The following is a 57,671-nucleotide window of genomic DNA, read 5'->3' on the forward strand; positions in this document are numbered from 1 at the left end:
GATGCGTGCGTAGCCGGTCGAGATCGGCGACCAGGTGTTCGGTGGTGTTGCGGCTCATGTCGGCCGCCGGGTCGCTGGCGTGTGGCGTGCTGCGGCCGCAGTTGCGCTGGTCGAACTGGATGATCCGGTACCGCTGCGGATCGAACAGCCGCTTGGTGCCCCTCGGCATGCCGGCGCCTGGGCCGCCGTGCACGATGACCGCCGGCTTGCCGTCGGGGTTCCCGTACACCTCGTAGTAGATCTGGTTGCCGTCGCCGGTGTCGAGATAGCCGGTGCCGCACGCTCCATCGAGCTCGTACGGGCCGGCCATGCCATCAGCTCCTTGCGTGACAAGCCGCTGGCGCGTGGTGCGGGCGGCGGCGGTTGCCGGTGGGTGGCCGGCAATCGCCGCCGTCATGTAATCACGGCATCGCGGTCTGCCAGATGCCGCGGCCGTGGGTTGCCACGTAGAGCTGCCGGCCGTCGGGGCTCGGCGTGAGGTAGACCGCCGCCGACACCGGCAGGTTCGTGCCGAGCCGCGACCAGTGGCCCAAGCCGTTGGCCTTGACGTTGTCCACGAACACGCCGAGGTCGCTGGCGACGATCAGCGTGCCGTCGGGCGCGATCCGCAGCTGGTTGGCCGGCGCGTCCGGGAACGCGTCGGCCGCGGTGTCGCCCCCGGTGACGTCGCTCCAGGTGGCGCCGCCGTCGGTGGTCTTCCAGACGTGGCCGTAGCCGGCGCCGGGACCCTCGTTCCAGTGCCGGGAGAAGCCCGAGACCGTCGCGTACACGGTCCCGCCGGTCGGATCGGACGGGTCGATGGTGACGCCGGAGACGTAACGCACCGGGAAGGCCGCGGGCAGGGTGAGCTGGTGCCAGCTGCCGCCGTAGTTGGTCATGATGCCGCGGGCGAAGGCGGCGCTCGGGTTGCAGTCGCCGCACCAGGCCGCCCAGACGACGTGGTTGCGGCTGGCGATCGCGGTGATCGAGTGGCCGGCGCCGGAGTCGGCCAGCTTCTGCCAGTCGGCGCCGGAGGTGCTCTGCCACGTCTTGGTGTCGGCGTAGGCGAACTCGCCGCCGGCCACCCAGTAGCCGGCGTCGGCCGAGTCGGCCGCGAACGGCGCGATGAACCGGGCGTTCGGGTCGTTCGGGCTGATGTCGGTGATGGCCGCCGGCGTGCCGTCGTCGTTGGCCGTGTAGCCGCAGTCGTTCGTCAGCGACATGGCGAGGTTGGTGTACTCGCCCACGGTCTGACAGCCGTTGCTCGGGTTGACCAGCTGGTCCCCGCCGTCGCCGCCGAACGGCTCGGACATCTGGCCGCTGGGGTTGAGGTTCTCCGTGACGGGCGTGGTCGTGCCGGGGTAGGTGTAGGTGTACTTCGCACCGGTCGGAGTGGACAGTGCAACACCGTTGTCCTGCAAGCCACCCCACACCGCCACGCCGCCGGTGGGCAGGGTGCCGACGCCGACCGAGTAGAACTGCAGCGTACGCAGCGTGCCGCTGGCGTTGAGGTTGCGCCAGCCGGTGGTCTGGCTGGTCGGCCGGGCGTACGCGCCGCCGTCGTTGCCGATGTAGACCTCGGGAGCCCGGCCGGGCCACGCCGAGAACGCCAGCGCGTGCTGGTCGGAGTGCATCACGTTGCCGTCGCAGGTGTTCTGCGCCGGCGTGTAGCTGAAGCAGGACATGCCGAGGTTCCAGTACCGGCCGGTGGTCTGCCAGGTCGCGCCGCCGTCCCAGGTCTCGTACATCTCCTCCAGGCCGAGGTAGACGTGCCGCGGGTTGGCCGGGTCGACCGCCAGCGACTGGTCGTACCAGGCCTGCGTGCCGGGCTGGTAGCCGGCGCCGATCTCGGTCTTCTTCATCGCCGAGCCGGTGTTGGCCAGCGCGCTGGACGTCGCGACCTGCGCGTAGGGGCCGTTGATGTCGCCGCTGCCGCTGGCGAAGACGCCGGCCAGCGCGCTGTAGCCGCTCTGCCCGCCGGCGGCCTTGTTCAGCAGCGTCGGCGACTCCATCACGACGTAGAGCCGCGACCCGTCCGCGGCGTACGCGAACGTCGCGTTGCCGATGTCGTGCGGGTTGATCGCGCCCTGCGGATTGGCGGTCTGCCAGGTCGTGCCGCCGTCGCCGGAGTAGTAGAAGCCGTTGTAGGTGGCGCCGCCGCGCCAGGCGACATTGGCGACGAGCTTCAGACCATGGCTGCCCGGCTGAATCGCGAGGTCGTTGGCGATGTCCGCGTAGTACGAGCTCGTGCCGCAGGCGATGCCGCTGATGCCGACCCCGGCACACGGGGCGAGCACCTGTTGCCAGGCAGTGGTTTGCGTCGCGGCGACCGGCCGGCGGTAGACGCCGTGGGAGGTGACCGCGTAGACGTACCCGGCGTCGTAGTCGAATCGAAGCTCGTGGATCGAGGTGCTCTCGAGTTCGACGCCGCCGACTCGGTCGTTCCGCGAGAACGTGCCGGTGGCCGGATCGGCCAATCGGTACACGCCGGTGCCAAGGTAGTTCTCGTACGCGGTGGTGGCCTCGCCGGTGCCCAACCACAGTGCGCCGTCCGAGGCGACGGCGAGCGAGCCGACGGACAGCGCGGGCAGGCCGTCGGCGATCGGCGTCCAGGTGGCGCCGTCGTCGCTGGAGCGGAACACGCCGCCGTCCGCCGCGCCGGCGTAGACCACGCCGGGATGGGTCGGATCGGTGGCCAGCGCGGCGATACGGCCGGCCGAGAAGCCCGCGCCGCTGCCGGAGTTGGACGCGTTGCGATCGCGGAAGTGCAGGGAGTCCGAGTTGAACGGCTGGGTGGTCACCTCGCCGTAGGTCGCGCCGGCGACCGGTATGCCGAGCACGTGGTTCCACGCGGCGCCGTAGGCGCCGGGAAGCACGCTCGCGGTGGGGGAGAGCCGTTGGTCGTCGAACGAGTTGATGGAGTCCATCAGTTCGCCGGAGTCCTCACCGGCGACGGTGTGCTGGGCGGTTGACGGTGTCTGCGCCTGTGCCACGCCGACGGCGATGACGAGCAGTGAGGCCGCGCCGGCGGCCGCGAGCCGAATACCGCGGCGGCGTTGTCGCGATAGGGCCATTGTCCCCTCCGAACTGGTGGATCGCACCGAACGACTGCGTCTGCTGCGGGACGGACCACGAGCGCAGCCCGCTGACCGGCCAACTCGCCGTCGCGGACGGGGTGGCCGCGGCGGCGAGCGGGTCGGTCAGCGGGCGTCCGCTCGCGACCGGCGCACCGTCCAGCAGGAGCTCGGCGGTGCGCCGGTCGAGACGGCGGCGGTGGTGCGCGCTCATCTCGTCTGTTCAGCGTCGGCGGCGTGAAATACGTCACTCCGGCTCGCTGACCAGCGGTTTTGTCGGCCTGTCGGCTCAGGCTCCATCGGCCACCACCTCCACGCCCACGGAGCTGCCCGATATCGCGACATCTCCGTTCGGGCTGTGGGTGTTACGCCGGACGGTCGATCATCCGGTATAAACCGGACAAACCGTCCACTGTGGCGGCGACGTCGGACGGTGCCGGCCGTGCGCGGTCGTCAGGCCGGCTCCGCCGAGAGGTCGAGGCCGGTGCGGGCCCTCGGCGCCTGGGTGGTGACCGCGCCGTTGGGCTGCTGCGGTCGCCCGGTGCGACGGCTGACGGGGTAGGGGAGCGGCTCCAACGGGTGCCGGCGAAGACCGTAGGTCTGGTACGCGACCAGCGCGAGGAGCAGGGCGAACAACGTCACCGAGCCCCACAGGGTTCCCCAACCGAGCCCGCCCTCGTCGACCGGCTTGATCAGCGAGTCCCCGCCCGCGGCGCCGAGCGGCCGGGTGAGGATGAACGCCAGCCAGAACAGCACCATGCCGTTGATGTTGGTCAGGTAGTGCGCGGCGATGATCGCCACCATGATCCCGGCGATGATGAGGAAGGCGTTGGCGAAGCCCAGGCCCGTCTCGTCGGACAGCCAGTCGCCGCTGGCGGTGCCCAGCGTGTTGGACACCAGGATCGCCACCCAGTAGAGGATCTCGCCCTTGCGGCTGGCGATGTTCTCCACGTCGTAGGTCTGCCCGGTGCGCCACCACACGAGGAAGATGAGGCCCAGCAGGCTGGTCAGGACGAGTGCGCCCCAGCCGTAGCCGATGCCGTTCTCGGCACTGCCCGAGCCGGGGCCGCGGTCGATGAAGTCCGAGATCTCGGTGCCCACCATGCTGGTGCCGAGCACGACGGACCAGTAGACCGCCGCGTGGAACCGCTTGGCCCTGAGCTGGATCGTGAGGACGACGGCGAAGAACGTGAGAAAGATCAGCGCGGTGAGGACGTAGCCGATCTGGAGGGTGATCCCGAACAGGTCGCCGGCGGTTTCGCCCAACGTCACCGCGACGATCTTCAAGGCCCAGAACAACACGGTGACGTGCGGCAGCTTGCGCAGCACATAGCGGTCGAGATGTGCTGGAATCTCCGCCCCTGAGGTGTGGCTCATGATGCTCCGTTCCGATGTGGCAGTGTCCGCGGACATGCCGTGATGGGGAGTGAAGACCGTCCGGCGATCCCACGTCTGAGGTGGTGTCGGGGCGGAGCGGACACGCCGGACGAGCCGTGAGCCGGGCTCGGTATCGGTCCTTTCCGGTGGTGTGACAGGGCCCGGAGGAAACGGCGGAACTCACTGTGCCGCAAACCCGCGCAGGCGGCCAGAGTTGACCTTTGACGTGGTCCCTGGGCGGTGCCGAGCATCCCTCCGAAGCGGCAGTTCGGGACACCGGAGTCCGGAACCGTGGACCAGTCGGAACCCGGCGACGGAGAGCTAGGTGCCGGACGTGGTTGGCCGGCCGGCCAGATAAGCTCGCCAGCCGACGTATCCGGTGATCTCTCGGGTGGGATCGGCGCAGCCGCTGTCGGCGACGAAGCCGAGCACCGTGCTGCCGTCGTCCAGTGCGAGGGGGCCGAGGTGCAGCGGCGGCGCGATGCCGGGCAGCAACTCGCCGACGGCGGCGGCGGGCAGATCCCACACCTCGACCTCGAAGCCGCCCGGTCCACTGCCCGCTACCAGGCCCGGTCGCGGGAACGGTCCGTCCACTGTGTACATCCGATGTCCCGGTGCCGTGCGGGCCCTGCTGTGCAGACTGCCGCCGAGACGGACGAGGTCGGCGTTGGCGGGTTGACCGGTGAGATGGGCTCCGGCGACAGCCAGCAGACACCGTTCGACAACGGGCCGCTCGGCCTCGCCGGTCCACCGGGCCGCCAGGTCGAGCAGTGGCGCGTCGGCGAAGGCGGGTGCGATCAACTGCACACCGAACGGCAGCCCGTCGGCGTCACCGGCCGGGACCGCGACCGCGCACAGGTCGAGCAGGTTCACCATGTTCGTGAACACGCCGAGCCGCGCGTTCGTCCCGACCGGATCGGCGGCGACGTCGGCGAGTGTCGGATGCCCCGGCGTCACCGGCAGCACCAGGGCGTCGACGCCGACGAAAGTCCGTTCCGCGATCGACCCCAACCGGGCCAGTTCGCATTGGGCGGCGAACACGTCGGCCGCGCCGAAACGGCCGCCGGCCAAGACGATCTGCCGCACGGTCGGATCCACGCCGGGGCCGTCCAACTGGTCGCCGAACGCGGCCAGCCGCTCGGCGACCAGCGCCGACCCGTAGAGCAGCCGCGCGGCCGCCAGGAACGGGTCGGCGTCCACCGGCACTACGTGCGCGATGCGCCCGAGGCGGTCCACAGCGGCGGTCCAGGCTGTCTCGTACGCCGGGTCGAGGTCCAGGGGCCGGTCGGGGACGGCGACCACCCGCATCCGTGCCGCGACACCGTGAGGAAGCCTCGGCGGCATCGGCCGCGAGTACGGGTCGGCCGGATCGTGACAGGTCAACGCCTCCAGCACCGGCCGTGCGTCCCCGACGGTGCGGGTCAACGTCGTCACGCAGTCCAGCGACGGGCACGCCGGCAGCACGCCGCGGGTCGACACCAGGCCACGTGTCGGCTTCACGCCCACCAGTCCGTTGAACGCGGCCGGCACGCGTCCGCTGCCCGCGGTGTCGGTGCCCAGCGCGAACGGCACGACGCCCAGCGCGACGGCAACCGCGCTGCCGGAACTGCTGCCGCCGCTGACGTGGTCGGCGGACGCCACGCAGTGGCACGCCCCGTACGGCGACCGGGTGCCGACGAGACCGGTGGCGAACTGGTCGAGGTTCGTCTTGCCGATCGGCACCGCGCCGGCGGCCCGCAACCGCTCCACGGCGAACGCGGTCCGGGCCGCCGGGTCGGTCCGATCCGGGCATGCGGCGGTGGTCGGCACGCCCGCGACGTCGATGTTGTCCTTGACGGCGAAGGGCATGCCGCCGAGTGGGCCGTCCGACCCGTCCGGTGCGTCGTCCAACAGCGTGATGAATGCCGGCTGGTCGATCTCGGCGGCCAGCTTGAGCGCGGTGCGCACGTCGTGGCTCATGCCCGCCACCTTTCCCGCTCGGCGGCGAAGGCCGCCTCGCGCGCGGTCCGGAAGCGCGCGATCTCCTCGCCGTGTCGGCGTTCGAGGGCGGTGATCTCGGCCAGGCCGAACGCCGCCGGCTGGGTGTCCAATGTGGACCTTCCGGCCAGGATGTCGGCCCGCAGGTCGGCCAGTTCCTCGACGCTGACGGGTCGGAACCGTAACCGGTCGAACTGCCGCAGCAGCCACGGCCGTTCGGCGGCGCCGGGCACGTGCCGCCACACCGGCACGGTGCGCCCGACGAGTTGGTAGCCGCCGGGGCCTTCCATGCCGTACACGCAGAGGTACACGCCGCCGATGCCGACCGCGTTCTGCGGCGTCCACGTGCGGGCGGGGTCGTACTTGGTGGTGACCAGCCGATGCCGGGGATCGATGGGAATGGCCACGGGCGCGCCGAGGTACACGTCGCCGAGGCCGACCACGAGGTAGGTCGCGTCCCGCACGATGTCGAAGACGTCGTCCCGCTCGGCCAGCGCGTTGACGCGCCGGATGAACTCGACGTTGTCCGGGCACCACGGGGCGTCCGGCCGAACCGACCGGGCGTAGCGGGCCATCGCCTCGTGCGCGGCCGGGTGGTCGAACGCGATCGGCAGCGTCACCTCGCGCACGTCCAATGTGACGGTGTCCGGATCGGGCACGCCATCGGCCAACTCGTCCAGCACGTCGGCGAGACGAGGCAGCGGGCAGGCCAGTGGGTCGACTTGCACCAGCAGCGACCGCACGCCCTCGACGATCTCCCGGACGCCGGCGACGGCGGAGCCGCGCAGCGCCTCCGCGAGCAGATGCACCCACAACCGAACGCGCAGGTCGAGCTGTGGGGGGCCGGCCTCCAGCAGCACGTGGTGGTCGCCGGCGCGTCGAATGATCACCGCAGGGGTGTCCGCCGTAGCGGTCCGGGACTGCAACAGGCCGTGGTCGCGCAGCAGTTCGGGACGCACGCCCGGCGGCGCCGAACGTGGTGCGGGCACGCCGGCCAGCGACCGTTCGAACGCGTCGGACACGGCGGCGATCGGGTCGGCGAGCAAGGCGTCGCGCTCCGCGTTGGCCGCGTCGGCCTCGTCCGGCGACACCAACGCCAGCCGCACGGTGTCGCCCGGCCGGGCCTGGGCGAACATCCAGCGGTCGGCGCGGATCACGGTGTAGGGGACGACGAAACCACCGAGGCTCGGCCCATCCGGCCCGACCACGACCGGGGTGTCGCCCGACAGCATGATGCCGCCGATCGGGTAGGCGCTGTCGTGGATGTTGGACGGGTGCAGGCCGGCCTCGCCGCCGTCCTGTCGGGCCCACTGCGGTCTGGGCCCGACCAGCCGGACGCCGGTGCGGTCGGCACGGTGATCCACAGTCCAGGCGGCCGCCAGCAGCGCGGCGGCGCCGGCGTCGGTGAGGTGTTCCGGGGCGCCGTGCGGGCCGGCCAGCACGCGCACCGTCCACGTCGATCCCAGCGACGGCAGCACGGACGTCACGTCCATCGGCGCGGCGAGGTTCTCCTCACGTCCCAACGGGATCGTGTCGCCGACCGTCAGCGCGCGGCCGGCGAGCCCGCCGAATCCACCGAGCAGGAACGTCGCGCGGCTGCCGAACTCCGGCGGGGCCGCGACGCCGCCCCCGACGGCGACGTAGGCCCGGAAGCCCGGAGTGCCGCACGGGCCGACGTCGACGACCGAGCCCGCGCCGACGACGGCGACGGTGCCGGGTCGCAGCGGCCGACCGTCCACAGTGGCCTGATGTGCCGACCCCGTGACGCAGACCGTGGTCCGCCGGTCGAAACGCAGGACCGGGCCGGTGGCCACGGCCTCCAACCCCGCGGCCGTCGGCGGGTTGCCCACCGCCGCGTTGGCCAGGGCGAAGGACAGGTCGTCCCAGGCGCCGGACGGCGGCACGCCGACGTCCCACAGGCCGCCGCGTCCGGCCAGATCCTGCACGGTGGTCTGGGTTCCGGCCGTGAGCACCGTGGCGGTCGCGGCGCGGACGCCGTGCTCGACGACGGTCACGACGACCACCAGCCCAGCAGCCGGACGGGGGTGGGATCCCAGCCGTTGCAGGGGTTGTTCACCTGGGGACAGTTGCTGATCAGCACCAGCAGGTCCCGTTCGGCCCGCACCTGGACGTGCTTGCCCGGCGCGGACACCCCGTCGGCGAACGTGAGACCGCCGTCCGCGGTGACGGGCACGTTCATGAAGAAGTTGATGTTGTGACCGAGCCGGCGGGCGTCGATGCCGGCCGCCGCGCCGTAGCGGAGGAACGTCTCGCGACAGGCGTGCTGGTGCCGGGTGTGCTCGCCGTAACGGACCACATTGGATTCCTGCGCGCACGCGCCGCCGAGAGTGTCGTGCCGGCCGCAGGTGTCGTCGGTGATCGTCGCCAGCACGTCCAGTTGCACCGACAGCAGCCGGGAGCCGGTGGTCAGGTAGACCGCCCCCTGCTCGCGGACGGTGTCGAACGCGCTGTACCGGTTGTCCACGTCGGCGGCGTCGTAGAAGAGCGTGTCCACGGCCTGGTTGCCGTACAGGTCGACGATGCGGAACGTGCCGCCGGCCGGGATGGTGCCGAGGAAGCCGTCGCCGGCGTCGACGACGGTGTCCAGCACGGCCGTCGTCGGGTCGAACTCGAGTTCGGTCGCGGTCACGCCAGCACCTCCTTCGCGAGCAGCAGGGCACGCTCGCTCTCGGCGCGGAACGCCCGGGACGGGTCGTCCGGTCCCGGCGGGTCGGTGGCCCGCACCTCCGCTCGTACGGGCTGCGGCGCCCAGCGCGGATCGAGCGGATGCGGCGCGGTCGACAGGATCGCCAGGACGTCGATCTCGGCGCGCAGCGCGACCCAGTCGCCGGTGGTCGCGTGGTCCGGTTGAAACGTCAGGGATCCCGCCGCGTCGTCGGCCGTGGCCGCCTTGGCGAAGAAGTTCACGCACCCGTGCAGATCCGCCGTGTCGCGACCGTGCTTGCGCAACTCGGAGAGCAGCCCGGCGCGGGCCGATCGACGCCACGCGTTCCCGTCGCGCTGATAGCTGGACGGGGCGACGTGCGCGTCCGTGGAGTGGCCGCACAGCGCGTCGTGCCAGGGGAGCGACGACCCGGTGACCGAACACAGCGCGAGGCCGCGGTCGGACATCAGCACCATCGGCGGCCGGATCGTCGCCGACATCTGCGCCTTCAACGTGTCGGGGATGTTCAGCCGATCCACCGGGTGCCCGGCGGCGAACAGCAGCGTCGAGCAGTTGGCGCCGGGGCCGAGGGCGGTCAGCCGGAGTTCCCGGCCCGCCCGCACCAGCACCGACCACGCCGCGCCGCCCGGAATTTCGTGGGAGACGAGGACGTCGCTCACTCGGCACCGTCCAGGGCCAGCACGGCCAGCGCGGGCCTGCGGGTACGCGTCGCGTAGGCGAGCGCCCCGACGGCGAGCGTCCCGATCAGGAACAGTGGCGCGAACCACTGGAGGTAGAGGTGGCCGCCGGCCGGGTCGAACACTTCGACCCGTGGCCAGCCGAGGTTGATCGCCATCAGCGCGCCCCAGACGACCGCGAGGACGTTCACGACGACACCCCAGCGGCCCAGGCTGAACTCGTCGGCTCGGGCCGGCAGTCCACCGCGCAGGCGGCGCACCAGCAGCGGCAGCGTCACCATGAGGTACGCCAAGTACAGCAACATGATGCAGACGCTGGCGATCGTGGTGAACAGCGCCGGATTGCCGACGTTGACCAGCAGCAGCGCCGCCGCCAGCACTCCCACCAGGACCGAGGCACGGACCGGCGTGCCGGTGCGCGGGTTGACGGTCGCCAGGCCGGCGGAGAACGGCAGCACGCCGTCGCGCGACATGGAGAACACCATCCGGGTGGCGGCGGTCTGGATGGCCAGCGTGCATACGGCGATCGCGATCGCGACGTCCACCAGGAACACCCGCCCCAGCGTGTCGCCGAGCCTGCTGGTCAGCACGAAAGGCAGGCCACGGGCGGGATCGCCGAGGCTGCCGTCGGTCACGCTGCCAGCCGCCATCAGCGTGGCCAGCAACATCAGCGCGCCGCCCAGGCCGGACACCAGGACGGCCCGGACGATGGTGCGTGGTGTGGTGCGGCGCGGATCGCGGGTCTCCTCGGAGAGCTCACCCGCGCTGTCGAACCCGACCAGGACGTACGCGGCCATCAGGCCCGACACCGCGAACGACCAGAGGTAGCCGTGCCCGGCGGTGCCCTGGGTCTCCAGCACCACCGCGGGTCCACGCTCGGCGTGGGCGAACAGCGCGACGCACAGCAGGGCCACGCCGACCAGTTCGCACGTCACCCCGACGCTGTTGATCACGGACATCAGCCGCACCCCGGTCGCCGTCACGGCCGTGGTGAGGCAGAGCAGGAGCACGCCGAGCACGACGGCGTTGGCGGCGCCGGTCGGGCTGGTCAGCGAGCTGTCGCCCGGCACCAGTTGGAATCCGGACCAGACCGGCGGCAGCACGACCTGGAGCGCGATCGCGGCGCCGGCCAGGGTCACCACCTGCGCGACCATCATCAGCCAGCCGGCGGTCCAGCCCCACAGCCGGCCGCCCAGCCGGGTGGCCCACTGGTAGATCGCGCCGGAGATCGGGTACCGCGCGGCCAGCTCGGCGAAGCACAGCGCGACCAGCAACTGTCCGATCAGGACGATCGGCCACGTCCAGAAGAACGCCGGGCCGCCGAATCCGAAGCCGAAGAAGAACAGCTGGAACACCGTGGTGAGGATGGAGACGAACGAGAAGCCGGCGGCGAACGAGCCGTAACTGCCGATCTTGCGCCGCAGCTGCTGGCCGTAGCCGAAGGTGGACAGGTCCCCCGAGTCGCTGGCGGAGTCGACCTCCGCCGCCATGGATCTGACGCTCACGACAGCCTCCGGATCGTGCGAGCCCGGACCACGAGCGCAGTCCGGGGCCGATGGCCTCCCGGGCTTTTCTCCCGCCGTGGAACGGTCCCGCTGCCGGCGGACCGCCTGCGTCTCTCGGACCAGACCCGCCTCGCGGCGGCGGAACCCTAGACGCGCCCCGCGCTGCCGCGGGTCGTGACCAGTGCACCCGTGGGCGGTGTCGGTGCCGGGTCGGCGTGGTGAACCCCGTGTATCGGGAGCGGTCGGTGCCCGGCCAACGGTGTCACGCCGTGTTCACACAAGCCACGGCGCCACGGGTTGCGCACGAACGGCGACTCCGGCCGGTTCGACTCTTGACGCCGGAGTTCTGACTTCGTAGACATGACTGCGCAGTCAGGACCCTGACCTGCATCGATATCATCGAAATCCGCCGATATCCGGTCGAGAACGTCGGGACCGGGCGGTTCCTGACGATTGCCCAGGGCGTGCCGACCGACCTGGCCAAGGCGCTGTCCTGGAGCGAGATCGACACGCCGGACCAGTACTGGACGGTTCGTCGCATCGACGACTGAGCAGCTGGTTCACTCGCGCCGATCGTCGACCACGACCCGGGTGAGCCCGGTCAGGTCGAGCAGGCGCCGAGCCGGACCGTCCGAGGGCAGGCGGACATCGACCTCGCCATGGCCTCGGGCGGTCCGCACGGCTTCCAACAGGAGACCGACGCCGACGCTGGCCAGCCAGCGGACGCAGCGGAAGTCGAGCACGATCGGACGGTCGCCGGCGAGTTCGTCGAGCAGGGTGCGGCGCACGGCGGCGACGCCGGCCAGGTCGAGCACGCCGGCGACCTCGACCCAGTGCCGCCCACCCGCGTCGTGGGACCGTACGGCGGCGTCGGGTTCCCGTGCGTCGGGGTGTCGATCGACGGCGTCGGTCGGCGGCGGCACGGTCGAGGCCGGAGGCAGCCGGAACCGCACGACCGTGCCGGCCGAGCCGACGTCGATGTCCACCTCGTCCGCGAGCGCTTTGATGATCTGCACACCGCGGCCCCGAAACCCGGGATCGAGTGGCGGGGGTTGCCACACGCCCTGGTCCGCGACGGTGATCCGGAGCCCGCCGTCGCGGTCGGCCGACAGCGTGACCTGCACCCGTCCCGGCCGGTCGGAAGTTCGGTATGCGTGTTCGACGGCGTTGCCGGTGGCCTCGCCCAGGGCCAGTTGCAGGTCGTCGAGCTCGTCCCCGCCCAGCCCGATGCCGGCGGTCCACTCGGCGACCTGTCTTCGCAACGCCGCGAGCTGATGGGGCTGCGCGGGCAGGTCCGTGTGCAGGGGCGCCGGCAGGATGCGAACCGCGACGAGTGCGATGTCGTCGCCGGCGCCGTCGTGATGGCCGAGTTCGTTCAGCACTCGGTCGACCAGTGCTGGGAGGGGCAGCGCACGGCAGGGCGCGGCCACGGCGGCGAGCCGGTTCAGGCCCTCGTCCAGCAGCGCGTCACGACGTTCGACCAAGCCGTCGGTGTAGAGCAGGAGGGTCGCGCCGACCGGCAGGTTCGTGGTGACTTCGGGGCGGCTGCCGCTCGGCAACGTCAGCGCAGGGCCCAGCCCCTCGTCCAGGAAACCGGCGCCGTCGAGTCCGGCGAGCAGCATCGGCGGATGTCCGGCCCGGCTGTACACCAGCCGTCCCGTCGCCGGCTCCAGCCGCAGGCACGCCACGGTGGTGACCTCGGCGCCGGCCACCTGCGCGGCGAAGCGGTCCAGCAGGTCCAGTGCCCGCCCGGGTGAATGGCCGGCGAGCAGCAGGCTCGCCAGCGCGCTGCGCAGCTGTCCCATCACCGCCGCCGCGGCGGAGCCGTTGCCGACGACGTCGCCCACGGCCACCGCGACCTGGCCGTCCTCGAGCTCCAGGACGTCGAACCAGTCGCCGCCGGCCTGCGTTCCCTCCACCGCCGGCACGTACCGGACCGTCACCGCCAGCCGGTCCACCGTCGGCAGCCGGCCGGGCAACAAACTGCGTTGCAGGGTCTCCGCCGTCTCCCGCCGCACGTCAGCCAGCGCGGCGCGCTCGAACGCGGCCGCCGCCTGCGTGGCCAGGGCGGACAGGAACGCGCGTTCCTCCTCCTCGAACAGCCGCCGCTCGGTGAAACTCGCCGACAGCGCGCCCACCACGCGGCCGGCCACCGCCAGCGGCAGCGACACCGTCGCCTCGGTGTCGGGACGCAGCGAGTCCACGGAGTCGGGATAGCGCCGCGCCCATTCGTCCCGGCCGGCCAGCCAGACCGGCCGGCCGGTGTTCGCCGCCTCCGCGAACGGGAAGGCCGCGTCCGGTCTGACCCTGGCGAACCGGTCGACCCGTTCGACACCCTTGCTGTACACCAGATGCAGCCACCCGTCCGAGCCGAGCCGGCACACACCCACCGCCGACGCGCCCAGCGCCCGTGCCGTCCCGTCGGCCAGCACCTCGGCCGCCTCGGCGACGGTGCCGGCCGCGGCCAGCGCCACCGTGATCTCGTGCAGGTGGCGCTGGCGCTGCGCCAGACGCTCCGCGGACACCATCGTCGCGATCCGCTGGCCGAGATCGCGGGCCAGCGCCAGCTCATCGTCCTCGTAGTGGCGGTCGTCGCCGGTGGTCACCAAGGTCAGCAGGCCGACGAGCTGGCCGGCGGCGACCAGCGGAGCCACCAGCACGCTGCGCGTGCCCAACGCCGTCACGGCGGCGTGGCGCGCCGGATCGCCGGCGGTGGCGTCTTCCACCAGGTCGTCGGTGATCTCCGGCAACACGAACGGCTCCCCGGTCCGGTAGACCTCCTCCAGGCGGGGCGGCGCGGCGATCGCGCCCAGGTCCAGGACCTGTTGTGCGACGTCCGCGGGCGCCACGGCGACCGGTCGGTAGCGCCCGTCGGTGCCTCGCAGCCACACGTTCGCCCGGTCGCAGATCTCCGACACGGCGAGCTCGGCGACGGCCGTCAGGCGCTGCTCGACCGTGCCGGGTTCGGACAACGCCCGGCCGGCCGCGGCCAGGAGCGCCGAGGCTCGCTGCTGGCGGCGCTGCTCACTGACGTCGATCAGCACGGAGTGCATCGCCGGGCCTTCGCCGTCCCGGGTCACGTGCACGAGATGGCGCAGCCACACCCATCGGCCGCTCTCGGCGCGCACCCGGTAGGTCAGGGTCAGGTCGCCCCGCGCCTCGGTGACCACCCGGACGGCCTCGTCCCGGTCCTGGGGGTGCAGGATCCGCTGCCACAGGCCGTCCTCCGCCAGCCACTGGGCGACCGGGTAGCCGAGCAGGTCCTCCGTGCGCTGGTTGACGAGGCGGAACCGCAGCGTCGTCGGGTCCTGTTCCCACACGATCGCGTTGAGTCCGGCCAGCAGCGCCCGGAGCTGAGCCGCACCGGCGGTGTTCGGCACCGCCCGCGGCTCCTGTTCCCCCGAAGCCGGGTCGCGGCCGATTTCCGCCCGCACGTCGTCGGCCTGGAACGGATCCACCGTCGCGCTCACGCAAGCACGGTAGCCCGGAACCGTCCGTCTCGGCGCTTGCCATGCCCAGCGGCGCCCGCCCGCTCGCGACGGTCACCAGTTCCGGCTGCCGTTCGCCACCACCTCACCATGTGACGCACCGGGGGCATCGCGGCAAGATCCCGGTCGTCCCGCGCAATCTTCGGTCGAAACCGGAATTCGTGAAATTGTGAATTCCGCGTGCCCGCGAATGTGTACCGGCGCGTGGGGCAGCTGAACCGGAGCATCGCGGCCGGTGGCTCGGTGGGCTCGGTTTCAACGGCACTGACATCGGCGCGGCCCCGGCGCCGACCGTGTTCTCCCTCGACGGCGTCGTTTGTTCGTCGGTGTCGCCCAAGCCTGACGGGGTCGCCGGCACTGCCGGCGACCCCTGATCACGCGTCGGTTCTCAGCCCGCGAGTGCTGAATACAGGCCGGAGGCGATGGGCGTGCCCCAGCCGGTCACCTTGTCGTAGCCGGTGGCCGCACTGTACGAGCCGTTGCTGCCGGACTTGATGTCGTGGAACACCTTGCTGTAGCTGGAGCCCTTGCCGATGCTGGCGAAGGTGGCGTCCAGGTTGCCCTGGTCGCCGCCGAGCTCGTTGTCGAGCAGGGCGGTGATGCCCGACCACACCGGTGCGGCGCAGCTGGTGCCGCCGTACTCGACCCAGCTGCCGGCCGAGTAGATCGCGTACCCGGTGCTGGGGTTGGCGTCCGCGGACACGTCGGGCACGGTCCGGCCGGAGAACGACGTCGACACGCCGCCACCGCCGTCGGCCCAGGCCGTCTCCTTCGACCAGGCGCCGGCGCTGGTCTCGGTCAGCGTGGTGCCGCCGACACCCGACACGTCGGGGTCCGACGCCGGGTAGTCCACGGCGGTGGTGCCGTCACCGCAGTCGTCGGAGCCGCTGTCGCCGGACGCCGCGTAGAAGCTGATGCCCTCGGCGACGCCTTGGGCCAACGCGTCGTGGGTGCTCTGGATGGTGGCCGAGGAGCTGGCGGTCTCGCACTCGCCCCAGGAGATCGAGGTGACGCCGACCTTGTCGTCGGCGGCGATCTGGGCGGCCATGTCGATCTGGCCCTGGTCGCTGTTGGGCGCCTCGTACACGTAGGTCTTGGCCGCGGGGGCGACCGCCTGCACGATCTCGATGTCCAGCTCGACCTCGCCCTGGCCGTCGCCGGGGCTGGAGTTGTAGTTCGCGCCGTCCACCGACACGGTGCTCGGAGTCGGCGAGCCGAGCCCGTAGTTGCTGTCGTAGGTGGAGATGTTGCTGGTCTTGAAGCCGTCGAACTCCCACAGCGCCACGGATTCGCCGCTGCCGGTGCCCAGCCCGCTCACGCCGTAGCCACTCTTGATCTTGCTCGGGGTCAGCCCGGACGCCGCCTTTGACGTGGCGGCCGGCTGCTTCACGGCGTCGGCGTGCAGCACCGCGTGGTTGTCGAGGCCGGTGATCGCGGCGACCGAGCCGGCGATCGCGGCCGGCAGCGTCGGCTCGGTCGCGTTGGCGTAGAACTCGTGGCCGTGCTGGCGGTAGAGCCTCAGTTCGGTGTTGAACGCGTTGCCCACCTGGTCGGCGGTGCCGGTCGCGTCGATCACCTGGCTGTCGGCCTGGTGCGGCGTGACCGACAATCCCCGCGAGGCCAGGAATGCCGACACGGAGTCGACCTCCTGTCGGGTCGGCCCGAACCGCGCGGTGAACTGCGCGGGAGTGAGGAAATGCCGGTATTCGGACGAATGGGGGTCGCCGACCGCGGCCACGAATTTGTCCAGTCCGGCCTGGTCGCGCAGTTTCAGTGAGACGGCGACCGACACCTTGTCGGTCGCGGCCGGCCGGCCGACGGCGACACTGGAGGCGACGGCCGGATTCACGGTGTGCGGGACGGCGACCAGCGGCGTCGTGGCCGCCGACGCCGTGGTCGCGGCGAGCATCGCACCGGCGATGACCGGCAGGGGGGCGATGCTGGCCGCTAATACGCGCAGGGATTTCTTCACGTCACACTCTCTCGCTCAGGGTGTGGGTTCTGTCGTGTTTGCGGAGAATCTTGGCCGTAGTGGGCGGCTCGCAAAAATTTATGGCGCGAATTCGGGCGCAGTCAACAGAACGTCCTTAACCCTGTGGCGGCCGTCAATAGTTACGGCCGCCCGGGACGGCGCAGCGCCGAAATACCTACGAACGTCCGTGGTTGTCGCGGACCGCGACGGAGTACTCACGTGGGCGCGAGCGCCTCGGGTCGCTCGAACGTGATGTGGACGCCTGGGCCGGGATTCTTGACACCGGCGCGGGCCGTGCTTAGCTTGTCGCCGTTCGGGGTTCCGGATACCTCCTGTGAGTGCCCAGGGGTTGTCGGCGACCGTCGAGTGTTAGCGCTAACCAGGCCGGTACCGAGGGGAGCGTCATGCGAGTCGTCGTCATCGGCGGGAGCGGGCACATCGGCACGTTCCTCGTGCCCCGGCTGGTGCGGGCCGGCCATGACGTGATCTGCGTCAGCCGGGGCGCCCGGGCCGCTTATGCCGACGCTCCCGAATGGCGGCAGGTGCGGCAGGTGGTCGCCGACCGGGAACGGGAGGACCGCGACGGGGTCTTCGGCGACCGTGTGGCGGGGCTCGGGCCGGACGTCGTCGTCGACCTGATCTGTTTCACCCTGGAATCCGCCACGGCGCTGGTCAAGAGTCTCCGCGGCGAGGTCGGGCACCTGCTGCACTGCGGTTCCGTGTGGCGCTACGGCCCCAGCGACCGGCTGCCGATCTCCGAGACCACGGGCACCGCACCGGTCGGGGAGTACGGCATCCAGAAGGATCGGATCGCCCGGATGTTGAAGGAGGAGACCGCTTCCGGGGGCCTGGTGACGACGTCCCTGCATCCAGGGCACATCGTAGGCCCGGGGTGGCATCCGGTCGGTCCGCTGGGCAACCTGGACCCCGGCGTCTGGTTCACGCTGTCGGCCGGACAGCCGCTCGCGGTTCCGGGCAGCGGCGCCGAGATGATGCATCACGTGCACGCCGATGACGTCGCCCAGGCTTTCGAGCGGGCGATCGAACACCGGGACGCGGCGGCGGGGGAGGACTTCAACGTCGTCGCCCCGACCGCGCTGAACGTCCGTGGGTACGCGCACATCGCGGCCGGCTGGTTCGGGCAGACCGCGTCGCTGGAATCGGTGACGTGGCAGGAGTTCCGTGAGATCACGACCCCGGAGCACGCGGCGATGAGCTGGGACCATCTCTACCGCAGCCAGTGCTGCGCCATCGAGAAGGCCAGGACGCTGCTCGGCTACGCACCGCGCTACGAGCCGGAGGCCGCCGTGCTCGAGTCCGTCCACTGGCTGGTCGATCACGGTGAGCTCGACGTGGCCCGCTCGCTCGTGGTGTGACCCGACGGGAACCGGGCGGACGGATGCCGCGGAACTCCCAGTCGCCGCCCTGTGCGGTGGACTCGCTCTCGGTGGCTGAGCACCGCAGTCCGTGCGGACCGGGGTCGGTCCGGTGACGATGTTGTTGGTCAACGTGCCAAGACCTTCGACCTCGACGGAGACGACGTCGCGGAGTTGGCTGGTGTGCCGGACAGCAGGACGTCGCCGGGGAACAACGTGATGGTGCGGGCGATGTCCGCGACGACGTAGTGCATGCCCCATTCCATCTCGTTGGTGCTGCTGTCCTGGCGGACCTCGCCCTTGACGGCGGTGCGGATCGCCTCGCCACGGTAGTCCCGGTCATCGACCAGAGTAGCCGGGCAGAACATTTGGGCCCCAACGAGATGTCGGCGAAGATGGCGGGTCAACCGGTTCGCCCCTTGTGAAGTAGTGGTTCCCGTCTTATCGTTCGGTACCAAACGAAAGCCTTCGGGGGAGTGCTGGTGAGCGCTGACGTGCTGGCTCGATCTCGGCGGTGCGCAGCAGTGCCGCGCCCATGGCATCGACCCCGGCGACCTCCTCGCGCGTACCCGCGACGAGGGAGCACGCGCGCTGGTGGACGCCTTCCTCGACAAGATCGCCTGAGGAGTTCCGGCAATGTCTCTTCGCACTCACGAAGACTGGCTGCGTCTCGCCGCCGAGGTGAAGCTGCCGTCGCGGCACTACATCGACGGGGCGGACGAGGCGGGTGACGGGAAGACCTTCGCCGTTGTCTCGCCCCGCGACGGGCGGACCGTCGCCGAGGTCGCCGACGGCGGCGAGCGTGAAGTCGACCTGGCCGTGTCCGCAGCGCGGCGGGCGTTCGACCATGGGCCGTGGCCGCGACTGGCCCCCGCCGAGCGGGGCCGCGTCCTGGTCCGGCTGGCCGATCTGCTGGAGCTGCACCGGGACGAGCTCGCGCTGTGCATCAGCCTGGAGATGGGAAAACCGATCTCCGAGGCGCACACCGTCGAGCTCCGGGCGGCGGCCGCTGCCTTCCGCTGGTACGGACAGTTGGCGGACAAGATCGTCGACGAGTCCCCACAGACCGCCCAGGACACGCTGGCGCTGGTCACGCGCGAGCCCACCGGCGTGGTCGGCGCGGTGGTGCCGTGGAACTTCCCATTGACCCTGGCCTCCTGGAAGGTCGCCCCCGCGCTGGCCACCGGATGCACGGTCGTGCTCAAGCCGTCCGAGTTCTCACCGCTGTCCGCGCTGATGGTGGCCAAGCTGGCGACCGAGGCCGGTCTGCCGCCGGGCGCGCTGAACGTCGTGGTCGGTGACGGCTCCACCGCGGGGCGCGCGATCGGCCTGCATCCGGACGTGGACGTCGTGGCGTTCACCGGCTCCACGGACGTGGGCCGTCACTTCCTCCGATACGCCGCCGACTCCAACCTCAAGCGTGTGTGGCTCGAACTCGGCGGGAAGTCGCCCAACATCATCTTCCCGGATGCTCCGGACCTCGACCTGGCCGCCGCCACTGCCGCCTGGGGAATCTTCTTCAACCAGGGCGAGATGTGCACCGCGCCGTCCCGTCTGCTGGTCCATCGCTCGATCGCGGATCGCATCACCGACGCCGTGGTGGCGCGGGCCCAGGCGTTGCGCGTCGGTGATCCGCTCGACCCCGCCACGGAGATGGGCGCGTTGGTCCGGGAAAGCCACCTGGACCGCGTCCGCGCGCACATCGACGCCGCCGTCGCGGACGGAGCCAGGCTACGTGTGGGCGGCTCGCGGGTGCTCGCGGAGACCGGCGGCAGCTATCTGCGACCCACCGTCTTCGACCACGTCGCGCCGGCGTCCCGGCTCGCGCGGGAGGAGGTGTTCGGACCGGTCCTCGCCGTCCTGGCCTTCGACGAGGTCGACGAAGCCGTGGCGTTGGCCAACGCCAGCGACTACGGGCTGGCTGCGGGGCTGTGGACCTCCGACCTGACGACCGCGCATCGTGTCTCCCGTGCCCTGCGGGCCGGCACGGTGTGGGTGAACTGCTACGAGGAGGGTGACATGACCGTGCCGTTCGGCGGCGTCAAGCTCTCGGGCAACGGACGGGACAAGTCCGCGCACGCCCTCGACAAGTACACCGAGCTCAAGACGACCTGGGTCCAGCTGTGAGCACACGTCCGCTGATCGCGGTGCCCGCCCGGTTCTCCGCCGGCGCCTCGGCGCTTCGCTATGCCGCGGAGGTCAACGCCCGAGCGCTGGTCGAAGCGGTGTGGCGGGCCGGCGGTGAACCGGCGACGATCCACCCGGCGGAAGCCTCACCAGCCGACCTCGCCGTTCGGCTCAGCCGTTTCGACGGTGTCCTGCTGCCAGGGGGCGGCGACGTGGCGCCGGCCGCGTACGGCGCCGATTCGGTGCACGGCGCCGTCTACGACGTCGACCACGTTCAGGACGCCTTCGACCTCGCGCTTGCCCGGGTTGCGTTGGACAGCGGACTGCCCCTGCTGGCCGTCTGTCGGGGACTTCAGGTCGTCAACGTCGCGCTCGGAGGGACCCTTGAGCAGGACATGGGCGGCCCGGACCGGGACCACCGGCATGTCGTGCACGAGGTGCGACTCGTCCACGGCTCTGTGGTCGCCAAGGCGACCGGCGCCGAGTCCTGCGTCGTCTCGTGCTACCACCATCAACGCGTCGATCGGCTCGGCGCCGGACTGACCGCCACGGCTCTCGCGGCGGACGACACGATCGAGGCCGTCGAGCTGCCGAGCACTCCCGGCTGGTTCGCCGCCGTCCAGTGGCACCCCGAGGACACCGCGTCGAAGGATTCGGCGGCCCAGTCGCTGTTCGACGAGCTCGTTCGAGCCGCAACCTAGACCAGGCTCCGCAGGGGACGGAAGAAGCCACGGATGTCGGCGCGCGTTGGCCGACGGCGAGGTCGATCTCGGCGCCGGGGGCGACTGGGTTCGCGTCCGTGCCCAGCTCGCGGCGCTACCCGGCATCGAGGCCCCGACCGTGGAGGCGATCGCCAAGCGTGCCCTCGGCGATCCCGACGCATTCAGCGCCGCCGACCCCGTCGTCCGCCGTGCCGCCCGCAAGCTCGGCTTGACCGCCCTGCCAACGCATTCCGCCGCCTGGCGGCCTTGGCGCGCCTACGCCGTGCAGTATCTGTCCTGAAGGTGTCCCGGTTCGAGCACCGACGAGCCGTCGTCGATGGAGAAAGAAGTGTCAATTCCCCGTCAGGACAACAGTGTTCGGGTGAGCCGGTCGAGTCTCGCCGCGGCCGCCGGGTCGAATCCGTTGGTGTGAAACGATATCCGTTTCCCTGTGTCGGGGGCCGGCCCCGGACCCGCGGCGGCCATGCCGTGGAGCCTCGGCGTCCTTGGCGACCTGCTGTGGACCAGGCTGCCGGAAACCCGGCCGGCACTGGCGGGTCTGCTGGTCCGGGAGATCGAGGACGCCGTGAACGGCGACCGCGAGCTGCTTCCCGCGCTGGCCGGCGACATGGTGTGCCGAAGGCGCTCTGGTTCCCGGTGCTGGAGCTGGCGCTGGATCGGTATCCGGCCGACCGCGACCGGCTCGCCGTGCAGCTGTCGGTGGTGTTCGAGGCCTATCGGGCCGACGGCCCGGACCAGAGCGCGATCCGGTACGCGTTGGAGAACTACCTCTTCGAGTTCTTGGTGGAACCCGGGTACCGGGAGATCGTCGCGGAGGCCCATCCGGAACTGTCCGCGCTGGTGGCCCGGGTGGTGTCGAGCTGACCTCACACGCACATTCCCGGCTCGCGAACCGCGTCGGTCAGCGGCGCGTGGTCACCGAGCCGCTGTCGAGCTGTTGCCGCACGCGGTCGGCGTTGGCGGCTCGGTGTTGGGACTCGTACAGCTCGAGCGCCTCCCGCCAGGCGGTGCGGGCGCGGTCGTGGTGGCCGAGGACGGTGTGCGCGTCGCCGAGCTTGTCGAGGGTGTCGGCGACGCGGGTCGTGTGGCCGAGGTGGCGGCGCAGGGCGAGGGCCTGCTCGTAGTCTTCAACGGCTTGGTGGTGGTTTCCGGCGTGGTGGTTGATGTAGCCGAGGCTGTCCAGGGCGGATGCCTCGCCGTCGGGGTTGTGGCAGCGGCGGAACAGGGCGAGTGCGTCGTGGCAGTGGGCGCGGGCGGAGTTCAGGTCGCCGAGCCGGGCGGCGTACCAGCCGACGTTGTTGAGTGCCCGGCCTTCCCACGTGGGTTGGTCGAGCGTGCGGTACAGGCTCAGGGCCTGGGTGGCGTGGTGCAGTGCCTGCTGGTCACCGCCGTGCGCTTCCCACGCCGCGGCCAGCGCCTGGTGCGTGTGGGCTTGCTGGGCGGGGTCGTGGCAGCGTTCGGCGAGGTCGAGGGCCGCGCTCAGATGCGCGATGGCCTCGTCGCGGCGGCCCAGGTCGCCGTGGGCGCGGCCGAGGAGCCGGTGGGCGGTGATCTGGGACGTCGGGTCGGGTAGGTGTGTCGCGGCGTCCAGCGCCAGCTCCCACACGGCGACCCGGTCCTGGCGGTGTCGCCGCCGCGAGTGGAAGGTCTCCATCGCCCAGGCCAGGTGCCAGACCAGCTGGTGCCAGCGATGGTCCGCGGCGCAGCGCTGGGCCGCCAGCAGGTTGGGGTGTTCCGTGTCGAACCAGGTCAGCGCCGCAGTGGCGTCCGCCGGTGGCTCGGGGGTGGCGCCGGGGGCCAGGGCGTCGAGTGGGACGAACGTACGGTGGGGGTCCAGCAGACGGTCGGCGGCATGCGCGGTGTGCAGGTAGTGGTCGACCACCCGCCTCAGGGCCGCCGACCGTGTGTCCTCGGCGAGGGTGTCGTGGGCGGTGGCGCTGGCGTAGGCGCGGATCAGGTCGTGCATCGAATACCGGCCGTTCGCGCGGCGGCCCAGCAACGACGCATCCTCCAACTCGCGCAGCACCTTCGCCATGCGAGGCTTGGACGCAGCCGTGAGGCCGGCGGCGGCAGGCAGGCCGATATCGGCGCCGGGGGCGATGCCCAGCAGTGCGAACGCCGTGCGTTGCTCGGTGGTCAGGGCGCGCAGGGACCAGGACAGCACCGCGGGCAGGCTGGCGGCGGGGACGTCGTCGTCCAGCGCGTCCAGACCGAATTCGCGGAGTTCGGCGGCGAACTCGGCCAGTGGAATCCCGGGCCGGGCGTGGGCGCGGCCGGCGGTGATGGCCAACGCCAGCGGATAGCGACCGCACGACCGGATCAGATCCGCGACCGCGTCGGGTTCGGCGTCGAGGCGCTTGTCGCCGAGGCGATCCGTCAGCAGCTCGTGTGCCTCGTCCTCGTCGAGAGTGGACAGCGACAGGTGGCGGGCGCCGTACCGGTGCAGGAGCGTCGTGAGCGTCTTCCTGCTGGTGACGAGCACGGTGCAGGTCGGGGTGCCGGGGAGCAACGGGATGACCTGATCGGCCGTGGCGGCGTTGTCCAACACGATGAGCATTCGTTTGTCGGCGATCGTGCTGCGGTAGCAGGCCGCATGCTCGTCGAGGCCGCCGGAGACGCGGGTGGCGTCGACGCCGAGGGCGTCCAGGAATCCGCGCACCGCGGTCAGCGGGTCGAGCGGATCGCTGTCGGGGCTGAAGCCGCGCAGATCCGCGAAGAGTTGCCCGTCCGGGAAGCGGTCCGCGTGCGCGTGGGCCCAGTGCAGCGCCAGCCAGGTCTTGCCGATCCCGCCCGCGCCGGCCAGGGCGGAGATCACCACCGTCGGAGCGTCGCCGGCCTGGTCCAGCTGCGCGGTGAGTTCGGCCAGTTCGCTGCCGCGGCCGGCGAACTGCGCCGGCGGGGTGGGTAGCTGCCGCGGCACCGACTCCGGCATCGCCGCGCGCCGGGCGGTGCCGAGCAGGGACGGGTCGGCGCGGAGGATCCGCTGGTGCAGCTCCTGCAACGCGGGGCCCGGGTCGGTGCCCAACTCCTCGGCCAATCGTGTCCGCATACGCCGGTAGAGCTCCAAGGCATCGGCGGCACGGCCGGCGCGGTAGAGGGCCAGCAGGTACTGGCCGGCAACCCGTTCGTCCAACGGATGCTCGGTCAGGCGCGCGGACAGCTCGTCGACCAGGTCCTCGCCGTGTCCCAGGCGTAGGCGCGCGTCGGCGAGATCGTGTTGGGCGAGCAGACGTTGCTGGTGCAGCCGGTCGCGCTCCGCGCTTGCCCAGGTGCCCTCCAGACCCGCCAGGGCCTCCCCACGCCACAGTCCGAGGGCCTCGGTCAGCAGGGTCACGGCCTGGGCGTCGGTGGTGGCCGCCCGGGCCTGGTCGCCCAGGTCACGAAACCGCTGCACGTCCACCGCTGTCCGCTCGGCCACCAGGACGTATCCACCGGATCGCGCCAACAGTCTCGCGCTGCCCACCGCGCGCCGCAGGCGCGACACGTAGCTCTGGAGGGTGCCTCGCGCTCGCTGAGGTGGATCGTCGCCCCACACGCGCCGCACGAGATCGTCGACGGAGACCACGCGGTTGGCGTCGACGAGCAAGATCGCGAGCACCAGACGCTGCCGGGCCGGCCCCAGCACGACCGGTTCCCCCGCGACGTCGGCGGTGACCTCGCCCAGTACCCCGAACTCCATCACGCAAGCCCCCACCATCGCCGCAGTCGTCAGGCTCCCGACCACCTCGATATTGGGCGTGACCAGCGGAATGCAGCGGTTTGCAAGCAGTTCGGGCGAACGGTAGCACAGTGCGGGATCACGACAATTCGGCTTGAACGCCGTCGGACCCGCAAGCGCAAGTCGCCTGACCCAAGCCCCCGATGGACGGCGCCGAGGAGGGCGAGTACCCTCACCGCCCGTGAAGACTTGATAAGTTTTGCAATTGTGGATCTGTGAAAGGTGGGCGTGTTCGATCCTCTCGCGGCGGGACAGGGGAGGATCACGGCATGACGACGAGGGCGGGGTGGTCCGCGTGAGCAGGCCGCTGTACCAGCTGAAGGCCGAGTTCTTCAAGACGCTGGGGCATCCGGCGCGGATCCGGGTGCTGGAGCTGCTCAGCCAGCGCGAGCACGCGGTGGCCGAGATGCTGCCCGAGGTCGGCATCGAGGCGACCAACCTCTCCCAGCAGCTGGCGGTGCTGCGCCGGGCCGGTCTGGTGGTCACCCGCAAAGAGGGCTCGAACGTCTACTACTCGCTGACCAGTCCGCAGGTGGCCGAGCTGCTGGCGGTGGCCCGGTCGATCCTGACGGGGGTGCTGTCCGGCCAGATGGAACTGCTGGAAGACCTCCGGACGGCCGTGCCGGGCACGGCTTCGGAACTACCCGCCTCGGAGTCGCCGGGCGGCTGAGCCGCGGGCGCGCCCCGCTGCTCCGGACGTGGCAGAAGGGGAGCAGGGAAGTGCTGCGGTTGTGGCGCAGGATCTGGAGAATCGGACGGGCCGCGGAGCCGGCCCCGGCCGGCCCGGTCGGTGACCGGCCGGCGGTCGCGGCGGGGTGGCGGGGTTCGGTGCAGGTGCGCCACGTCGACGCGGGATCGTGCAACGGCTGCGAGATCGAGATCGCGGCGGCGTTCGGACCGGTGTACGACGCCGAGCGGTACGGCGCCCGGTTGGTGGCTTCACCCCGGCACGCGGACGCGCTGTTGGTGACCGGGCCGGTGACCCGCAACATGGCGGAACCCTTGCGCCGCACCCATGACGCGGTGCCCTCGCCCCGCGTTGTCGTCGCGGTCGGCGACTGCGCCCGTGACTGCGGCGTGTTCGCCAGCGCCTACGGGGTGGTCGGTCCGGTCCGCGACGTCATTCCGGTCGACCTGGAAGTCGCCGGCTGCCCGCCCCGACCGGAGGCGATCACCGAGGCGCTGCGGAAGCTGACCGGCCGGTGAATCCCACCGGTCTCGCGCTCGGCGTCGCACTGGTGTTGGGTGTGTTCGCCGCCGTGCTCGGCGCGGCCACCCGGAAGCACCTGCGTGCCCGCGCTGTCGGAGCCGTGACCGCACTGTGTGGGGCTGCCGGGACCATCGCCGGCATCAGCGCGATGTGCGGGACGCGGTACTACGCCGCGTTCCCGGCGCTGTTGCCGCTGTCCGGAGTGACGATCACCGTCGACTCGACGAGCGGCTTGTTCCTGGCTGTCACCGGGGCGGTCGCGTTCGTGTCGGCCGTCTACGGCGTCGGCTACGCCCGCGCCGACGCCAATGGCCGGTTGCCGCAGGCGGTGTTCCCGCTCTTCGTGATCACGATGATGCTGGTCGTCTCGGCCGGCAACGTGGGCGCGCTGTTGGTGTGCTGGGAGTTGATGGCGCTCTGCTCGCTCGTGCTGGTGCTCACCGAGCATCACCGGCGGCCGGAGGTCGCCCGGGCCGGCCGCTGGTACGCCGTGATGACCCACCTCGGCTTCGTGGCGATTCTGGCCGGCCTGCTGGTGTTCACGGCTGCCGCTGACGACGACACGTTCCCGGCTCTGCGCGTCGCCGCGCACCACCTGTCGCCGACGACCGCGTCGGTGGTGTTCGTGGCCACCCTGCTGGGTTTCGGCTCGAAGGCCGGCGTGGTTCCGCTGCACGTGTGGCTGCCCCGCGCGCATCCGGAAGCGCCCAGCCACGTGTCCGCGCTGATGTCGGCGGCGATGGTCAACCTCGGCGTGTACGGCATCGTGCGGGTCGGCTTCGACCTGCTGGGCGGCGGGCAGCGCTGGTGGTGGCTGCTGACCCTGGCGCTGGGCGGGATCTCCGCGGTCTACGGGATCCTGCACGCCGCGATGAGCACGGACCTCAAGCGGCTGCTGGGGTACTCGACCACCGAGAACATGGGGCTGGTGCTGATCGGGCTCGGCGCCGCCGGCCTGGTCGCCGACGATCCCGTGGTGGCCGGGCTGGCGTTGGCGGCGGCCTTGCTGCACATGGTCAACCACGCCGCGTTCAAGACGGTCCTGTTCCTGGCCGCCGGTTCGGTCCAGCGCGGCGCGGGAAGCCGGGACCTGGACGCGCTCGGGGGGCTGTCCGGTCCGATGCCGTTCACCACCGCGGCGTTCGGGCTCGGTGCGCTGGCTGCCTCGGCGCTGCCGCCGGGCACGGCTTTCGTGTCGGAGTGGCTGCTGCTCCAGGCGCTGATCCACGCCCGGCCGAGTGCCGGCGCCGCTGCCGTCGTCATGATGCCGATCGCCGTCGCGGCGGTGGCGCTGACCGCCGGCCTTGCCGTCGCCACCTTCGTCAAGGCGTTCGGCGTCGGGTTCCTGGGCCGGCCGCGAAGCGCGGGTGCCGCCGCGGCGCGGGAGAGCCCGGCGTCGATGACGGCCGCGCTGGGCATCGCCGTCGCGGTCTGCGCGGTGCTCGCGGTGCTGCCGACCATCCTCTTGTCGCAATTGGGTTCGCTGGCCAGCGGCCTGCTTCGTACGGGCTCGCCCGCAGCGATGGACGGCATAGTCGTACGACTCGTAGGGGTCTCGGGTGCGTTGTCACCGCTGATGCTGGCCGTCGTGTCGGTCGGGGCGGCGCTGGGGCTGGTGGCAGTCGTGCGGCTGGTACTGACGCGGCAGGCACGCCGCGCGGCGCGGTTGTGGGACTGCGGCGCCGGTCCGCTGTCGGCACGGATGGAGTACACCGCCACCTCGTTCGCCGAGCCGCTGCAACGGGTCTTCGACGACGTGGTGCAGCCGGAGACCGATGTGGACGTCACGCACGCGCGCGAGTCCGCATACCTGGTGGAGGCCATCGAGTTCCGCAACCGGGTGCTGGACCGGATCGAACGGTGGCTCTACACCCCGCTGCTGCGGGCGGTCAGCGTCTGGGCCGCCGCGGCGCGGCGGCTGGCCACCGGCAGCGTGCACCGCTATCTCGGCTACGGCTTCTACACCTTGTGCGGCCTGCTGATCCTCTTGGCGGTGACCCGATGAGTGCCCTGGGCATCGTCGGCGGCGTGGTCCAGCCGCTCGCGGTGGTGGCCGGATCCCCGGTCCTGGTCGGGATGATGCGGCAGGTGCGAGCCCGGCTGGAGGGCCGAGCCGGGCCGGGAATCGCCCAGCCATGGCGGGATCTGCGCAAGCTGTTCGGCAAGGAGCCGATCGCACCGCGCGGCACCGGCGTCGTGTTCCGGGCGGCGCCGTACGCGCTGGTCGCCACCACGCTCGTGGTCTCCTTCGTCGCCCCGCTGGCTACCGTCGACTCCCCGCTGGACCCGGTCGCCGATCTCTTCGCCGTCGTCGCCCTGCTGACCGCCGGCACGGTTGCGCTCGCGCTCGCCGGGCTGGACACCGGCACCGCGTTCGGCGGCATGGGCGCGAGCCGCGAGATGACCATCGTCGCGCTGGTCGAGCCGACCCTGCTGGTGGCCGTCTTCGCGCTGTCGGTCCCGGTGGGGTCCACCAATCTGGCCGCGATCGTGTCCTCGACGCTGCGCGACCCGGCTCGGGCGATCTCGCCGGCGAGCCTGCTGGCCGCGGTCGCGCTGGTCATCGTGATCGTCGCGGAGACCGGGCGGCTGCCGGTGGACAACCCGTCCACGCACCTGGAGCTGACCATGGTGCACGAGGCGATGGTGCTGGAGTACGCCGGTCCGGACCTGGCGCTCGTGGAGCTGGCGTCGGCGATGCGGCTGGGCGTGTTTCTCGCGCTGCTGGCCAATCTGTTCGTGCCGTGGGGAATCGCCACCACAGCCGGGCCGTTCGCGGTGCTCGGCGGCGTGCTGGCCCTGGCGGTGAAGGTCGTGGTGCTCGGACTGGCGCTCGCCGTCGGCGAGGTGTTCCTGGCCAAGCTGCGCCTGTTCCGCGTGCCGGAGCTGTTGGCCGGGTCGTTCCTGCTGGCGCTGCTCGCCGTGGCCGCGTCGTTCTTCCTGGCCTGACAAGGAGGTGTGCCGCGATCGTGAGTGAGACGACCTACGTGCAGCTGCTGTATCTCGCCTGCGGCGGACTCCTGCTGACCTCGGTGCTGATGCTGTGGCGCCGCGAACTGGCAGTGCTCATCCGGGTGTTCGCCGTGCAGGGCTTCGCCCTGGCCGTGATCGCCGGCCTCGCCGCGCTCCACCACGGCGGCATCGAACTCGGCGCCGTCGCGGTCGGTATTCTCGTTCTCCGGGTCGGAATTCTCCCCTGGTTGCTGCGACGCGCCGTGGCGGCGGTCGGTCCGGCGAGCCGGGAAACGCGGCCGTTGGTCAATGTCGCCGCGTCGTTGCTGGTCGCCGCGGTGCTCACGCTCCTGGCCTACGCGGTGTCGCGGCCGCTGGTGGAACTCGCCCCGGCGGCGGCGACCAGCGCGATCCCGATCGGCGTCGCGGTCGTCCTCATCGGGTTCTTCGTTCTGATCACCCGGCGTCGGGCGCCGTCGCAACTGGTCGGGTTCTTGTTGATGGACAACGGCATCACCGCCGTCGGCCTGCTGACCACCGCCGGCGTCGCGCTGACCGTCGAGCTGGGCGTGGCGCTCGACGTGCTGCTCGCCGTGCTGGTGTTGCAGATCCTGACCGGGCGGATGCGCGAGACGTTCGGTGACACCGACGTCGCCGAGTTGCGGGAGTTGCACGACTGATGATCACGCTGCTGATGCTCGCCCCGGTCGGGCTGCCGGTGCTCGGCGCGTTGGCCTATCTCCTGTTCGGCTGGCGTCCGGCGACGGCCTGGATCGCCGCCGGGGCGGCCGCAGGTGAGCTCGCGGCGGCCATCGGCCTCGCCGCAGTCGTCGACCTGAGTGGTCCTCAGATAGCGGTGGGCGGTCTGGCCCGTGTCGACGCGCTGTCGGTCTTCATGCTGCTGGTGATCGGAACCGTCGGGCTGCTGGCCACCGCCGCCTCCCCGTCCTACCTGGCGGCCGAGATCCGCGCCGGCCGGGCGAGCATGCGGACCGCGGCCCGGCACAGCCTGCTCGTGCAGGCGTTCCTCGCGGCGATGGCGAGCGCGGTGCTGGCCGCCGACCTCGGCGGGCTGTGGATCGCGATCGAGGCGACCACGATCGTCACGGCGTTCCTGGTCGGTCAGCGCCGCACCCGGGCGGCCGTGGAGGCGGCGTGGAAGTACGTGGTGATCTGCTCGACCGGCATTGCCCTGGCACTGCTGGGCGCGCTGCTGCTCAACTACGCCGCACAGCACACACCGGTGAGACCCGGCCTGAACCTGGTCGGCCTGATCGCCGCCGCGCACACGCTCGACCCTGCGGTGACCAAGATCGCGGTGGCCATGCTGGTGATCGGCTTCGGCACCAAGGCCGGACTCGCGCCGCTGCACGCCTGGCTGCCCGACGCGCACAGTCAGGCCCCGGCGCCGGTGTCGGCGCTGATGTCGGGCGTGCTGCTGTCCGTGGCCTTCTACGCGATCCTGCGGGTCAAGCTCGTCGCCGACGCCGTGCTCGGCGCCGGCTTCGCGCGGGCGCTGCTGCTGGTGATGGCGCTGGCTTCGCTCGCGCTGGCGGCGTCATTGCTGATCGCGCAGCGCGACTACAAGCGGATGCTGGCCTACTCCAGCATCGAGCACCTGGCGCTGATCGCCACCGGCGCCGCAGTCGGCGGCCCGCTCGCCATGGCCGCGGTGTTGCTGCACATGTTGGGCCACGGCCTGGCCAAGGGCGTCCTGTTCCTCGGCGCCGGGCAGCTGTCTCAGACGGACGGCACCAGCCGCATCGCTCAGATCCGGGCCGTTGCCGCGCGGCAGCCGGTCCTGGCGGGGTGTCTGGGGTTCGGCGTGCTGGCGCTCATCGGGCTGCCGCCGTTCAGCATCTTCGCCAGTGAACTGGGCATCGCGCGCGCCGGGTTCGCCGCCGGCCTGGGCTGGTTCACCGCGATCGCGCTGTCACTGACGGCGGTCGCCGGGGCGGTGCTGGTGATTCACGTGAGCCGGATGCTGCTGGGCACTCCGGCGGAGGGGCCCGGCGCGGCCACGGCATCGCCGCGGCTGCCGGCCGCGGCCGGCGCCGTGCTGCTGGCCGGGCTCACGCTGAGCGCCGCGCTCGGCGTGACCGCAGGACCGCTGACCGGTCTGCTGCACTCGGCAGCAGTGATCGCCGTGGGGACGCCATGACACACACCTTCGGTGACCTCGTCGGTCATCGCCGCACTGCCCGGGTCATCGCGCCGGACGAACTGGCGGAACACGTCAAAGGGCTGCTCGCCGTCGGATACCGCCCGGCGTTGGTGGCCGGCCACGACGACACCACCCGGCTGCGAGCGGTGTACCTGTTCACCCAGGCCGGCAGCGACCATCGCGTCGAGCTGCACGTCCCGCTCGATCGCGCCGCCGAGCGGTTGCCGAGTCTGGCCGGCCTGTCGTTCCCGATCGGCCGCTTCGAGCGGGAGATGCGGGATCTGTTCGGCATCGTGCCGGCGGAGCATCCGCTGCCGCGCCGCCTGGTCCGACACTTCCACTGGCCGCGAGGCTGGTACCCGATGCGCGCCGACGCCGGTGATCCGCCCGAGTTCGGCGACGTCGACGGCCCGTACCCGTTCCGCACCGTGGAAGGCCCCGGCGTCTACGAGATCCCCGTCGGCCCCGTGCACGCCGGCATGATCGAACCCGGTCACTTCCGGTTCTCGGTGGTGGGGGAGACGATCCTCAACCTCAAGGCCCGGCTGTGGTTCGTCCACAAGGGACTCGAGAAGCTGTTCCAGGGCCGTCGGCCGGACCAGGGCGTCGAACTGGCCGAGCGCATCAGCGGCGACACCGCCGTCGGCCACACGCTGGCGTACTGCATCGCGGTGGAGGACGCGCTCGACATCTCGGTGCCCGCCGCCGCTCGGCGGGACCGGGCGGTGCTGCTGGAGCTGGAACGGCTGCACAACCACGTCGCCGACATCGGCGCGCTGTGCAACGACGTCGGACACGGCATCCTCCACGCGCACGCCGGACGCATTCGGGAGTGGCTCCTGCGGGCCAACGAGGAGATCACCGGGCACCGACTGCTCCGCGGCGCCATCCGGCCGGGGACCACGCGGCTGCTCGCGGCGCCTGACACCGAGTTCCTGGCAACCATCGCCATGGACGTCGCGGAGATCGCGGGGCTGGCCGTCGAACACAGCGTCGTCCGTGATCGGTTCGGTGGGACCGCGCGCCTGACCGCCGGCCAGGCGGCCGATCTCGGCGTGCTCGGCTACGTGGCCCGCGCGAGCGGGCTGACCTTCGACGCCCGCCACGACCACCCGTTCGTCAGACCGCCGCTGCCGCGGAGTGCGCCGTCACACACCGAGGGGGACGTGCTGTCCCGGTTCCTCATCCGCAACGGGGAGATCCAGGAATCCGTCGCCTGGATCTCCGCGCTGCTCGACGGGGCCGCGGACCTTGAGCCGGACCTGCCCGGTGTCGCGGCGCGCTCCGGCGTGGGCATCGTCGAGGGGTGGCGCGGCGCCATCGCGCATCGGGTCGAGATCGCCCGCGACGGCACGCTGTCGCGCGTGAAGGTCGTCGATCCCAGCTTCTTCAACTGGCCGGCGCTGCCGGTCGCGCTCGCGGACACGATCGTCCCGGACTTCCCACTGGTCAACAAGAGCTTCAACCTGTCCTACGCCGGCAACGACCTGTAGCGGAGGAGACCGCCGACACAGCGCGGGAGAGTTGCAATAGTCTTCAATTGCGCAGAGCATGAGGTCGTTGTACCGGCAGCCGCTGGAGGGGCCGAGTTCGATGGGTGAGTTCGTCACGACGCTGCACGACAGCGTCCTGGACGTCCAACGCGATATCCGTCAGGCCAGGAGTGGCGGTGACGGCTACCGCGAGCAGCTGTTCTCCGGCCGGCTCGTCGACCTGCTCGCCGTCGCCCAGCGACACGACGTGGACGTCGACGGCTGGGTGGATTCGGACATTCTCGCCGTCCTCGGCGACCGGAACGGGTGACGGCGATGGGACGTCCGCCGCGCCTGGCCGTCATCGGCGACGCCGACACCGACCGACCCCCCGACATTCCCGACCTACGGGTCGTGCCGGCCACGGCCGCGCTGCTGTCCCGCCCGATCGATGTCGATGCCGTCTACCTCGGTGGGGTGGACCAGGTTCGTGCCCGTCGCCTCAAAGCCGACTTCACGACGAGGTCCGGCGTGCCGTGCCTCACCCGCGAGGAGATGACCGCGGTCGGCCTCGCCGGACGCCTGTTGGTGCTGCTGACCAGAACCGGTCGACCGCCGGCGGCGGCGCGCGTGGTGATCGTCGAGTCGACTGCTATTCCGACGCTGTGCCCGCTGCTGCTGGCATTGGGGGTGGGGGACATCGTGTCATGGGAGCCCACCGACGCCTTGAGCTACCCGCTGCGCCGCATCACCTATCGCTCCGACGCCGTGATCGACCCGCTTGGTGGCGGCGTGCCGGTCGTCCTGCCGTCGACGGATGAGGGCCAGCCGCCGCTGGTGGCGGCCGACGACCCGGGTTACCCGCTGCTCGCGTTACCTGGGCTGGTGCGGGCATTACTCGCCAAGCCCGGTGCCCAGGCCGACTTCGATGTCCTGAGGGCCTGTGCATACGCGCTGGCCGCTCGCACCCGGGAAGGCCGATGGTTGCCGGATCAAGGTGATTCCGAGCTGACGCCGATGGTCCTTGCGATGGCCGGTCGAGTGCTTTCTCGCCTCCACATCGACCGATGACGGGCTTGCGGTGCACAGGACGCGCGTCGTAGTTCCCGGTGCGGTTCACTCTCCTGGCCGTGCCCCGTTTCGGTGATTGACGCGGGTAGTCGTTGTGGTTCGGACGCGACCCACTAGGGTTGAAGTCCGCGAAATCCGTGTCCGTTCCCGAGAGGGGCAAGATGCCGTCGTCGGATCTGGGGTACGCCGCGCCGAGTTCGGTTCCGGTCGGGGTGGACCCGACGCGGGCGAGCATCGCCCGCGTGTACGACGCGGCGCTGGGCGGCAAGGACAACTACGAGATCGACCGCCTGGTGCTCCAGCAGGTCGCCACTCGGGCGCCCGAGGTTCGGGATCTGGCGTGGTCCAACCGCAACTTCCTGATCCGCGCCGTGCGGTTCGTGGCCGAGCAGGGTGGGATCACGCAGTTCCTGGACTGCGGCTCCGGCTTGCCGACCGCGGAGAACACGCATCAGGTCGTGCAGCGGGTCAATCCGGACACCGCGGTGGTCTACGTCGACAACGACCCGGTGGTGCTCGCGCACGGCCGCGCCCTCCTGGAGGACGCGCCGCACACCCACGTCGTCGCCGAGGACATCTTCAATCCCGGGCTGATCCTGGCCAACGAGGAGATCCGCCGCTACATCGACTTCGATCAGCCGTTGGCGCTGTTGCAGGTGGGCACGTTGCACCACTACAACGCCGATGACGGCGCGGACATGATGCGCGAGTACATCGAGGCCTTGCCCAGCGGCTCGTTCGTGGTCGTCGCGCACTTCTTCGACCCGGAGACGCCCGGCCTGACCGAGTTGGCCCAGAAGATGGAGCAGCTGTTCATCCACAGCCCGATGGGGTCCGGTCGGTTCCGCACGGAGAGGGAGATCCTCGCGTTCGTCGAGGGGCTCGAGATCATGCCGTACGGCCTGAACAAGGAACCCGGTCTGGCGCTGTGCGACAACTGGTGGCCGGACGGTCCGAGGCTGACCCCGCTCAACCAGGTGGAGCAGTGCATCGCCGCCGTGGTCGCCCGCAAGCCCTGACGGAGAAGTCATCGTGTCGGGTTCCGACGTCGGTCGCCGGCTCTGACCGGCGGTTTCATGCGGCCCGTTCCCGACGCTGGACGCCGAACGGGGTGATGCCGAGGCCCCCGACGCCCCGACATCACCCCAGCCGGGCGGACGCGGACTCCGTATCCATCCGAGGGGCCGCCCGGCAAGCTCCGGCACAGAGACAAGCAGCCGGACTCGTGGTCACAGCCCCGAACGGTCGGCAGACCCATTCGGAGCTGATCGGTGTACATCCTCCGAGCTGTACGGCGTAGCGCCAACCGCCGAGCAGGTCGTCCGCCAATACTCCGATCGGACGCGCTGATCTCGCACTCCGATGGCGGTGCCGGCGCCGGCGCTCACTGGGCGGGGCGATCGGCCGGCTGGACGGCATGAAGTGGAGGGTGTGTGCGAACGCGACAGGTCACCGTGCTTGGCAGTTGCGGTGCCTTCCCGGAGCCAGGGCGTGCGTGCAGCGGGTTTGCGGTGGACTGGGACGGCTACCGCTTGGTGCTCGACCTCGGTTACGCCACACTGCCGCGTCTTCTCGCGCACTGGCCGGACGGCGCCGTGGATGCCGTTGTCATCACCCATGAGCACCCTGACCACTGCATCGACCTGCATGGGCTGTTCCGGATGCGGTTCTACGGTGCCCCCGGCCGAGCGCGGCTGCCGCTGTACTGCCCGCCGGGTGTGCTCGACCGGCTCAGCGGCCTGGAACCCGATGTCGATCTGCGGGCGGTCTTCGACATGCACCTTCTGCCCGGCACGCACCGGGTCGGGCCGTTCGACCTGACAGGAGTGCCGCTGCCGCACTACGTGCCCAACGCAGGCATTCGGTTGCAGGCCGACGGGGTTGCTCTTGCCTACTCCGGCGACACCGGCCCGAGTCCACTGCTCGCCGAACTCGGCCGGGACGCCGACCTGTTCATCGTCGAGGCCACCGATCGCGTCGGCGAGACGCAGCAGACCACCCGGAACCTGATGACCTCTCGCGAGGCCGGCCGGTGGGCGCGGCAGGCCGGGGCCCGCAGGCTGATGCTCACCCATTTCTGGCCGGGCAACGACCGGACAGTCTCGGTGGCCGCCGCTCGCGCCGAGTTCGACGGTGACGTGCTGGCGGCGCAGGAGAACCTGGTCGTCGCGCTCGGGTCGGCCAAGTCGCCCCACGATCGCTGAGACCGTCCCGGGGACCTCGACGTCGAACTCGTCGAGGCCGAAGTCGATCTCGAGTCCTTCAGGCTAGCCGGAATGTGCTATGCCGGCGGCCTTGCCATCCTCGAGTCATGGCCTTGCGCTGTCTTCTCGTCGACGACAGTGCTCGCTTCCTCCAGGCCGCCAAGGCGCTGCTCGAACGCGAAGGACTGGTCGTCGACATCGCCTCGACCGTCCCCGACGCGCTACGACGCGCCGGGGCGTTCCGGCCGGACGTGGTGCTCATCGACATCGACCTCGGCGACCAGAGCGGGTTCGACCTCGCGCGGCGGTTGGACGAGCATCGGTTCGACGACCGGGACGACACGAACGGGCCCGGGATCATCATGGTGTCGACCCATCAGCGGGAGGACTTCGAGGAGCTCATCGCGGACAGCCCGGCGCTCGGATTTCTCGCCAAGTCAGCCCTGTGCGCCGGCGCCGTCCACGAGCTGCTCCTGGGCGCCCCCGGCCAGTCCTAGCGGGATTCGAGGAAGGCGACGACCGCCAGCACGCGGCGGTGATCATCGCCGCTGTCGGGGATCCGCAGCTTGGTGAGGATGTGCTGCACGTGTTTCTCGACGGTCCCCTCGGTGACCCACAGCTGACGGGCGATTCCGGCGTTGGACCGTCCCTCCGCCACGAGTGCGAGCACCTCACGCTCACGCGCGCTGAGCGCGGCCAGCGGGTCGTCCTTGCGACTGGCCCGGAGCAGGTCCTGCACCAGCACGGGGTCGACGACGACATCGCCCCGCGCGATCCGCTCCACGGTGTCGACGAACTCGTTCACATCGACGACGCGGCTCTTGAGCAGGTAGCCGACGCCCCGCCCGCTGGCCAACAGCTCCAACGTGTGTTCCACCTCGACGTGCGCGGAAAGCAGGAGCACCCGCATCCGGGGATACCGCGTGCGGATCGTCCGAGCCGCCGCGAGCCCCTCGGTGTGCTGTGTCGGTGGCATCCGGATGTCCAGGATGACCAGGTCCGGGACGTGTTCCTCGACCAGGGCGAGGAGTTGGGCGCCGTCACCGGCCTGCCCCACCACGTCGAAGCCGAAGCGCTCGAGCAGGCTGGTGATGCCCTCGCGGAGCAGGACGTCGTCGTCCGCCACGACCACCCGTCTGCGGTTGGTCGTGGTGCCGTCCTCCGAAGATCGCGGACCGGGCCGCTTCGCCGCATCCATTTGTCCGTTATGGGGACCCTAGTCCCTTACGCGTCGCGAGGCGACCGACTGTACTGGAGGCCATGCACAGGAGACTATCGTGGGCGGCCTGATCCTCCGCGTGCTCGGCGGGTGCGCCCTGCTCGCGATCACGGAGGGCATCCTGCTCGTCGTCCTGCTCAGCGCGGTCATCGTCGAGCGCGAGTCGGCGCAACTCGCGAGGCACTCTCAGGAATTGCTCACGAGCTCGAGCCGACTCGAGAGGCTGCTCGTCGACGTGGAGACGGGCGGCCGTGGCTTCCTGCTCACCGGCGACGAAAGGTTTCTCGAGCCCTGGAACACCGCGCGCGCCGCGATCCCCGCGGAGAGCGTGAACCTCCAGCGGCTGTCCGACACCCCCGAACAGAGGGACCAGTCCCGGCGGATCACCCAGGGCATCGAGTCCTACGTCGCGCGGTATTCGGTGCCCATGGTGGGTGCCGCGCGCCGGAACGATCCCTCGGTGCGCAGTGTCGCGGCGATCGACGACGGGAGGCGGCGTGTGGATCTGATCCGGACCGATTTCGAGCGCCTCGACCTGACCGAGCGCGGCGTGGCCGTCGCCCGCGACGAGCAGGCCGCGGCCACGGCCGGCCAGGCGGTGGTCGCGGTTGCGGCCGGCGTCGCCGGATCGGTGTTGCTGATCCTGCTTTTCGCCGGCTACATGACACGTGCCGTCATCCGCCCCGTGCGCCGAGCGGCGGCCATGGCCGATCGGCTCGCCGGCGGCGAACTCGCCACTCGTATCCCCGAGACCGGCGCGGCCGAGATCCGAACACTGGAGCGCTCGTTCAACAAGATGGGACGCTCGCTCGAGCAGAACCGCGACGAGCTCACCCAGTTCGCCGATGAGCAGGCGGCGCTGCGGCGAGTGGCCACCCTCGTCGCGCACGCGGAGCCGCCGCCCGCCGTCTTCACCGCCGTGACCGAGGAGGCGGGCCGGGTCCTCGGTGCCGACGGCACGCGGCTGCTGCGTTACGAGGCCGACGGCACGGCGACCACGGTCGCCAGCTGGGGCGCGGCCGGTTGCGAGGTGGTGGTCGGAGCCCGCGTGCGGCTGGACGCCGAGAGCGTCGCGTCCCAGGTGTTGCGCACCGACGAGCCCGCGCGGATCGAGGGCGTTGTCGAGGCGCTCGGCGGAGACGTCAGGTCGGCGGTCGGGGTCCCGATCCTCGTCGAGGGAGCCCTGTGGGGAGTGATGAAGGCACTGTCGACTCGGGACGAGCCGCTGCCCGAGGACACCGAGAACCGCTTCGCCAACTTCACCGATCTGGTCGCGACCGCGATCGCCAACACCCAGGCGCGTGCCGACCTGGCCGCCTCCCGGGTGCGCGTGGTGGCCGCGGCCGACGAGACTCGCCGGCGGATCGAACGCGATCTGCATGACGGCATCCAGCAGCGGCTCGTCTCGCTCGCGCTGGATCTGCGGGCGGCCGAGGCCGGGGTGCCGGCCGAGTTGCCCGGGCTGCGGAGCGAGCTGTCCGAGGTCGCCTCCGGGTTGGCGGCGGCGGTGGACGAACTGCGCGAGATCGCGCGCGGGATCCACCCCGCGATCCTGTCCGAGGGTGGTCTGGGTCCCGCGCTCAGGGCGCTCGCCCGCCGCTCAGCCATCCCGGTCGAGCTCGACGTGCAGGTCGGGAGCCGACTCGCACCGTCGGTCGAGGTCGCGGCGTACTACACGGTGGCGGAGGCGCTTGCCAACGCGACGAAACACGCGCGGGCGTCAGTGGTCCGCGTCGAAGCGGCTGTGCGGGGGGACCGGCTGCACGTCGCGGTCCGTGACGACGGCGTTGGCGGCGCCGATCCGGCACGTGGCTCCGGCCTGATCGGGCTCACCGACCGGATCGAGGCCCTGGAAGGCCGGATGACCGTCGCCAGCCCACCGGGCCTGGGTACCTCGCTGAAGGTGGAGCTGCCCCTCGGCGTGGACGAGTGACAGTTCCGGCTAGCTGGTACGCGGGGCTGCCGGTGAGCACCCAGGGCAAGACGCCCGTTCGCTGCGACGACACGCGCCCGCTCAACCGCGAAGCTTTTGGTCGCAAGGAAATCATCGTCGAGCATCGGGACGTGGGATGTGTGCGACCGAGAAGCTGGAGAACCGAGACGGACACCCGCGGTGAACGGTATGGCCGGCGACCGGGACCAGGCGATTGCCACGGCCATCGGCAGGCTGGCCAGCGCGGACAACGTGCCGGTCAGGCTTGAGCATGTCTGCCGCGCCGGCGCGGCCGCGCTCGGCGTCGCCGGGGTGAGCCTGTGCACGATCGGCGACCTCGGGCTGGGCGAGCCGGTCTACGCGACCGATGCCGTCAGTGAGCGCGCGATAGAACTGGAGATCACCGTCGGCACCGGTCCGGGCATGCAGGCGCTGCGGAACGGCAACGTGGTGATGTCGGCCGATCTGGACAGCAGCACCAGCCTGCACCAGTGGCCCGCGCTGGTCCCGATGTTGAGCGCTCTCGGCGTGTGCGCCGTGTTCGCGTTCCCGCTGACCGCCGGCGAGATCACGGTCGGCGTCCTCGAGCTGTATCGCGCCGGACCCGGCGCGTTGCCGATGGCGGCAATGGCCGATGGGCAGCTTTTCGCGGACTACGCCATGGCATTGCTGCTCGACAGCGATTACTGGCGGCCCGGGAGCGATGTGGAGGACGTGCTCGCCGGCACGTTGCCGGAACAATGGAGGCGGGTGAACCTGGCGACCTGTGTCATTGCGGCCCAGCTTGGCATCGGCGCGACGCAGGCGTACCAGCGCCTGCGCGCGTACGCGTTCACTGTGGACTGTCAGCTGCGGCAGGTCGCCGACGCCGTGTTGGAGGGGTGCATCGAGCTCACACCGTGATCCTGCACGGTACGGGTCGTCGGCACCCGGGGTCAGCTGTCGTTGTCCCGGTGGGCGCGCACGGCAGCGCTGGCCTGGGTGATCAGGGTGAGCGCCTCGGCCGGATCGCGTACCTCGGATGCCCGCTGACGGATGTGGTGGCGATGCTCGGCCGGCGCGACGGTCAGATGCCGGCGCATGGCGACCGCGAAAGCTCCCCAGAAGGCGGGCGAGCGGACCGCGTCCGCGACGGCGGGCGGCGCCGTCGCGTGAGCGGTGTCGTCCGGCTCGCTGATCCCGGAATCCGCCGGCTCGGGCAACGTGGTCGGTGTGTCACGCCGAGGCTCGGGCAGTGTGAGCAGGTGCAGCAGGTCGTGGGCTGCGGCGTCGCGATGGGTCAGGGGCCGCAGTCCGAACAATCGCGCCACGGTTGCGAGCACGGAACTGTGGTCGTAGACGGTGTGGTCGATCGTGCCGCGCGGGATCAGCGGGGAGATGACGACCGCGGGCACCCGCACGCCCAGTCGGTCGAAGGTGAAGTCATGGTGGTTGTTGTGCGGGAACGAGATCTGGTCTCCCGGTGGGACCGCCGGCGGGGGCGAGACGTGGTCGTAGAAGCCGCCGTGCTCGTCGTAGGTGATGACCAGCACGGAGTGCTCCCAGTGCGGGGAGTTCCTGATGGCCTCGTAGACCGTCTTCACGAGGCGCTCGCCACTGGTGACATCCCCGAGCGGGTGCTGGGAGTTTCCGCCACGGAAGTCCCTCGCTCCGAACAGGACGTCGCCGTAGTCCGGTTCGATGAACACGTATCGGGGTCGGTAACCGGGGTCGCGGAGTCGCTCGCCGAAGGTCGCGGCGCGGGAGAAGTGGCCGGCGAGCAGGTTGCGGCCCATTCCCCGGAGTGCGAGGACCTGGGGGAACTCGTCGCCGGCGACGACCTCCCACGGGATGTGGTTGTCGCCCAGCCGGTCGAAGATCGTGCCGTTGTCGAAGTGGTATCCGTCGAGCACGTAGCCGGCGACCTTGTCCCAGTTGCTCGGGCTGTCGTCCAGACCGCCGGACGACGCCGCGTGGACGAACAACCGGTTGGGCCACGTGGGTCCCGGCAGCGCGGAGAACCAGCGGTCACATACCGCGAACTCCCGTGCGAGCGCGTTGAGCACGGGAAGCTGCGCGGGCGCGAAACACTGCATGATCCTGTCCGGACGTGCTGAGCCCGTTGCGCGGTAGCTCGACACGAAGCCGGAGTTGTCGATCGGCGGGTATCCGGCCTTGGGTTGGTAGACGACGTGAGGACCACACAGCTGTTCCACGACGTTCGCGAACTCATGACCGGGATCCCTGTCCTGCGCGGTGATGAAGTAGTCCGCCGGCGTGCTCGCCACCACCGCACGCCCGGTTGCGGGATCGGTGTTGACGCCGAGGAGGCCGACCAGCCCGTCGGGTGTCGACCGTGCTCCGGTGGCCGCGTCCGTGCCGACGACACCGGAGAACCCCAGCATGTGATCGAAGGAGCGGTTTTCCAGCATGAGCACGAAAATCCTTTGTGGAGCGGGCGCGAAACCTGGCTGCGCGGTCACTTGGCCACCGTCCCACGCCATGACTGACGTGTATAGGTGGCCACGTCGGTCCTCTCGGGTGTCGGATGGGCTGAGTCGACTGCGCCCACAGCCGGCAGTGTCCGGAACGGGGCAGTGGCCGATCGGCTAGGCGCTCGGCCTGGTGGCTGCTGTTCGGCGTGGTGCCCATCGTCGGCCAGATCCTGCTGATCGTCTTCTTCGCCATCCGCAGCGACCAGGGCGACAACCGGTTCGACCCGGTTCCGATGGCGGTGGCGGCCCGGTGACGGTGGCCGCGGTGCTGGACGTGGCTGCTGGTCGGCAAACGCTTCGGCACCGTCGACGTGCTACGGCACGTCAGCGTGGCGGTCGAGCCGGGTTCGGTGGTGGCCGTCGTCGGGCACAACGGGGCCGGCAAGACGACGTTGGTGCGGGTCGCCGTGGGACTGGCCCGGCCCGACGGCGGCGAGGTCCATGTGGCCGGCATTCCCTTGGCACGCCTGGGCGTCCGCGCGGCGGCGCGGGGCGAGCCGACGCTGTCCCCGGCGATCACCCGCCGGCTCATCGACCGCTAGTCCAGGTCGGGAACGGCTGTCGAACGCGGAGATCGCGAAGGGCCTGCACATCAGCGAGGGCACCGCCAAGGCCCATATCAGCCGCATCCTGTCCAAGTTGCAATGCGGCAACCGGGTGCAGGCGGCGATCATCGCCCACGACGCGGGAGTCCTCCATGGACAGTGACGGCGCCCGATCTCACGGTGTTGGTGGCTGGATCAGCTCGATGAGGTTGCCTTCCGGGTCCTTGACGTAGGCGAACCGGGCGCCGGGTTCCACCGCGTCGGCCGGCGGCCACACCTCGGCGCCGCCCGCCGCCACGATGCCGGCGAACGCCGTGTCCAGGTCGCGGACCGACACCGCCCAGTGGCCGAACCCGAGCGTGTTCGCGGCGTCGAGCGGATCGGCGTAGGCGCGGTTCCGGCTCGCGCCGGCCCTTTCGATCAGTTCCAGACGCACGCCGGAGCCTGACCGCAGCACGACGGTACGCACGGCCGGGTCGTCCAGGCGGAATTCCTCGACGACCTCGTGCAGGCCCAGTGCCCGCTGGTACCAGGCGCGCTGAGCGTCCAGGTCCGCGACGGACAGGCTGGTGTGGTGCACGCCCAGGCCAAGGTCGACATCGGTCATGATGATCTCCCGTGAAGGTTAATGGCACTAACCTGGTGAATGACACTAACCTTAGCTCCGTGTCGGACAACGTCAAGCGGCGCAGCGGGCAGCACCACGGTGACCTGCGCCGCACCCTGGAGCAGGCCGCACTGGAACTGGTGCTCACCAAGGGCGTCGGCGGATTCACCATGGCCGAGGCCAGCCGCCGTGCCGGCGTGAGTGTTGCCGCGCCGTACAAGCACTACGAGGATCGCGACGCGCTGCTGAGTGAGCTCGCGGTGCGGGCCTACACCGAGCAACGCGAGCAGTACCGCGCCGCGATGGCGGACGCCGGCGATCCGGGCGACCAACTGGTGGCCTTCGCCGTGGCCTACGTCCAGTTCGCCGCCGACCGACCGGCATTGTTCGCCCTCACCTTCGCCGCCGGCCTGGACAAAGCGCGCTTCCCCGCCCTCGCCGAGGCCGGCCAGGCGCTGTTCGCCGAACTGTTCGGGCCGGCCCGTGTCCTGTGTGGTGAGGACCGACAGGCCCGCCGGTTGGTGTTGGCGATCGCGGCCTGCGCACACGGCCACGCGGTGTTCCTCGCCGAAGGGGTGCTCGCCGGCCTGTCGGACCCGCTCGCCGAGGTCAAACGGGAGGCAGCTGCGGCGGCGTCGGCGCTGATCGCCGGATATGTGGCCTGACGTCCCATCTGGGGACTTTTGTACGAGCCGGCCAGCGTCAGAATCCGCAGGCGCTGTCGGCGGTGCGAGCCAACTGGTCGAGGTCGGGCGCCCCGGGATTCGCGTCCAGGGTGACAAGCCAGGTCTGCATGGCGGCCACGCACGTGTTCAGACTGGTGTTGCTCGCGGTGAGGGTGTTGACCTGACCGTTGAGGGTGTCGGTCTGAGCGTTGAGCTGGTCGATGAGAACGCTCGCGGCCGCCAGTTTCCGGTTCGTGTCCGTCAGCGTCCGCTGCTGGTGGTCGATCTGCTGGTGCAGGCTCGCGTTGGTGCCCTGCTCGTTCAGGTAGAGGACGAGCATCGTGCTTGCCGTCGCCAGGGCGCACACGGACAGAGCGGTCAGCACGACACGGAGGGATCTGCTCGGCGGCGGTGTCGTGGCCGGCGGGAGATCGGTGAATACGGCTTGCGGCTCAAGTGGTTCGGCAGTAGGGGCGTCGAACATGGATCGGTCCCTTCCTGGTGGGCCCGGATCGCCGGTGTGATCGAACCGGAGTGTGGTGTTCTCGGGCTCCTCACGTGATTGCTGCCTGTCGCGAGCCATGGTGCGAGCGGCCGGCCATCGACGGCCAGTGGAAACTTCCGGCTCTTCGCGACGTCACCATGCTGGCCAACCACGCGCTGCTCAAACTACGAGGCCGACGTCGTCCTGCTCGGCTCGGTGATCAGTGGTAGCGAACCCGCGACTGCCTTCCTGTGGCGACGCCGAAACCGCTTGACACAGAGGGAAGCCATGAGTGTGTGCGGCGTCGGCTGTCCGGAAACCCACGCGGCGCCGAGCTGAGCCTCTAGGCCCTTGGCGTGAGGATGGTGCGGTCGAAGGGGCCGCCGTGTGTGGCTGCGTAGGTGACCGCGTCGTTGACGTGGTCGAGGTCGAATCGGGTGATGTGTTCGGGGGTGAGGTCCAGGGCACCCGTCGCGATGAGTCGGATCATGCCGACGTTCCCCGCGCGCGGGTACATCCATTGGCCTCGAACGGTCACCGAGTTGCGCATGATCCAGGGGTAGGGCAAGGCGAGATCCGCGCCGCCGAGCATGCCGACGCCACCCATCAGCACGACCCGCCCGTACTCGCGCACGGTCATGGCCGCCGCACGTGCCACCGAGCTGGGCGCCTGGGGCGGCAGGAGATCAAGCACCATGTCGATCGGGCTGTCGGTGGCCGCCGCCATGGTCGCGCGGTCGGTGTCTTCGTCTCCGCTGAGCTCGACCGGGCTCACCCGTGCGCCGAATCGGTCGGCGAGCAGGTCGAGGACGGCCCGATTGCGGCCCGGCGCCACCACGTGCCCGGCGCCCATGGCAAGTGCGACGGCTACCGCGCTGCTGCCGAGATTGCCGGTCGCCCCGCTGATCAGCACCGTCTCACCGGCCGCGAGTTGGCCGGCCAACAGCCCTCCGTAGGCAATGGTGTGAACACCCAGCGCGGACCAGCGGGCGGGATCGGCTGCCGCCCCGGCGGGCAGGAGGTACACATTCTCGGTGGGAGCCCGCATGAGTTCGGCGAACGGTCCGTCATGCAGGTATCGGGCCAGCCTGGCACCGCCCTCGCCGCGGGAGCTCCAGCCCTGCAGCGTGATGTCCGGTGTCAGGGCGTCGTCGCGGGCACGGACCGTCGAGTCGCACCACACCAGGTTCCCCACCTTCAGCTTGGTCGCGTCCGGTCCCACGCTCACCACTCGGCCGATACCGCCGACACCCGGTACGACCGGCGGCTCCAGCGGATAGCGCCGTTCACCGCTGAACACCTCGGCGGCGTACGGCGGCACACAGGTCGCCAGGACCTCGACCAGCACCTCACCGCTGCTGGCTTCCGGGTCGGGTACGTCGTGCACCACGAGGGGGGAGCCGAATGCCGTCAGTGTCGCTGCACGCATGGGAAAGCCTCTCTGTCTCGTCCTTCGCCACGCTAGGCACGGCAGGGGCATGCGGGAAGCGATGATCTGGCATCTCTGGTATGCGTAGTCAGCATGGACGTGTCGAGCGTGAGCCTCCGGGTGCTGTGTCAGATCGCCGAGTCGGGCAGTTTCACCGCGGCCGCCGCGCAGCTGGGCTACACGCAGTCTGCGGTCTCGCGCCAGGCGATCGCCCTCGAACGCAGCGTCGGAGCCACCCTGTTCGAGCGGCGTACCGACGGGGTGCGGCTCACGCCGCCCGGACTGACGCTGCTGCGGCATGCTCGAACGATCTTGGAGTCGGTCGACGCGGCCGAGCGCGACCTGACCGGTGAGGCTCCTCGTACGGAGCTGGTGCGGCTCGGCTTGGTTCTCAGCGCCGGACCGGTGATCCTGCCCGCCGCGCTCGCCCGACTCGCCAGGACAGCGCCACGGATCCGGGTCTCCACCCGCGAAGGCACCACGCCCAGCTTGGCTCGGGCGTTGCGCACCGGTTCGATCGACGTCGCCGTGCTCACCTCTCGCCCGCCGCACCGGCCACCAGACGGCGAGTCACCGCGCCTGCACATCACGCCCGTTCAGGACGTCGAGCTTCTCGTGGCGGCGTCGGCTACCGGCACGTTCGCGGGTCGCACGTCCGTGCACGTCGACGAACTGGTCGACGTGCCTTGGATCGCCAGCCCCTCAGCGAGCGCGGAGCCACTGCTCGGTGTCTGGCCGGGCCTGCCGGGGCGAGCGCGCATCGTCCACAGTGCACGGGACTGGCTGACGAAACTGCACCTGGTCGCCGGTGGTTTCGGCGTCACCACGATTCCGGAAGGCTTGTCGCCGCTTGTCCCGCCCGGTGTGATTTCTCTGCGGGTCCAGGGCGCGCCACCCGAGATCCGCAGGGTCTGCGTGGCCCGGCTCCCCGGCACTGCCACGCCGGCGATCACGGCGGTCACCCAGGTGATCACCTCAACCGTGCAGCCGTGACGACGACACGCCTGTAGGCACGCCCGGCGTCCGCCATCGACGAGTCGGCTTGCTTGGTGCGGAGAAGCGGGCCTGGCCACTCGCGGTCAATGGCGTTCATTGGTCATGACCCGTTCTACTCTTCGCGTAAGGGATTCACGCACACTGTGCGGACTTGCCTGCACCCTGCCTGCGGGAGGTTCTCATGCGCGCGTATCTGCCTTTGGCGGCCGCACTACTTGTCGCCGCGATGTCGACCGCGCCGCCAGACATGGCGGCCACTGTGCCGGGAGCGGACGCCGGTTCGGTGTCGGTGACCCTGGTGACCGGCGACCGGATTGTCGGGTCGGCCGGCGGCGGCCCGGTCGCCACGATTCCCTCCGAGGGCGACGGCGGACCGATGCTGTCGTTCACCGACCCCACCGGTGACCGCTACGTGGTGCCCTCCGTGGCGGCACCGTATGCGGGACGTCAGTTGGACCTGTCGTTGTTCGACGTGTCGGCGCTGGCTCGCGCGCGGACCCGGGACGGGATTCCGGTGGAGCTGTCATTCGCCACCGGAGCCACGCCGGTGGCGCCGCCGGGAGTCACGCTCACCGCCGCATCGGGCGGCGTGGCGCGCGGGTACGTGAACGTCGCGTCGACGTCGCGGTTCGCCGCGATGCTGCGTGAGCGGATCGGCGCCGACATCGCCGCCGGTCGGGAGCCGGGCACTGGCCCGTTGCCCGGCGGGTTGGTCCGGATGGCGCTGGCCGCACCGACCACCCCAGGTCCCGCCACACCGGCGTATCCCATGCGCGTCGTCCAGCTGACCACAGTCGGCCTGAGCGGGCAGCTGGCGAACAGCTTCGTCACACTGTTCAATGTGGACTCCGCTCGTCGCCTGCCTGGGAAGGCCTTGTTCACCCACGGCGAGATCCAGCGGCTGGCGGTGCCGGAAGGACATTACGTCGCGCTCAGCTTCTTCTACGATTTCGACCAGCACGGCAGGCTCGTGGCGGGACGATGGGTCACTCCCGGTTTTACCGTCTCGGACTCCGGCGCGGTCACCACGATCGGAATCGATGAGCGCAGCGCGTCGTCCCGGATCTCGGTGGCCACGCCCCAGCAGGCCGCCGAAGACGGTATGACCGTCACGTTCATCCCGCAGGACGCGGCCGGCCAAACCGGTTTGGTCGTCACCGCCGGCGGTGCTGCCTCCCACGGCGCCGACTTCTATGTGACACCCACATCCGCTGCCGCGGTGGGAAACCTGCGTTTCCTCGTCTCCTGGGGCGGCCAGTCCGCGACTGCGCGCTATGACGTGGCATTCGGTTCGAACAACGTGCCTGCCGTGAACGCCTACACCGTGGACCCCAACGAACTGGCCGTTGTGCGACAGCGTTTCTTCGCCGACCCCACCGACACACCGAGGGCAGCGTTCCTCAAGGCTCCGCTGGACCCGGTGACCGGTCGGATAGGGGGACTGGTGTACGGCAATCCGGGCGGCGTCCCGGCACCCGGCGAGGTGACCGAGTACGTCGGCACCGCCGACGGGGGGCAGTGGCTGCAGATGACGCAGATGCCCGGCAACGTGCTGTACTCGGCGGACGACCGCACCTTCACCGCCGGGCACCACTACTCGATCGACTGGGGCCACGGTCCGCAGACCGCCGAGTTCGGGCAGCACTCCGGACCGCACCAGTGGTGGAACAGCATCCAATACCCGCACTGCCTCGCGTGCAGCGATGGTGGCACGCTGTCCCTGTTCTTCGCCGACGACGCGGCCGACAGCGATCCCACCCATCAGGGAACTGTCCTGGACGCCACCACCCGGATCACGCTTTACCGTGACGGCACTCAGGTGGTCGACGGCCAGAACGCCGTTGGCACCGTGGTGACAAGTGCGCCGGGCGCCTATCGCGCGGTGTTCGATGTGGACCGCGGCACGCAGCCCACGGGCAGCCACTCCTCCCACACGCACACCGAGCTGACCTTCCGCGACCTGCCGGGCAGCGCGCTGCCCGCCGGCAACACCTGCTTCGGAGAATCGGCGGCCACTGCGTGCCACATCCTGCCGGTGCTCACACTGAACTACCAGTTGGCCACCGACCAGACCGGCACCAGCACCGCGCCCCGGCAACTGATGCGGCTCGACGTCGCCCATCTGAGCTATGACGGTGCCGGTTCACACGACCCGATCACCTCGGTGACGGTGGCCGTGTCCTTCGACGGCACCACCTGGCAGCCCGCGACGGTGCACCGCGACAACGGGCAGTACCTCGTGGCGTGGCCCAATCCCACCTCGGCGCAGGGCACCAGCCCGGCATTGCGAGTAACCGCCGCCGACGCCGCCGGCGGATCGATCACCCAGACCGTCACCAACGCCTACACCATCGCCGCGGCCAGCCACTGATCAAGGAGCTCCGATGCGACTCTTCGTCATGCTCGCCACGATCACGGCCGCGGCGCTGACCGTCCAGGCACCGGTCGCCATCTGCCTTCCACGCACCGCGACCGTTCGCGACGCCTGCGGAACGGCACGGCCTGGACACGCCCGGTGTTTCGCCAAAATCCGTACCGACGTCCACGGTGGTCACATGCCTGCTGCCGCGTCACCGGCCGGCTATGCTCCGGCCGATCTGCGTTCGGCGTACAACCTGCCGGCCACCGGCGGGCGCGGACAGACCGTGGCCGTCGTGGACGCCTACGACGATCCCGATGCCGAATCCGATCTGGCCACTTACCGGACCACCTACGGCTTGCCGGCCTGCACCACCGCCAACGGCTGCTTCCGCAAGGTCAACGGCAGCGGCGCCGCCAGCCCGCTCCCTTCGGCCGATGAGGGTTGGGGCCTGGAGATTTCCCTTGATCTGGACATGGTGTCGGCCGCCTGCCCGAACTGCCGCATCCTGTTGGTCGAGGCCACCAGCGCGGCCATCGAGGACCTGGCCGCCGCCGAGGTCACCGCCACGGGGTTGGGAGCCAACGAGATCTCCAACAGCTATGGCATCCCGGAGAACCCGGCGATGCTGCCGTATCAGGACGCCTACCGCCATCCGGGCGTGGCGATCGTCGCCGCCGCAGGCGATTCCGGCTACGGAATCCCGGAATTCCCGGCAGTGCTGCCAAGTGTGATCGCGGTCGGCGGCACCCGTCTGACCCGCGAGCCCGCAGCCGCACGCGGCTGGGCCGAAACCGCCTGGGGCGAAGCGAGCGTCACCGGCGGAACGGGCAGCGGCTGCTCGGCGTGGATCGCCAAGCCCACCTGGCAGCACGACCCGAACTGTCCGGGGCGGATGACCGCTGACGTCGCCGCCGACGCCGACCCCGGCACGGGACCCGCCGTCTACGACAGCTACGGGGCAGCCGGAGGGCCTGGCTGGACGATCGTCGGTGGCACCAGTGCGTCCTCCCCGTTCATCGCGGGTGTGATCGCGCTCGCCGGCAATCCCACCGCGTTCCCCGACGCCAGTTACCTGTATGCCCGCACCACTGCACTCAACGACGTCACCAGCGGCACCAACGTCGCCGGCCCGTTCGGCATGGACTGCGGCGGTGACTACCAGTGCAACGCCGTGTCCGGCTACGACGGTCCCACCGGCGGCGGCACCCCCAACGGTCTGGCCGCCTTCTGACCAGCGCGTCACGAGTTGCCCCACCCTCGTGGGTGGGGCAACTCGCCGTTTTCCTGGGGATCACCAAGGACAGGTCAGATCGACACAGCCCGGTAGAAGACGACCGGTGATTCGAGATCAGCTTTGGACTCCCCGGTCGGCAGGACGCCGACTTCCGTCTCAGGGGAGCACGCCTTCGCTCCGAGGCGCATCGTGTACAGGACGACGATCTGGTTGGTGTTGTTCTGCGCCGACCGCGCCACGAATCGTGGCAGCTCTGGCTGCTTCTCCTCCAGGGTCACGAGATGGCAACCGGGAAGGATCGGAGCAGGGACGACCTCCCGCCGCCCGGCGAAGTCGGGCTCCGAGTACAGATACAGGCCCGGCTCCTGCTGGGCCGACGCCGCGGGCTGCTGGCTGTGCGGCGCGGCGATGGCGGGCCCGGCGGTCAAGCCGACGATGGCCATCGCCGCGGCCGCTGTCACGATAATACGCTTTATCATCAATTCATTCCTTCGTGCTAACATAAATGGTTGGCGTGTTCATCCAAGCCTTCCGCGCGTGTCGGGGGGTCCCGGTGACAACAGCGGAAGAACCACCGAGCTTCCGGTCGCCGGCTTCACGACAGTCGGTCCCTTGCGTGACCTCGGTATAGCCAATGAACTGCATATACGCCGATTGAACCAACTCAAACCTTAATTGATCAGGTAGTTGACGGAGCTTGATCGTCCGCAGTGGCGCAAGGGGTGGTCCCCGGGGGACGAAAACCGCGACCAGTGAATGAACACGATTAGGGTCAGCGGAATGGATATTCGATTTTCGTCACTCATGGTGGTCTAGTGCCAGCATCCGCCTGCAAACTCTTCCTCGGCAAGAGGCCACTCAACTGGCTCCGAGCCCGCCGCCCGGGTAGTGCATTACCTGGATGGGTGTCGACTGACGTGAGACCCGGCATCGAGCGACGACCTCGGTGGCTGGAATCCCGGCCAGTACTTCCATTGTTGACGCAAACGGTGACGAGAGTTCTGTCCCTTGCGCGGGGCCGGGTGAATAGCCCCCTTGTGTCAGGCGCTTGCCGCGCCCGCGCCTGAAAGATCGTAGGTGCCGAGAACTACGTCCGTGCAGGCCGGCAAGCGTCGGTGGTGTCGAGCGCCCAAGGCCCGCGACCCCCTGGGCCGTCGTTCGTGGCCGGTGCACGCCACGAAGCCATGAACTGCCGGTGTCCCCGCGGTGGAGAGCGGCTTCGAGCGCCCGTGGGGGAATCCTGCTCGCCGCGGTATCCACCGCCGGAATCCGACGCGACGACCTGGGTCACCCGCCCGGCACGGCCCGGCCTGGTTGCAGCAAAAATCCCGGACCTTGACAAAGGAGCCGGCAAGGTCGTCGCCAGTGCACTGGAGGATTGTGATCGACACGCGGGGATGGATCGTGGTCCAGTCGAGCACACGTGGCAGGTCGATCATCCAGGCACCTCGTTGCTCGGCACCGCGACGACGGCATCGTCGTTCGCGGCTCAGCGCCGAGTTGGCATGGAACGCGCCATGTCGTCGGTCGCGGCCGACGACCACAGGTGGCCGACGCCGTGCGTCCACCGGACCGCGGGCGACGGCGTGAGGGTCCTGCGAGGGATCAGGCGCGGGTCAGGGGAAACCCCTGATGGCAGCGAGCCCGGCCGCGGGCACGCTGGAGGTGTCAGAGGGACATCCGCAGTTCGAGGAGAGTCATGAGCGAATCCAAGCCCGAGTACACCCGTACCGCCGTCGACTCGGTGGTCGACGCCGTTCGCGGGCTGGTCAGCGAGGGCATCAACCGTCGCGTGGTCGTGCGTGACAGCAAGGACGACGTGGTGCTGGAGGTGCCGGTGGCTTTCGGGCTGGTCGCGGCGCTGGCCGCTCCGGTGGCCACTGCGGTCGGTGCCGGTGTCGCGTTGGTCGGCAAGTGCGACATCAAGCTCGAGGACCGCCGGCAGCCCGCTAGCCAGCCTGCGACGACGGTCGACGCCGAGCAGGTGTAGTAGCAGAGGGGGTTTGTCCAGCCACTGGCGCAGGGGGCCTCGCTGGACCTGTGAGCAGCTTCTCCGGCCGCTCCCGTGGTTGACCTCGGGAGCGGCCGGCCAAAGTCGGCCACGTGATCGCGGGCGGAGGGACCCGATGGTCCGGTCGGGCAGAGCCTGGCTAGGCCGGTGGGCCGTCGAGTTGTCGCTGCACCAGGTCAGCGTCCTCTTCGCGACCCTGCTGTCGGTATGGCTCAAGTGCTTCCCGCCACGCCGTGTGCGCCTGCTCGTGCTGGCCGAGCGCGGTGTGTGGGGGGGTGCCCGAGGCCCTCGAGGGCGTCTGCGGAAGAGATGCTGCCCTACAGGGTGAGGGCGTGCTGGTGGTGGAAGATGGCACCGAGCTGGTCACGCTCGGGCCACCCCGTGCTCGGGCTGCTGGTCAAGCACGTCACCGGACACTCGCTCGCCTCGGAGTCGACCCGGCGCGTGTTCACGCCGCTCGGTCTGCGCGGCACACCTGTTCAACCGGCTGCTCGGGCAGATCTACTTCTGTCTCCAGACCGGCCAGCCCTTCGATGAGGAGAGGGCCTTCCCGGACTTCGCCGACCAGCCGACCGCTGCTTGACGGCTACGCCTGATCGGAGGTCTGCGCGTCGATCGAGTGCAGGCGTCTTTGCGGGGTCTCGCGGCCGATGTCGTGGTCTCACGAGTCGTGTCGCACTGACTGACTCCGGAGAACCTGGATCGGCCGCATCATCTCGTTGTCCTCGTGATCCAGGATGTGGCAGTGCATGACGTAGCGGCCGGGAAGATCGAACCGCGCCGCCACCCGAGTCGTCTCCCCGGGGTACACGATCACGGTGTCCTTGCGGCCGGTCTCCCACGGCTCCGGCGGCCTGGCCGGGCCGTTGCCGCGGCGCCGGTCGAGGACCTGGAACTGCACCTGGTGGATGTGGATCGGGTGCGCGTCCGGGGTGAAATTGGTGAGCTCCCAGACCTCGGTGGCGTTGACGGCCGGTGACTCGGTGACGGCCGCGCCCCACGCGAGCGGCTCAGGGCTCCCGTCCGGTCTGACCGTGCCGAGCATCATGCTGATCAACGCCCGCTGGTAGTAGCGGGATGTCATGTCGTTGAGCGAGATCCGCCAGGTACGCCCGGCCGCGTCCAGGGGCTGCGCGGCGGGCAGGCGCAGCTGAGCCGGTGGCACACTGGTGTCTGACGATCTCGGCGGCGCCACCACGAACTTCATCACCTGGCCGGTGGTGGTCGGATCGGCCGGTGCCGTCCCCGGCGCCCCGCTGAACGGCCCGGCCGGCCCCTCGTTGATCAGGTAGAGCTCGCTGCCCGGGCGTACGCCGGTGAAGTCGACGATCAGGTCGGCCCGTTCGGCCGGGGCACACAGCACCTGTCCCAGCCGCACGGCGGTGGGCAGGAAGCCGCCGTCCGCGCCGATCTGCCAGCAGGACAGCGCCGATGGCGCCGGTCGGGCGGCGAGCGGATTCGCGGCGATCTTGAGCACCAGGGTCCGCGCGTTGCAGGCGTTGAGCACCCGAAACCGGTAGCGGCGGGCTTCCACCGTCAGCACCGGCCAGCTACAGCCGTTGACCACCATCGTGCTGCCGAAGCTCTGTGGGGTCCACAATGGAGGGACGTCGCTGAACGGCACGAACCGTGCGTCCGGTGGAATGTCCGCGGCGAATCCCCGTGTCGGCGGGAAGAACAGCGAGCCGTCGGGGGTGAAGGAGCGGTCCTGGATCACGAGCACGATCTCGTGCCGGCCGGTGGGTAGCACACCGGCCGGCAGATCGTGCCGGCCGCCGCGAACGACGTAGCAGCCCGACAGCCCGGCGTACTGGTTCAACCTGGTCATCCCCAGCGTGTGGTCGTGATACCACAGCATCGTCGCGGGCTGGTCGTTGGCGTACTGGAAGACGGCGGTTCCGGGACGCCACCGCACGCGCAGTCGCTCGACCGCCTCGTCGCGGTGCGGGTCGTAGTAGGAGCCGACTCGGGCGTATCCGGTCGGGATGTCCGACGCTCGGGGCAGGTACCAGGCGGAGGGGTAGCCGTCGCTCTCCTGGGTGCTGTGCCCCCCGTGGAGGTGGGTGACGATCGGCACGGGTCCCCGGTAGTCCGGCGGCGTCGTCGCGAACATCGGGTGTGTGTCCCGGTCGGACCGGCCGCCAGGTGGGTTGGCCCAGTGCAGGGTCGGGTCGACGGGAAGCAGGTGTGGCAGGTAGTGGCCGTGGCGGTCGACGAGTTGGTTCACCCAGTTGACCTGTACCGGTCGCCCGTTGTGCGCCTCGATGGTGAAGCCCGGGCTGTGCGCGGTCTTGGGGCGGTTGGCTGATCCGTAGCCCCACACGGTGGTGCTGGGAAAGCCTTGCGGGAGCACCTGTTGCCTGAACTGCCACACGCTGATCGCGTAGCCGTCGACGTCTCGAGTGGCCCAGGAACGGGGCATGGTGGGCAGAACAGGTAATGGGGCGGCGTACTTGGGGATCCTCGTCGGGTCGAGCAGACCGCTGTTGTCGTCGCCGGCCAGAAGCGGTGTCGGCGTGGCAGTGGAGGTGGACGTTGCGCCGATGGACAGTGACGCGGCGACGGCGCTGCCCAGTTTCGCTGCTCTGAGCAGGGATCTCCTGCCGAGCTGGTTCGGGGTGGCGTCGTCAGCGGGCAGCGGTTGATCCGGTTCATCCATGAGGCCTACTCGGTTGCGTGTCGGGCGGACTGATTGCTGGATCGTCAGCGTGGTATCCGCGCGGGCAGTGAGGTCAGGACTCATTACGCGCGAGGCACATTCCGCGTTCGATGACATCGACACGATTCGACCGGGACCGCGCCCGACGACCGGGGGAGCCCTGCTCGCAGTCAAGGGGCCGAATAAAGAGGATCTTGGCGAATGTTGGCCAATGGGCGGATTTCGTCAAGACAGGTCCGTGGTGCACCGCTAACGCCCCGGACTGCCGACATTCGCTGTCACTCGTCGACCTAGTCGACTGCCAGCGCGACCACCTCGGCGCGGCTGAGCGACCGTCCCTGTGCGATCAGGTCATCGAACGTCGCGCGGCCCAGTTCGCCGATGACCCGGGACGCCGCGTGCTCCGCGTCGCGGGCGGCATCGCCGATCATGGCCGGTCCGAACCGGTCCACGAGGACCGAGGCCGCACCGGTCAGCAGCGCGGACCGTCGTGGATCCCCCTGCGCGGCGGCGGCGATTGCCAGGAAGGTCAGCGCGTACATCATCGTGAAGGGGGCGTCCAGGCGGTCCCAGATGGCGACCGCCTCGCGCACGACCCGTTGTGCCGCAGCGGCATCGCCGAGTCGGAGCAGCGCATGCCCCTGGTAGTTCAGGGCCAGGGCGAGGTCCCACTCGCCGCCCTCCCGGCGCAACCGGGTCACCATGCCGGCGAGTTGGCGTTCCGCGCGCGCCGCGTTGCCCGTGATCAGCACGACATACGCCTTGCCGGCGCGGACACCGGCCCAGGAACTGACCCAACCCAGCTGCCGCAGCACGGATTCCGCCTCGTCGAAGGCCCGCACCGCCAGTTGGTGCTGGGCGAGCCAGACAGCCACGTTGCCCTGCGCCATCAGCGCCGTTGCCCGTGCCGCCGGATCGACGCCGTCGCCAGCGGCAAGCCGAACACTGTCGCCGACCAGCCGCAGCGCCTGCGCCGGATCGGTGCCCGCGACGGCCATACCGTGCATCGCGAGCACGCCGACGCGGCTGGACGCGCTCATCTCCCGGGCGGCGAGCGCTTCGGCCGCCCACTGCCGGCACTCGAAGAACCGACCCTCGATGAGCCAGTGCCAGAACACGAAAACGCCCGCGAATCGGTCGGTCTGGCCGTGATCGAGCAGCCAGCGCATCGCGGCGCGCAGGTTGTCGTGGTCTTCGCGCAGTCGGTCCAACCACATGCGCTGATCCCGGCTCTGCGCGCCGATGCGTGCCTTCGCGACAACGTCCTCGAAGTACGCGGCGTGCCGGGCCCGCGCGCACCCGGGGGCCGCGTTGTCGAGGGCGAACGCCCGGATGGTGTCGAGCATCGTGTACCGGTCGTTGTCGCGGACGATCAGGCTGGCGTCGACCAGCCGGACGTGCAGGTCGACGGCCGTGACGGCGTCGAGCCCTGCGACCGCGGTGGCCGCCGCCAGCGTCCAGCCCCCGGCGAAGACCGCCACGACGTGCAGCAGTTCCCGCTCGGCGGGGTTGAGCAGGCGATAGCTCCAGGCGATCGTGTCGCGCAGTGTGCGGTGGCGCTCGGGCAGATCGAGCGGCCCGTCCAGGACATGCGGCGACTCGTCGAGCAGCGTGAGCAGCGTCGGCGCGGACAGCTGCCGGGCCCGCGCGGCGGCGAGCTCGATCGCCAGCGGCAGCCGGTCCAGCCGCTCGCATATCGCGGCCGCCACGGAGACCTCCGGTGCGGGCGCGCCAGAGTGGCGGGATCGCTCGGCGAACAGCTCTGTTGCCGCATCGGGCCGCAGGGGACGCACCACGTGGACGCATTCGCCGTGAATCCGCAGCGGCGACCGGCTGGTGGCGAGAATGGTCAGGCCGGGGACGCGGTCCAGCAGCCGGCCGAGGTCCGGCGCCGCGTCGAGCAAGTGCTCCATGTTGTCCAGCACGAGCAGCAGGCGCCGATCGCCCAGGTGAGCCGCAAGCGTGTCCCACAACGTCAATCCTCCGACGTCCTGGTCACCCAGGCTGGCCGCGATCGTCGCGAGCACCAGCCTCGGCTCGCTCAACCCGGCCAGCGGGATGAAGGCGCTCTCGAAGCCGGCGGCGACCGCCAGCGCGAGCCGTGTCTTACCCACGCCGCCGGGACCGGTCACCGTGAGCAGCCGGACGGTGGGCAGGTCCGCCTGGATCGCCGAGACCTCCTCATCCCGGCCGATCAGCCGGGTGCGGGGCACCGGTGGCCTCGATCCCCGGACCGACGGAGCGGCCAGCGCCGGATCGTTGCGGAGGATGGCCAGCTCCAGATCGTGGAGCTCGCGACCGGGATCCACGCCGAGTTCGTCGGCCAGGTGGTCGCGTGTGCGCCGGGCCGCGTCCAGGGCGGCGCCGATCTGGCCGTTGCGAACCAGCGCGAGCATCAACTGCCCCGTCAGTCGCTCCCGGGTCGGGTGCGTGCGGGCCTCCGCCGTGAGGTCGCCCAGAGCGTCACGGTGGCGCCCCAGCCGGAGCAGGGCGTCGAACCTGTCCTCGACCGCGAGGAGACGGCTCTCCGTCAGGCCACTGAACAGCTGGTCGCGTGCCTCGGCGGGGACGGTGTCAGCCAGCACGGGGCCACGCCACAGTGCGAGCGCCTGGTCCAGCACCTGGACCAGGCGGTGGTCGTCCCGGATCGCCCGTGACTCCTCGATGAGGGCGCGGAATCGGTGCACGTCGACGTTCATCGGATTCGCGCGCAGCAGATAGCCGCGGCTGCCCTGGGTGCACAGCTCCATGTCGGCCCCGGCGAGCAGGCTGCGGACCTTGGACACCATCACTCGCACGGCGTGGGTCGCGGTGCGCGGCGGATCGTCCGGCCACAGCAATTCGATCAGACGGTCGATCGTCACCGTTCGGTTGACCTCGCAGGCCAGCACCGCGAGCAGGAGCCGCTGCTGTCGTGGCCCGAGCGGCAGCACGGTCTCGCCGCTGCGGGCCTCGACCGGGCCGAGCAACCGTAGTTCCACGCCACCCCCAGATCGCGCTGTGAGCTGCGGTCCGACCTTCATCTGACCCGGATCTGAACGGGTTGCGCAAGGGTGTGCCACGTCGGGGCTCACCCGGTCTCGGCGGCTCGAAGGGGGAGGGGTGTCGGGTCGGTGGTCCGGAACGCCACCGGCCCGACACAGGCCGCGGCTGCCCTTCGAGGCCGGCCGCCACAAGCCCAAGCGCAGGTCACCCGCAGAGAAGTTCCCGTGAGTCGACTCCTTCGGGATCCGCGAGTCCCGCCGATCGCCGAGGAGATCCGTGAGCTGGTGACGCGTCCGGCTCGCGGGCACCGCGCGTGA

The 57,671-nt window shown here is 70.5% G+C and carries 47 protein-coding genes, 1 pseudogene and 1 riboswitch (2 of these 49 running past the window's edge); of the genes and pseudogenes, 28 read left to right on the forward strand and 20 right to left on the reverse strand.

All coding sequences use genetic code 11. The features are described from left to right. From pip to BCF44_RS21870, 10 genes are all read right to left on the reverse strand, one after another. On the reverse strand, positions 1-310 hold the 5' end (the start) of the coding sequence (pip, locus tag BCF44_RS21825; RefSeq protein ID WP_116176210.1) for a prolyl aminopeptidase. It extends 653 nt beyond the left edge of the window; the window shows 310 of its 963 coding nt (coding positions 1-310); the start codon lies at positions 308-310; the stop codon falls past the left edge of the window. A 91-nt stretch (positions 311-401) separates the two neighbouring features. Then, positions 402-3,053, reverse strand: a complete 2,652-nt coding sequence (locus BCF44_RS21830) for a WD40/YVTN/BNR-like repeat-containing protein (RefSeq protein WP_116176211.1) — start codon at positions 3,051-3,053, stop codon at positions 402-404. A 453-nt stretch (positions 3,054-3,506) separates the two neighbouring features. Further along, on the reverse strand, positions 3,507-4,430 hold the full coding sequence (locus BCF44_RS21835; protein ID WP_211353145.1) for a COG4705 family protein: 924 nt from the start codon (positions 4,428-4,430) through the stop codon (positions 3,507-3,509). Positions 4,431-4,751: 321 nt separating this feature from the next. Next, positions 4,752-6,389, reverse strand: a complete 1,638-nt coding sequence (atzF, locus tag BCF44_RS21840) for an allophanate hydrolase (RefSeq protein WP_116176449.1) — start codon at positions 6,387-6,389, stop codon at positions 4,752-4,754. Then, a complete protein-coding gene (locus BCF44_RS21845) occupies positions 6,386-8,422 on the reverse strand; it encodes a carboxyltransferase domain-containing protein (RefSeq protein ID WP_116176450.1) in 2,037 nt (678 codons plus the stop codon). The genes atzF and BCF44_RS21845 overlap by 4 nt, the downstream gene beginning before the upstream one ends. Beyond that, entirely contained in the window at positions 8,419-9,057 is a 639-nt protein-coding gene (locus BCF44_RS21850) for an urea amidolyase associated protein UAAP2 (RefSeq protein ID WP_116176213.1), read from the reverse strand. Before BCF44_RS21850 ends, BCF44_RS21845 begins: the two co-directional genes overlap by 4 nt. After that, positions 9,054-9,752, reverse strand: coding sequence for a DUF1989 domain-containing protein (locus tag BCF44_RS21855; protein WP_116176214.1), 699 nt, complete (start codon positions 9,750-9,752; stop codon positions 9,054-9,056). Before BCF44_RS21855 ends, BCF44_RS21850 begins: the two co-directional genes overlap by 4 nt. Then, the gene (locus BCF44_RS21860; protein WP_116176215.1) at positions 9,749-11,260 is read right to left on the reverse strand and encodes an amino acid permease; all 1,512 of its coding nucleotides are present in this window, start codon (positions 11,258-11,260) and stop codon (positions 9,749-9,751) included. The genes BCF44_RS21855 and BCF44_RS21860 overlap by 4 nt, the downstream gene beginning before the upstream one ends. A gap of 68 nt (positions 11,261-11,328) precedes the next feature. Then, positions 11,329-11,436: riboswitch (guanidine-I (ykkC/yxkD leader) on the reverse strand. A gap of 399 nt (positions 11,437-11,835) precedes the next feature. Continuing rightward, complete coding sequence (locus BCF44_RS21865; RefSeq protein WP_116176216.1) at positions 11,836-14,745, reverse strand: SpoIIE family protein phosphatase; 2,910 nt, start codon at positions 14,743-14,745, stop codon at positions 11,836-11,838. Between the two features lie 406 nt (positions 14,746-15,151). Next, positions 15,152-16,735, reverse strand: coding sequence for a S53 family peptidase (locus BCF44_RS21870; RefSeq protein WP_246015389.1), 1,584 nt, complete (start codon positions 16,733-16,735; stop codon positions 15,152-15,154). Positions 16,736-17,139: 404 nt separating this feature from the next. Here BCF44_RS21870 and BCF44_RS56700 point away from each other — a divergent pair, with 404 nt between their 5' ends. Next, positions 17,140-18,111 (forward strand): NAD-dependent epimerase/dehydratase family protein, encoded by a 972-nt coding sequence (locus BCF44_RS56700; RefSeq protein ID WP_116176217.1) that lies wholly within the window; start codon positions 17,140-17,142, stop codon positions 18,109-18,111. 128 nt (positions 18,112-18,239) lie between these two features. On the opposite strand, the gene BCF44_RS56705 is transcribed toward BCF44_RS56700, so the two are convergent. Then, positions 18,240-18,479, reverse strand: coding sequence for a fumarylacetoacetate hydrolase family protein (locus tag BCF44_RS56705; protein ID WP_211353146.1), 240 nt, complete (start codon positions 18,477-18,479; stop codon positions 18,240-18,242). A 268-nt stretch (positions 18,480-18,747) separates the two neighbouring features. Between BCF44_RS56705 and BCF44_RS21885 the strand changes: the two genes are divergently transcribed. From BCF44_RS21885 to BCF44_RS21900, 4 genes are all read left to right on the forward strand, one after another. Further along, entirely contained in the window at positions 18,748-20,238 is a 1,491-nt protein-coding gene (locus BCF44_RS21885) for an aldehyde dehydrogenase (protein WP_116176218.1), read from the forward strand. Further along, positions 20,235-20,939 carry a gamma-glutamyl-gamma-aminobutyrate hydrolase family protein gene (locus BCF44_RS21890; RefSeq protein WP_116176219.1) on the forward strand — a complete coding sequence of 235 codons (705 nt, stop codon included), beginning with the start codon at positions 20,235-20,237 and terminating at the stop codon, positions 20,937-20,939. The genes BCF44_RS21885 and BCF44_RS21890 overlap by 4 nt, the downstream gene beginning before the upstream one ends. 46 nt (positions 20,940-20,985) lie before the next feature. Continuing rightward, positions 20,986-21,240, forward strand: coding sequence for a DNA glycosylase family protein (locus BCF44_RS21895; protein WP_211353147.1), 255 nt, complete (start codon positions 20,986-20,988; stop codon positions 21,238-21,240). A gap of 332 nt (positions 21,241-21,572) precedes the next feature. Further along, positions 21,573-21,824, forward strand: coding sequence for a hypothetical protein (locus BCF44_RS21900; protein WP_116176220.1), 252 nt, complete (start codon positions 21,573-21,575; stop codon positions 21,822-21,824). 37 nt (positions 21,825-21,861) lie between these two features. Here BCF44_RS21900 and BCF44_RS21905 read toward each other — a convergent pair whose 3' ends face one another. Next, positions 21,862-24,639 carry an AfsR/SARP family transcriptional regulator gene (locus tag BCF44_RS21905; RefSeq protein WP_116176221.1) on the reverse strand — a complete coding sequence of 926 codons (2,778 nt, stop codon included), beginning with the start codon at positions 24,637-24,639 and terminating at the stop codon, positions 21,862-21,864. A gap of 334 nt (positions 24,640-24,973) precedes the next feature. Here BCF44_RS21905 and BCF44_RS21910 point away from each other — a divergent pair, with 334 nt between their 5' ends. The 12 genes from BCF44_RS21910 to BCF44_RS21965 all read left to right on the forward strand — a co-directional run bounded on the left by BCF44_RS21910 (position 24,974) and on the right by BCF44_RS21965 (position 36,248). Then, positions 24,974-25,348 (forward strand): ArsR/SmtB family transcription factor, encoded by a 375-nt coding sequence (locus BCF44_RS21910; protein WP_116176452.1) that lies wholly within the window; start codon positions 24,974-24,976, stop codon positions 25,346-25,348. A gap of 50 nt (positions 25,349-25,398) precedes the next feature. Further along, complete coding sequence (locus tag BCF44_RS21915) at positions 25,399-25,884, forward strand: NADH-quinone oxidoreductase subunit B family protein (protein ID WP_211353148.1); 486 nt, start codon at positions 25,399-25,401, stop codon at positions 25,882-25,884. After that, positions 25,881-27,893: a proton-conducting transporter transmembrane domain-containing protein gene (locus tag BCF44_RS21920; RefSeq protein WP_246015391.1), complete on the forward strand. Its 2,013-nt coding sequence runs from the start codon at positions 25,881-25,883 to the stop codon at positions 27,891-27,893. Before BCF44_RS21915 ends, BCF44_RS21920 begins: the two co-directional genes overlap by 4 nt. Then, positions 27,890-28,837 (forward strand): respiratory chain complex I subunit 1 family protein, encoded by a 948-nt coding sequence (locus tag BCF44_RS21925; protein ID WP_116176222.1) that lies wholly within the window; start codon positions 27,890-27,892, stop codon positions 28,835-28,837. The genes BCF44_RS21920 and BCF44_RS21925 overlap by 4 nt, the downstream gene beginning before the upstream one ends. Before the next feature lie 20 nt (positions 28,838-28,857). Continuing rightward, positions 28,858-29,520: a hypothetical protein gene (locus BCF44_RS21930; RefSeq protein WP_116176223.1), complete on the forward strand. Its 663-nt coding sequence runs from the start codon at positions 28,858-28,860 to the stop codon at positions 29,518-29,520. Then, a complete protein-coding gene (locus tag BCF44_RS21935) occupies positions 29,520-31,001 on the forward strand; it encodes a proton-conducting transporter transmembrane domain-containing protein (RefSeq protein ID WP_116176224.1) in 1,482 nt (493 codons plus the stop codon). The genes BCF44_RS21930 and BCF44_RS21935 overlap by 1 nt, the downstream gene beginning before the upstream one ends. After that, complete coding sequence (locus tag BCF44_RS21940) at positions 30,998-32,497, forward strand: hydrogenase large subunit (protein WP_116176225.1); 1,500 nt, start codon at positions 30,998-31,000, stop codon at positions 32,495-32,497. The genes BCF44_RS21935 and BCF44_RS21940 overlap by 4 nt, the downstream gene beginning before the upstream one ends. 100 nt (positions 32,498-32,597) lie before the next feature. Continuing rightward, entirely contained in the window at positions 32,598-32,807 is a 210-nt protein-coding gene (locus BCF44_RS21945; RefSeq protein WP_116176226.1) for a hypothetical protein, read from the forward strand. A gap of 5 nt (positions 32,808-32,812) precedes the next feature. Further along, positions 32,813-33,547, forward strand: a complete 735-nt coding sequence (locus tag BCF44_RS21950; protein ID WP_147328578.1) for a hypothetical protein — start codon at positions 32,813-32,815, stop codon at positions 33,545-33,547. A 161-nt stretch (positions 33,548-33,708) separates the two neighbouring features. After that, complete coding sequence (locus BCF44_RS21955; RefSeq protein ID WP_116176455.1) at positions 33,709-34,566, forward strand: SAM-dependent methyltransferase; 858 nt, start codon at positions 33,709-33,711, stop codon at positions 34,564-34,566. Between the two features lie 414 nt (positions 34,567-34,980). Then, positions 34,981-35,751, forward strand: a complete 771-nt coding sequence (locus tag BCF44_RS21960) for an MBL fold metallo-hydrolase (RefSeq protein ID WP_116176228.1) — start codon at positions 34,981-34,983, stop codon at positions 35,749-35,751. 107 nt (positions 35,752-35,858) lie between these two features. Continuing rightward, positions 35,859-36,248, forward strand: coding sequence for a response regulator (locus BCF44_RS21965; protein WP_116176229.1), 390 nt, complete (start codon positions 35,859-35,861; stop codon positions 36,246-36,248). Here the strand turns inward: BCF44_RS21965 and BCF44_RS21970 are convergent. Further along, positions 36,245-36,949, reverse strand: coding sequence for a response regulator transcription factor (locus BCF44_RS21970; RefSeq protein WP_116176230.1), 705 nt, complete (start codon positions 36,947-36,949; stop codon positions 36,245-36,247). The two genes, BCF44_RS21965 and BCF44_RS21970, sit on opposite strands and share 4 nt — an antisense overlap. Positions 36,950-37,028: 79 nt before the next feature. Between BCF44_RS21970 and BCF44_RS21975 the strand changes: the two genes are divergently transcribed. Both BCF44_RS21975 and BCF44_RS21980 read left to right on the forward strand, forming a co-directional pair. Further along, positions 37,029-38,903: a CHASE3 domain-containing protein gene (locus BCF44_RS21975; protein WP_116176231.1), complete on the forward strand. Its 1,875-nt coding sequence runs from the start codon at positions 37,029-37,031 to the stop codon at positions 38,901-38,903. Between the two features lie 189 nt (positions 38,904-39,092). Further along, a complete protein-coding gene (locus tag BCF44_RS21980) occupies positions 39,093-39,806 on the forward strand; it encodes a GAF and ANTAR domain-containing protein (protein WP_116176232.1) in 714 nt (237 codons plus the stop codon). A 32-nt stretch (positions 39,807-39,838) separates the two neighbouring features. Here BCF44_RS21980 and BCF44_RS21985 read toward each other — a convergent pair whose 3' ends face one another. Further along, the gene (locus BCF44_RS21985; RefSeq protein WP_211353149.1) at positions 39,839-41,320 is read right to left on the reverse strand and encodes an alkaline phosphatase family protein; all 1,482 of its coding nucleotides are present in this window, start codon (positions 41,318-41,320) and stop codon (positions 39,839-39,841) included. 188 nt (positions 41,321-41,508) lie between these two features. Between BCF44_RS21985 and BCF44_RS21990 the strand changes: the two are divergent. The 3 genes and pseudogenes from BCF44_RS21990 to BCF44_RS22000 all read left to right on the forward strand — a co-directional run. Further along, positions 41,509-41,631: pseudogene (locus BCF44_RS21990) on the forward strand (DUF805 domain-containing protein); the annotation flags it as partial. 57 nt (positions 41,632-41,688) lie between these two features. After that, the gene (locus BCF44_RS21995) at positions 41,689-41,919 is read left to right on the forward strand and encodes an ATP-binding cassette domain-containing protein (RefSeq protein ID WP_246015393.1); all 231 of its coding nucleotides are present in this window, start codon (positions 41,689-41,691) and stop codon (positions 41,917-41,919) included. Continuing rightward, a complete protein-coding gene (locus BCF44_RS22000; RefSeq protein ID WP_116176236.1) occupies positions 41,819-42,085 on the forward strand; it encodes a response regulator transcription factor in 267 nt (88 codons plus the stop codon). The genes BCF44_RS21995 and BCF44_RS22000 overlap by 101 nt, the downstream gene beginning before the upstream one ends. 12 nt (positions 42,086-42,097) lie before the next feature. Here the strand turns inward: BCF44_RS22000 and BCF44_RS22005 are convergent, their stop codons facing one another. Next, positions 42,098-42,529, reverse strand: a complete 432-nt coding sequence (locus BCF44_RS22005; protein WP_116176237.1) for a VOC family protein — start codon at positions 42,527-42,529, stop codon at positions 42,098-42,100. 59 nt (positions 42,530-42,588) lie between these two features. Here BCF44_RS22005 and BCF44_RS22010 point away from each other — a divergent pair, with 59 nt between their 5' ends. Then, entirely contained in the window at positions 42,589-43,194 is a 606-nt protein-coding gene (locus tag BCF44_RS22010) for a TetR/AcrR family transcriptional regulator (RefSeq protein ID WP_116176238.1), read from the forward strand. 37 nt (positions 43,195-43,231) lie between these two features. On the opposite strand, the gene BCF44_RS22015 is transcribed toward BCF44_RS22010, so the two are convergent. Both BCF44_RS22015 and BCF44_RS22020 read right to left on the reverse strand, forming a co-directional pair. Next, a complete protein-coding gene (locus tag BCF44_RS22015) occupies positions 43,232-43,579 on the reverse strand; it encodes a hypothetical protein (RefSeq protein ID WP_116176239.1) in 348 nt (115 codons plus the stop codon). Positions 43,580-44,021: 442 nt separating this feature from the next. After that, a complete protein-coding gene (locus BCF44_RS22020; protein WP_211353150.1) occupies positions 44,022-45,107 on the reverse strand; it encodes an alcohol dehydrogenase catalytic domain-containing protein in 1,086 nt (361 codons plus the stop codon). Between the two features lie 93 nt (positions 45,108-45,200). On the opposite strand from BCF44_RS22020, the gene BCF44_RS22025 reads away from it, so the two are divergent. The 3 genes from BCF44_RS22025 (at position 45,201) to BCF44_RS22035 (ending at position 49,696) form a co-directional block, all read left to right on the forward strand. Further along, entirely contained in the window at positions 45,201-46,100 is a 900-nt protein-coding gene (locus BCF44_RS22025; protein WP_170217668.1) for a LysR family transcriptional regulator, read from the forward strand. Positions 46,101-46,284: 184 nt separating this feature from the next. Then, the gene (locus BCF44_RS22030) at positions 46,285-48,474 is read left to right on the forward strand and encodes an RHS repeat domain-containing protein (protein WP_147328579.1); all 2,190 of its coding nucleotides are present in this window, start codon (positions 46,285-46,287) and stop codon (positions 48,472-48,474) included. 13 nt (positions 48,475-48,487) lie between these two features. Then, positions 48,488-49,696 (forward strand): S53 family peptidase, encoded by a 1,209-nt coding sequence (locus tag BCF44_RS22035; RefSeq protein ID WP_116176241.1) that lies wholly within the window; start codon positions 48,488-48,490, stop codon positions 49,694-49,696. A gap of 74 nt (positions 49,697-49,770) precedes the next feature. On the opposite strand, the gene BCF44_RS22040 is transcribed toward BCF44_RS22035, so the two are convergent. Beyond that, positions 49,771-50,178, reverse strand: a complete 408-nt coding sequence (locus BCF44_RS22040) for a hypothetical protein (RefSeq protein WP_116176242.1) — start codon at positions 50,176-50,178, stop codon at positions 49,771-49,773. Between the two features lie 1,220 nt (positions 50,179-51,398). On the opposite strand from BCF44_RS22040, the gene BCF44_RS22045 reads away from it, so the two are divergent. After that, positions 51,399-51,689, forward strand: coding sequence for a DUF4342 domain-containing protein (locus BCF44_RS22045; RefSeq protein WP_116176243.1), 291 nt, complete (start codon positions 51,399-51,401; stop codon positions 51,687-51,689). A 682-nt stretch (positions 51,690-52,371) separates the two neighbouring features. Here the strand turns inward: BCF44_RS22045 and BCF44_RS22050 are convergent. Together BCF44_RS22050 and BCF44_RS22055 are read right to left on the reverse strand one after the other, a co-directional pair. After that, positions 52,372-54,369 (reverse strand): multicopper oxidase family protein, encoded by a 1,998-nt coding sequence (locus BCF44_RS22050; RefSeq protein ID WP_116176244.1) that lies wholly within the window; start codon positions 54,367-54,369, stop codon positions 52,372-52,374. 290 nt (positions 54,370-54,659) lie between these two features. Next, complete coding sequence (locus tag BCF44_RS22055; protein WP_170217669.1) at positions 54,660-57,350, reverse strand: AfsR/SARP family transcriptional regulator; 2,691 nt, start codon at positions 57,348-57,350, stop codon at positions 54,660-54,662. 317 nt (positions 57,351-57,667) lie between these two features. Here BCF44_RS22055 and BCF44_RS56710 point away from each other — a divergent pair, with 317 nt between their 5' ends. After that, positions 57,668-57,671 carry the beginning of an integrase core domain-containing protein gene (locus BCF44_RS56710; RefSeq protein ID WP_211353151.1) on the forward strand. Its footprint extends 164 nt past the window's final position, so only the first 4 of its 168 coding nucleotides appear in the window; it begins with the start codon at positions 57,668-57,670; its stop codon lies off the right edge, out of view.

Origin of the sequence: Kutzneria buriramensis (assembly GCF_003387475.1) — a bacterium.
In the GTDB taxonomy this organism is placed as follows: Bacteria; Actinomycetota; Actinomycetes; order Mycobacteriales; family Pseudonocardiaceae; genus Kutzneria; species Kutzneria buriramensis.

What these genes read in the sequence shown, in the direction of transcription:
- BCF44_RS21980 (WP_116176232.1), top strand. Translation starts at nt 39,093, where the DNA reads ATGGCCGGCGACCGGGACCAGGCGATTGCCACGGCCATCGGCAGGCTG.
- BCF44_RS21860 (WP_116176215.1), bottom strand. Translation starts at nt 11,260, where the DNA reads ATGGCGGCGGAGGTCGACTCCGCCAGCGACTCGGGGGACCTGTCCACC.
- atzF (WP_116176449.1), bottom strand. Translation starts at nt 6,389, where the DNA reads ATGAGCCACGACGTGCGCACCGCGCTCAAGCTGGCCGCCGAGATCGAC.
- BCF44_RS21835 (WP_211353145.1), bottom strand. Translation starts at nt 4,430, where the DNA reads ATGAGCCACACCTCAGGGGCGGAGATTCCAGCACATCTCGACCGCTAT.
- BCF44_RS22000 (WP_116176236.1), top strand. Translation starts at nt 41,819, where the DNA reads ATGTGGCCGGCATTCCCTTGGCACGCCTGGGCGTCCGCGCGGCGGCGC.
- BCF44_RS21965 (WP_116176229.1), top strand. Translation starts at nt 35,859, where the DNA reads ATGGCCTTGCGCTGTCTTCTCGTCGACGACAGTGCTCGCTTCCTCCAG.
- BCF44_RS22030 (WP_147328579.1), top strand. Translation starts at nt 46,285, where the DNA reads ATGCGCGCGTATCTGCCTTTGGCGGCCGCACTACTTGTCGCCGCGATG.
- BCF44_RS56705 (WP_211353146.1), bottom strand. Translation starts at nt 18,479, where the DNA reads ATGTTCTGCCCGGCTACTCTGGTCGATGACCGGGACTACCGTGGCGAG.
- BCF44_RS56700 (WP_116176217.1), top strand. Translation starts at nt 17,140, where the DNA reads ATGCGAGTCGTCGTCATCGGCGGGAGCGGGCACATCGGCACGTTCCTC.
- BCF44_RS21940 (WP_116176225.1), top strand. Translation starts at nt 30,998, where the DNA reads ATGACACACACCTTCGGTGACCTCGTCGGTCATCGCCGCACTGCCCGG.
- BCF44_RS21905 (WP_116176221.1), bottom strand. Translation starts at nt 24,639, where the DNA reads ATGGAGTTCGGGGTACTGGGCGAGGTCACCGCCGACGTCGCGGGGGAA.
- BCF44_RS21830 (WP_116176211.1), bottom strand. Translation starts at nt 3,053, where the DNA reads ATGGCCCTATCGCGACAACGCCGCCGCGGTATTCGGCTCGCGGCCGCC.
- BCF44_RS21945 (WP_116176226.1), top strand. Translation starts at nt 32,598, where the DNA reads ATGGGTGAGTTCGTCACGACGCTGCACGACAGCGTCCTGGACGTCCAA.
- BCF44_RS22025 (WP_170217668.1), top strand. Translation starts at nt 45,201, where the DNA reads ATGGACGTGTCGAGCGTGAGCCTCCGGGTGCTGTGTCAGATCGCCGAG.
- BCF44_RS21970 (WP_116176230.1), bottom strand. Translation starts at nt 36,949, where the DNA reads ATGGATGCGGCGAAGCGGCCCGGTCCGCGATCTTCGGAGGACGGCACC.
- BCF44_RS22035 (WP_116176241.1), top strand. Translation starts at nt 48,488, where the DNA reads ATGCGACTCTTCGTCATGCTCGCCACGATCACGGCCGCGGCGCTGACC.
- BCF44_RS22020 (WP_211353150.1), bottom strand. Translation starts at nt 45,107, where the DNA reads ATGCGTGCAGCGACACTGACGGCATTCGGCTCCCCCCTCGTGGTGCAC.
- BCF44_RS21885 (WP_116176218.1), top strand. Translation starts at nt 18,748, where the DNA reads ATGTCTCTTCGCACTCACGAAGACTGGCTGCGTCTCGCCGCCGAGGTG.
- BCF44_RS22040 (WP_116176242.1), bottom strand. Translation starts at nt 50,178, where the DNA reads ATGATAAAGCGTATTATCGTGACAGCGGCCGCGGCGATGGCCATCGTC.
- BCF44_RS21950 (WP_147328578.1), top strand. Translation starts at nt 32,813, where the DNA reads ATGGGACGTCCGCCGCGCCTGGCCGTCATCGGCGACGCCGACACCGAC.
- BCF44_RS21925 (WP_116176222.1), top strand. Translation starts at nt 27,890, where the DNA reads ATGAGTGCCCTGGGCATCGTCGGCGGCGTGGTCCAGCCGCTCGCGGTG.
- BCF44_RS22050 (WP_116176244.1), bottom strand. Translation starts at nt 54,369, where the DNA reads ATGGATGAACCGGATCAACCGCTGCCCGCTGACGACGCCACCCCGAAC.
- BCF44_RS21955 (WP_116176455.1), top strand. Translation starts at nt 33,709, where the DNA reads ATGCCGTCGTCGGATCTGGGGTACGCCGCGCCGAGTTCGGTTCCGGTC.
- BCF44_RS22005 (WP_116176237.1), bottom strand. Translation starts at nt 42,529, where the DNA reads ATGACCGATGTCGACCTTGGCCTGGGCGTGCACCACACCAGCCTGTCC.
- BCF44_RS22045 (WP_116176243.1), top strand. Translation starts at nt 51,399, where the DNA reads ATGAGCGAATCCAAGCCCGAGTACACCCGTACCGCCGTCGACTCGGTG.
- BCF44_RS21935 (WP_116176224.1), top strand. Translation starts at nt 29,520, where the DNA reads ATGATCACGCTGCTGATGCTCGCCCCGGTCGGGCTGCCGGTGCTCGGC.